This window comes from Allopontixanthobacter sediminis, assembly GCF_009828115.1.
GTDB lineage: Bacteria > Pseudomonadota > Alphaproteobacteria > Sphingomonadales > Sphingomonadaceae > Allopontixanthobacter > Allopontixanthobacter sediminis.
Genome location: NZ_WTYL01000002.1, coordinates 1,026,422 through 1,077,472, shown reverse-complemented (window position 1 = coordinate 1,077,472; position 51,051 = coordinate 1,026,422). Strand labels below are relative to the sequence as shown.

50 protein-coding genes, 1 tRNA gene and 1 pseudogene (1 of these 52 running past the window's edge) are annotated in these 51,051 nt (G+C 63.1%); 30 read left to right on the top strand and 22 right to left on the bottom strand.

Translation table 11 applies throughout. The features are described from left to right. Together GRI65_RS10840 and GRI65_RS10835 are read right to left on the bottom strand one after the other, a co-directional pair. Positions 1-216 (bottom strand): hypothetical protein (locus GRI65_RS10840; RefSeq protein ID WP_160756487.1); only part of this gene is annotated, 216 nt, incomplete at its 3' end. A 360-nt stretch (positions 217-576) separates the two neighbouring features. Then, positions 577-1,404 carry a flagellin N-terminal helical domain-containing protein gene (locus tag GRI65_RS10835; RefSeq protein ID WP_160756486.1) on the bottom strand — a complete coding sequence of 276 codons (828 nt, stop codon included), beginning with the start codon at positions 1,402-1,404 and terminating at the stop codon, positions 577-579. Between the two features lie 264 nt (positions 1,405-1,668). Here GRI65_RS10835 and GRI65_RS10830 point away from each other — a divergent pair, with 264 nt between their 5' ends. From GRI65_RS10830 to GRI65_RS10745, 18 genes are all read left to right on the top strand, one after another. Further along, positions 1,669-2,961, top strand: a complete 1,293-nt coding sequence (locus GRI65_RS10830; protein ID WP_232844041.1) for a sigma-54 interaction domain-containing protein — start codon at positions 1,669-1,671, stop codon at positions 2,959-2,961. Further along, the gene (fliE, locus tag GRI65_RS10825) at positions 2,958-3,317 is read left to right on the top strand and encodes a flagellar hook-basal body complex protein FliE (protein WP_160756485.1); all 360 of its coding nucleotides are present in this window, start codon (positions 2,958-2,960) and stop codon (positions 3,315-3,317) included. The genes GRI65_RS10830 and fliE overlap by 4 nt, the downstream gene beginning before the upstream one ends. Positions 3,318-3,320: 3 nt before the next feature. Continuing rightward, positions 3,321-4,973: a flagellar basal-body MS-ring/collar protein FliF gene (fliF, locus tag GRI65_RS10820; protein WP_160756484.1), complete on the top strand. Its 1,653-nt coding sequence runs from the start codon at positions 3,321-3,323 to the stop codon at positions 4,971-4,973. Further along, positions 4,970-5,977, top strand: a complete 1,008-nt coding sequence (locus GRI65_RS10815; RefSeq protein ID WP_160756483.1) for a flagellar motor switch protein FliG — start codon at positions 4,970-4,972, stop codon at positions 5,975-5,977. The genes fliF and GRI65_RS10815 overlap by 4 nt, the downstream gene beginning before the upstream one ends. A gap of 70 nt (positions 5,978-6,047) precedes the next feature. Beyond that, positions 6,048-6,602 carry a FliH/SctL family protein gene (locus tag GRI65_RS15400; RefSeq protein ID WP_160756482.1) on the top strand — a complete coding sequence of 185 codons (555 nt, stop codon included), beginning with the start codon at positions 6,048-6,050 and terminating at the stop codon, positions 6,600-6,602. Beyond that, positions 6,599-7,939, top strand: a complete 1,341-nt coding sequence (locus tag GRI65_RS10805) for a FliI/YscN family ATPase (protein ID WP_160756481.1) — start codon at positions 6,599-6,601, stop codon at positions 7,937-7,939. Before GRI65_RS15400 ends, GRI65_RS10805 begins: the two co-directional genes overlap by 4 nt. Then, complete coding sequence (locus GRI65_RS10800) at positions 7,936-8,370, top strand: hypothetical protein (protein WP_160756480.1); 435 nt, start codon at positions 7,936-7,938, stop codon at positions 8,368-8,370. The genes GRI65_RS10805 and GRI65_RS10800 overlap by 4 nt, the downstream gene beginning before the upstream one ends. Before the next feature lie 67 nt (positions 8,371-8,437). Continuing rightward, the gene (locus tag GRI65_RS10795; protein WP_160756479.1) at positions 8,438-9,751 is read left to right on the top strand and encodes a hypothetical protein; all 1,314 of its coding nucleotides are present in this window, start codon (positions 8,438-8,440) and stop codon (positions 9,749-9,751) included. 30 nt (positions 9,752-9,781) lie between these two features. Next, the gene (locus GRI65_RS10790; protein WP_160756478.1) at positions 9,782-10,363 is read left to right on the top strand and encodes a flagellar basal body-associated FliL family protein; all 582 of its coding nucleotides are present in this window, start codon (positions 9,782-9,784) and stop codon (positions 10,361-10,363) included. Then, a complete protein-coding gene (locus GRI65_RS15455) occupies positions 10,360-11,295 on the top strand; it encodes a FliM/FliN family flagellar motor C-terminal domain-containing protein (RefSeq protein WP_160756477.1) in 936 nt (311 codons plus the stop codon). Before GRI65_RS10790 ends, GRI65_RS15455 begins: the two co-directional genes overlap by 4 nt. Continuing rightward, positions 11,292-11,570, top strand: a complete 279-nt coding sequence (gene fliN / locus GRI65_RS10780) for a flagellar motor switch protein FliN (protein ID WP_160756476.1) — start codon at positions 11,292-11,294, stop codon at positions 11,568-11,570. Before GRI65_RS15455 ends, fliN begins: the two co-directional genes overlap by 4 nt. Beyond that, the gene (locus tag GRI65_RS10775) at positions 11,567-11,875 is read left to right on the top strand and encodes a flagellar biosynthetic protein FliO (protein WP_332872636.1); all 309 of its coding nucleotides are present in this window, start codon (positions 11,567-11,569) and stop codon (positions 11,873-11,875) included. The genes fliN and GRI65_RS10775 overlap by 4 nt, the downstream gene beginning before the upstream one ends. Further along, positions 11,868-12,671 carry a flagellar type III secretion system pore protein FliP gene (gene fliP, locus GRI65_RS10770; RefSeq protein ID WP_160756475.1) on the top strand — a complete coding sequence of 268 codons (804 nt, stop codon included), beginning with the start codon at positions 11,868-11,870 and terminating at the stop codon, positions 12,669-12,671. Before GRI65_RS10775 ends, fliP begins: the two co-directional genes overlap by 8 nt. A gap of 12 nt (positions 12,672-12,683) precedes the next feature. Beyond that, on the top strand, positions 12,684-12,959 hold the full coding sequence (locus GRI65_RS10765) for a flagellar biosynthetic protein FliQ (protein WP_160756474.1): 276 nt from the start codon (positions 12,684-12,686) through the stop codon (positions 12,957-12,959). Next, on the top strand, positions 12,956-13,738 hold the full coding sequence (gene fliR, locus GRI65_RS10760) for a flagellar biosynthetic protein FliR (protein ID WP_160756473.1): 783 nt from the start codon (positions 12,956-12,958) through the stop codon (positions 13,736-13,738). Before GRI65_RS10765 ends, fliR begins: the two co-directional genes overlap by 4 nt. Beyond that, on the top strand, positions 13,735-14,862 hold the full coding sequence (locus tag GRI65_RS10755) for an EscU/YscU/HrcU family type III secretion system export apparatus switch protein (RefSeq protein WP_160756472.1): 1,128 nt from the start codon (positions 13,735-13,737) through the stop codon (positions 14,860-14,862). The genes fliR and GRI65_RS10755 overlap by 4 nt, the downstream gene beginning before the upstream one ends. Before the next feature lie 30 nt (positions 14,863-14,892). Further along, the gene (fliD, locus tag GRI65_RS10750) at positions 14,893-16,326 is read left to right on the top strand and encodes a flagellar filament capping protein FliD (protein WP_160756471.1); all 1,434 of its coding nucleotides are present in this window, start codon (positions 14,893-14,895) and stop codon (positions 16,324-16,326) included. Beyond that, a complete protein-coding gene (locus tag GRI65_RS10745; RefSeq protein ID WP_160756470.1) occupies positions 16,308-16,706 on the top strand; it encodes a flagellar export chaperone FliS in 399 nt (132 codons plus the stop codon). The genes fliD and GRI65_RS10745 overlap by 19 nt, the downstream gene beginning before the upstream one ends. Positions 16,707-16,709: 3 nt before the next feature. Here GRI65_RS10745 and GRI65_RS10740 read toward each other — a convergent pair whose 3' ends face one another. Beyond that, the gene (locus GRI65_RS10740; protein WP_160756469.1) at positions 16,710-18,590 is read right to left on the bottom strand and encodes an ABC-F family ATP-binding cassette domain-containing protein; all 1,881 of its coding nucleotides are present in this window, start codon (positions 18,588-18,590) and stop codon (positions 16,710-16,712) included. Positions 18,591-18,660: 70 nt separating this feature from the next. Then, positions 18,661-19,947 carry a hypothetical protein gene (locus tag GRI65_RS10735; RefSeq protein ID WP_160756468.1) on the bottom strand — a complete coding sequence of 429 codons (1,287 nt, stop codon included), beginning with the start codon at positions 19,945-19,947 and terminating at the stop codon, positions 18,661-18,663. Positions 19,948-20,072: 125 nt separating this feature from the next. Here GRI65_RS10735 and GRI65_RS10730 point away from each other — a divergent pair, with 125 nt between their 5' ends. The 6 genes from GRI65_RS10730 to GRI65_RS10705 all read left to right on the top strand — a co-directional run bounded on the left by GRI65_RS10730 (position 20,073) and on the right by GRI65_RS10705 (position 28,732). After that, positions 20,073-22,055 (top strand): hypothetical protein, encoded by a 1,983-nt coding sequence (locus GRI65_RS10730; protein ID WP_160756467.1) that lies wholly within the window; start codon positions 20,073-20,075, stop codon positions 22,053-22,055. A 39-nt stretch (positions 22,056-22,094) separates the two neighbouring features. Further along, a complete protein-coding gene (locus tag GRI65_RS10725) occupies positions 22,095-24,290 on the top strand; it encodes a dehydrogenase E1 component subunit alpha/beta (RefSeq protein ID WP_160756466.1) in 2,196 nt (731 codons plus the stop codon). Further along, complete coding sequence (locus GRI65_RS10720; protein ID WP_160756465.1) at positions 24,287-25,330, top strand: ACP S-malonyltransferase; 1,044 nt, start codon at positions 24,287-24,289, stop codon at positions 25,328-25,330. The genes GRI65_RS10725 and GRI65_RS10720 overlap by 4 nt, the downstream gene beginning before the upstream one ends. Before the next feature lie 42 nt (positions 25,331-25,372). Further along, positions 25,373-26,860, top strand: coding sequence for a flavin-containing monooxygenase (locus GRI65_RS10715; RefSeq protein WP_160756464.1), 1,488 nt, complete (start codon positions 25,373-25,375; stop codon positions 26,858-26,860). A gap of 38 nt (positions 26,861-26,898) precedes the next feature. Further along, a complete protein-coding gene (locus GRI65_RS10710) occupies positions 26,899-27,666 on the top strand; it encodes a competence/damage-inducible protein A (protein WP_160756463.1) in 768 nt (255 codons plus the stop codon). 97 nt (positions 27,667-27,763) lie between these two features. After that, complete coding sequence (locus tag GRI65_RS10705; RefSeq protein ID WP_160756462.1) at positions 27,764-28,732, top strand: GNAT family N-acetyltransferase; 969 nt, start codon at positions 27,764-27,766, stop codon at positions 28,730-28,732. 57 nt (positions 28,733-28,789) lie between these two features. Here the strand turns inward: GRI65_RS10705 and rplA are convergent, their stop codons facing one another. The 4 genes from rplA to secE form a co-directional block, all read right to left on the bottom strand. Beyond that, positions 28,790-29,488: a 50S ribosomal protein L1 gene (gene rplA / locus GRI65_RS10700; RefSeq protein ID WP_160756461.1), complete on the bottom strand. Its 699-nt coding sequence runs from the start codon at positions 29,486-29,488 to the stop codon at positions 28,790-28,792. A 4-nt stretch (positions 29,489-29,492) separates the two neighbouring features. Then, positions 29,493-29,924 (bottom strand): 50S ribosomal protein L11, encoded by a 432-nt coding sequence (rplK, locus tag GRI65_RS10695; RefSeq protein ID WP_160756460.1) that lies wholly within the window; start codon positions 29,922-29,924, stop codon positions 29,493-29,495. Positions 29,925-30,110: 186 nt separating this feature from the next. Next, the gene (nusG, locus tag GRI65_RS10690; protein WP_160756459.1) at positions 30,111-30,647 is read right to left on the bottom strand and encodes a transcription termination/antitermination protein NusG; all 537 of its coding nucleotides are present in this window, start codon (positions 30,645-30,647) and stop codon (positions 30,111-30,113) included. Between the two features lie 50 nt (positions 30,648-30,697). Then, complete coding sequence (secE, locus tag GRI65_RS10685; protein WP_160756458.1) at positions 30,698-30,892, bottom strand: preprotein translocase subunit SecE; 195 nt, start codon at positions 30,890-30,892, stop codon at positions 30,698-30,700. 277 nt (positions 30,893-31,169) lie between these two features. Between secE and GRI65_RS10680 the strand changes: the two genes are divergently transcribed. Continuing rightward, positions 31,170-32,687 (top strand): alanine/glycine:cation symporter family protein, encoded by a 1,518-nt coding sequence (locus GRI65_RS10680; RefSeq protein WP_160756457.1) that lies wholly within the window; start codon positions 31,170-31,172, stop codon positions 32,685-32,687. A gap of 91 nt (positions 32,688-32,778) precedes the next feature. On the opposite strand, the gene GRI65_RS15145 is transcribed toward GRI65_RS10680, so the two are convergent. Together GRI65_RS15145 and GRI65_RS10675 are read right to left on the bottom strand one after the other, a co-directional pair. Next, a complete protein-coding gene (locus GRI65_RS15145; protein ID WP_202391254.1) occupies positions 32,779-32,928 on the bottom strand; it encodes a hypothetical protein in 150 nt (49 codons plus the stop codon). Positions 32,929-33,128: 200 nt separating this feature from the next. After that, positions 33,129-33,204 (bottom strand) — tRNA-Trp (locus GRI65_RS10675). 141 nt (positions 33,205-33,345) lie between these two features. Here GRI65_RS10675 and aat point away from each other — a divergent pair. Then, positions 33,346-34,137: a leucyl/phenylalanyl-tRNA--protein transferase gene (gene aat, locus GRI65_RS10670; RefSeq protein ID WP_202391253.1), complete on the top strand. Its 792-nt coding sequence runs from the start codon at positions 33,346-33,348 to the stop codon at positions 34,135-34,137. 35 nt (positions 34,138-34,172) lie between these two features. Here the strand turns inward: aat and GRI65_RS15300 are convergent. The 4 genes and pseudogenes from GRI65_RS15300 to GRI65_RS10650 form a co-directional block, all read right to left on the bottom strand. Next, a pseudogene (locus GRI65_RS15300) lies at positions 34,173-34,346 on the bottom strand (DUF2155 domain-containing protein); the annotation flags it as partial. 272 nt (positions 34,347-34,618) lie between these two features. Further along, positions 34,619-35,017: an NADH:ubiquinone oxidoreductase subunit NDUFA12 gene (locus tag GRI65_RS10660; RefSeq protein ID WP_160756456.1), complete on the bottom strand. Its 399-nt coding sequence runs from the start codon at positions 35,015-35,017 to the stop codon at positions 34,619-34,621. A 70-nt stretch (positions 35,018-35,087) separates the two neighbouring features. Beyond that, positions 35,088-35,576, bottom strand: coding sequence for a DUF192 domain-containing protein (locus GRI65_RS10655; protein WP_160756455.1), 489 nt, complete (start codon positions 35,574-35,576; stop codon positions 35,088-35,090). Then, on the bottom strand, positions 35,577-36,188 hold the full coding sequence (locus GRI65_RS10650; protein ID WP_160756454.1) for a regulatory protein RecX: 612 nt from the start codon (positions 36,186-36,188) through the stop codon (positions 35,577-35,579). It lies immediately after the preceding gene. A gap of 129 nt (positions 36,189-36,317) precedes the next feature. Between GRI65_RS10650 and GRI65_RS10645 the strand changes: the two genes are divergently transcribed. After that, complete coding sequence (locus tag GRI65_RS10645) at positions 36,318-38,072, top strand: fatty acyl-AMP ligase (RefSeq protein ID WP_160756453.1); 1,755 nt, start codon at positions 36,318-36,320, stop codon at positions 38,070-38,072. A 30-nt stretch (positions 38,073-38,102) separates the two neighbouring features. Here GRI65_RS10645 and GRI65_RS10640 read toward each other — a convergent pair whose 3' ends face one another. Continuing rightward, positions 38,103-39,632, bottom strand: coding sequence for a DUF389 domain-containing protein (locus tag GRI65_RS10640; protein ID WP_160756452.1), 1,530 nt, complete (start codon positions 39,630-39,632; stop codon positions 38,103-38,105). 181 nt (positions 39,633-39,813) lie between these two features. Between GRI65_RS10640 and GRI65_RS10635 the strand changes: the two genes are divergently transcribed. From GRI65_RS10635 to GRI65_RS10625, 3 genes are read left to right on the top strand one after another with little or no spacing between them, the layout of a single operon-like run. Next, positions 39,814-41,031, top strand: a complete 1,218-nt coding sequence (locus GRI65_RS10635) for a toxic anion resistance protein (RefSeq protein ID WP_160756451.1) — start codon at positions 39,814-39,816, stop codon at positions 41,029-41,031. 16 nt (positions 41,032-41,047) lie between these two features. Beyond that, positions 41,048-41,800: a hypothetical protein gene (locus tag GRI65_RS10630; protein WP_160756450.1), complete on the top strand. Its 753-nt coding sequence runs from the start codon at positions 41,048-41,050 to the stop codon at positions 41,798-41,800. After that, positions 41,800-42,096 (top strand): polyhydroxyalkanoic acid system family protein, encoded by a 297-nt coding sequence (locus GRI65_RS10625; RefSeq protein ID WP_160756449.1) that lies wholly within the window; start codon positions 41,800-41,802, stop codon positions 42,094-42,096. The genes GRI65_RS10630 and GRI65_RS10625 overlap by 1 nt, the downstream gene beginning before the upstream one ends. A 20-nt stretch (positions 42,097-42,116) precedes the next feature. Here the strand turns inward: GRI65_RS10625 and GRI65_RS10620 are convergent, their stop codons facing one another. The 7 genes from GRI65_RS10620 to GRI65_RS10590 all read right to left on the bottom strand — a co-directional run. Then, positions 42,117-42,557 carry a DUF2721 domain-containing protein gene (locus GRI65_RS10620; protein ID WP_160756448.1) on the bottom strand — a complete coding sequence of 147 codons (441 nt, stop codon included), beginning with the start codon at positions 42,555-42,557 and terminating at the stop codon, positions 42,117-42,119. Between the two features lie 110 nt (positions 42,558-42,667). Next, positions 42,668-43,486 (bottom strand): class I mannose-6-phosphate isomerase, encoded by an 819-nt coding sequence (locus tag GRI65_RS10615; RefSeq protein WP_408609041.1) that lies wholly within the window; start codon positions 43,484-43,486, stop codon positions 42,668-42,670. Beyond that, positions 43,483-44,523, bottom strand: a complete 1,041-nt coding sequence (locus GRI65_RS10610; protein WP_160756447.1) for a mannose-1-phosphate guanylyltransferase — start codon at positions 44,521-44,523, stop codon at positions 43,483-43,485. The genes GRI65_RS10615 and GRI65_RS10610 overlap by 4 nt, the downstream gene beginning before the upstream one ends. A gap of 85 nt (positions 44,524-44,608) precedes the next feature. After that, on the bottom strand, positions 44,609-45,328 hold the full coding sequence (locus GRI65_RS10605) for an energy transducer TonB family protein (protein WP_160756446.1): 720 nt from the start codon (positions 45,326-45,328) through the stop codon (positions 44,609-44,611). Positions 45,329-45,450: 122 nt separating this feature from the next. After that, complete coding sequence (locus GRI65_RS10600) at positions 45,451-48,876, bottom strand: TonB-dependent receptor (RefSeq protein WP_160756445.1); 3,426 nt, start codon at positions 48,874-48,876, stop codon at positions 45,451-45,453. A 254-nt stretch (positions 48,877-49,130) separates the two neighbouring features. After that, on the bottom strand, positions 49,131-50,075 hold the full coding sequence (locus GRI65_RS10595) for an isopenicillin N synthase family dioxygenase (protein WP_160756444.1): 945 nt from the start codon (positions 50,073-50,075) through the stop codon (positions 49,131-49,133). 12 nt (positions 50,076-50,087) lie between these two features. After that, positions 50,088-51,051 carry the 3' portion of a NupC/NupG family nucleoside CNT transporter gene (locus GRI65_RS10590; RefSeq protein ID WP_160756443.1) on the bottom strand. Its footprint extends 347 nt past the window's final position, so the window shows 964 of its 1,311 coding nt (coding positions 348-1,311); its start codon lies beyond the right edge, outside the window; the stop codon is at positions 50,088-50,090.

The window sequence follows — 51,051 nt, the reverse complement described above, 5'->3', positions numbered from 1 at the left end:
CAGACCAGCTACGCCCGGGCACACCCCCACTTCGTACCGCGCCAGGTTACCATTAGTCGCGTTGGCTATTGCGCGAAAGGATTGCGTCGCATCGGGCAGCGTCGCGCGCGTTCCCTCGACGGTTATTTCCGGTATGTTTTCCTGACCATGAAGCACAGCGGGAATGGATGACGCAGCAGCGACGAGGACGATTTTCGCCAGAATGCCCTTCGCCATTTGCGACCTTTCCCTCGAAGCATTACGAAAAGCGTCATATCAAGGAAAAGATTTCTTTTACAAGCAATAGCTTGGCTCACGGGGGCGCGTTTGAAAGTTTCCTACACCGCCTGCTAACCGGCTCCGGTTCTTTGACATCGCTGGCAACAAACGCATCCCACGTACGACTATTTTATTCTCTTTAGCCCGCGCAAACTGTTAGTTTGCTTACCTAACCACCTTATCTCAAAAAGTAATTTTTAGGTGACGCCGAATGTTGGACATGTCACCGGTATAACCCTAGTCCGGCGCAATCCGAAAAGGGCCCGGAGCTTGCGCGCCGGACCCTTCCCATTCGTCTACTGATTGAAGGGACCAACCTTACCGCAGCAGCGACAACACGTTCTGTTGGCTCTGGTTTGCCTGACTGAGCATCGCGGTGGACGCCTGGCTGAGAATCTGAGCCTTCGCCAGCGCAGTCGTTTCCGACGCGTAATCGGTGTCCATGATCCGCGAACGGGCGTCCGAGAGGTTGGTGACGTTGCTTGACAGCGTGGTCACCACCGATTCCAGACGGTTCTGCCCGGCGCCGAGCGTGGCGCGTGAACCGGAAATGCTGTCGATCTCGGTATCGAGCGTCGCCAGCAGCGTATTTGCCGCGGTTGCAGTCGATACGTCATAGGATCCGGCCGCACCGCCGCTGGCTGCCAACGTGGTCAGGTCGGCCATCGCGAGATCGACGGTATCCGCCGTATTGGCGCCGGTCTGGATAGTGACCGTGGCGGTGGTACCATCGAACAACGTGACGCCGTTGAATTTGCTGTTGGTGACCACTTGGTCGATCTGCGCGGTCAGTTCGTCAACTTCAGCCTGCATATAAGTACGGTCGGTGGCGTCTTGATAGGTGCCTGAGGCGGACTGGGTTGCGAGTTCGCGGACCCGCTGAAGCATGTTGGACACTTCGTCCAGGGCGCCTTCGGCTGTTTGCGCCAGCGCGATACCGTCGTTTGCGTTGCGGATGCCCTGGTTCATGCCGCGCACCTGCGAGGTCATGCTGGTGGCAATGGCGAGGCCGGCGGCATCATCCTTCGCACCGTTGATGCGCTTGCCGGTGGAAAGGCGCTCCATCGACGTAGCGAGCATCTTGTCGGCCTGCGAGGAGGCGTTGGTTGCCTTCAGGGCAGAAATATTGGTGTTGATAATTGCCATGGTGAATTTCCCTTATCTGTATTTAGTTACATGATATTCAGTCGATTTGGATCTCAAGTCGGTTGATCCCTGCAGCCAGACACCACGTCATGGCCGTCACCGGATAGAGCGACCATTCATCGCGATGTTTAAGGGGACCATTGTCTCAAAAGGCATTTTCCCTGCCGGGCCGGGTAGGTGTTAATACGAGGCGTTAAGTTACCGCATAGTTTGCCGTTAGAACCGCAATAGCACCCTTGTGAACAAGGTTAACGGGGGCCAACAATGACTAACTTCCAAGCGGACATCCGGATCGATCCGGCGGCCGAAAAAAATCACCCATTGCTGGTGGGGATCGCCGCCGATGTGGCGCACGCCATGCCTGGTAAAGGTGGGCTGGTGGTCGCCCATGCCGGCGATGCGCCGCCCGCTCGCCGCCATGGGGACCGGGTGCTGCTGCTCCAGAATGCGGGCTGCCCAGCACTACTGCGCGAAGGCACGGGGCGGATTACCATACGCTATGACGATGTCCGCGGCCAAGGCGCGGCGGCGGCCGTCGTAGCGGCGGTGACACCAGCGGGAATGCCGGTGTGCGCCGATGCTGGAAGTGCTGCGCTGCTGGCGCTGGCCGCCCGCGTCGCGACGAGCGAGATACCCGTTCTGATCGACGGCCCGACCGGCACCGGCAAGGAAGTGCTGGCCCGCTTCATCCATAACCGCAGCCCGCGCAGGACCGGCCCGTTCGTCGCTATCAACTGCGCCGCTATGCCCGAGGCGATGCTCGAAGCGTTGCTGTTCGGCCATTTAAAGGGCGCTTTCACCGGTGCGGCAGCGGCGAGCGAGGGCTTCTTCCGCGCTGCCGATGGCGGGACGCTGCTGCTCGATGAAATCGCCGAAATGCCGATCGGCCTTCAGGCGAAATTGCTAAGGGTGCTGCAGGAAGGCGAAGTGGTGCCAATCGGGGCGACCAGCCCGGTCAAAGTTGACGTGCGGATCATTGCCGCCGCCAACCGCGACCTGCCCACCGAGGTAGCCGAAGGCCGCCTGCGCGCCGACCTGTTTTACCGCCTTAATGTGTTCCCCCTCAGCCTCGCCGCCTTGCGCGAGCGGCGCGACGACATCGCGCCGCTCGCCTTCGCCATGGTGCTGCGGCACGGCCCGCCGTCCGGACCCCTGCCGTGGATCGCGGAGGCTGCGCTGGACAAACTGCAAGAACACGCCTGGCCGGGCAACATCCGCGAATTGGAAAATGTCCTGCGCCGCGCGTTACTCCTCGCGGACGGAACCGGCAAGATCGAGGCGGAGCATATCACATTCGACAAGGTGGCGCTTGCGGTACCGGTGATGGAGCATGACATTGCGCCGCTCGAAACGCCGCAGCCGGAACGCCAGAACGTCCGCAAGCTGGCGTCCATCGTCCGCCAGTCGGAAGCGCAGGCGATCATCCGCACGCTGGACGAATGCGGCGGCCACCGGATCGATACCGCGCGGCGATTGGGCATTTCCGAACGCACGCTGCGGTACCGCCTTGCCGATATCCGCGATGCCGGACTTGCTTTCGCCGGAGCCGCTCGATGAGCCCGGTCGGAGGCGCGGGCGGCGTGAACGCGGTGATCGCGCTGCGCCAGCAAGTCATCGACCGGTCAAGCGCGCTGCAATCCCTGCGCGAAGACCGTGCGGTAGGCTCGGCTCCCGACGCCGGGACCACCGCAGGCGGCGGCTTTGCAGCCACGCTGCAAACCGCATTGCAAGGCGTGAACGAAACCCAGATTCGTTCCTCCGAGATGACCGAGGGGTTCGAACGCGGCGAAGTCGTAGACGTCGCGCAGGTCATGCTGGCGCGGCAGGAAGCCGGCGTGGCGTTCGAGGCAACCCTTCAGGTCCGCAACAAACTTCTGTCCGCCTATCAAGACATCATGCGGATGGGGGTCTGATAGATGGCTGATAACATCATGCCAATGACGCCGAGCATCGCTGCTCAGCGCTCCATCCTTGCCCCTCTCGGAGCCGGCGGCAGCGCCGGTGCGCGGGCCTCCGCCTTCTTCGGACAGCCAGCGGTGCGCAAAAGCCTGCCGATGACCGCCGGGATCGTGGCCATCGCCGGGAGCGCCCTACTGTATCTCGCGCTCGCCGAAGGCCCGCAGCGCATGTTGTACGGCAGCCTTACCGACGCCGAGCGTTCCGAAGTGGCGGCGGCGCTGGACCAGGGCGGCATACCCTACACGATCGACAATTCGACAGGCGCGCTGTCGGTCGGCGAAGACGATCTCTACCGCGCCCGGATGCTCGTCGCCAGCGACGGCGGCCTCGCCGCGCCGGAGAGCACCTCCGCCATGCTCGACGCGATTCCGATTGGATCGAGCCGCACACTAGAAGGCGAGCGGCTGCGCAATGTCCGCGAGCGGGAGCTGACCATGACGATCATGGAGATCGACGGTGTCGAAGCCGTCAGGGTCCATCTCGCCCAAGCTGAAAAGTCGGTCTTCGTCCGCGAGAATGTTCCGCCCAGCGCGTCAGTCATGGTCCGGCTTGCGCGCGGCCGGAACCTGTCCGACGACCAGGTCAACGCGATCGTGAACCTGGTCGCGGGCTCGGTCCCGTCGCTCCAGGCCGACCAGGTTCAGGTCGTCGACCAGCACGGCCAGTTGCTGTCCGACCGCACGGCCAAGGACGGCAAGGCGCTGGATCTTCAGCGCAGCTACGAGGAAAAATTGCGTGCGCAGATTTCGCAGCTCCTTGCGCCGCTTATCGGTTCGGGCAATTTCTCCACCGAAGTCCAGGTTGAACTCGATCTGGAAGAAACCACCTCGGCGCGCGAATCTTACGACAAGGAAGGCGTGATCCGCAGCGAAATGCGCCGCGAATCCACCCAGACTGGTGGCGCGCAGGCCGGCGGCGTACCGGGTGTCCTGTCCAACACCCCGCCGCCCGCCACCCAGTTGGGGCCAGTCGGGGAGGAGCAGAACCTCGGCGCAGCGCCCGCCGGTACCGGCCCGACCAACGGCGAGACCAGCGACCAGAAAACGTATGAACTGGGGCGCGAAGTGGCGGTTTCCAGCAGCCAGCCCGGGGGCGTCAAGCGCCTGACCGTGGCCGTTGCGCTAAGTTCCGAAGCGCTCGCCCGGATCAAACCGGCCAGCGCCAAGCAGATCGAGGAACTGATAGCCTCCGCCGTGGGGGCCAATCCCGCACGCGGCGACCAGGTAACGGTCATCGCGGGCAAATTCGACCCCGCCGTGATCGCGGACGTGCCGTTTTACGAAACCGCGTGGTTCGCAACGGTGCTGCGCAACGTAGTCGCGTTGATCGGCATAATCCTAGCGCTGCTGTTCGTGGTGCGTCCGGTCATGCGCATCCTGAAAGACAAGGCCGCAGTCCCCGCCGCAGGCGAGGATGAAGGTGACGATACCCCCGCCGTACTTGCCGCAGTTGCAGAAACTCCCGGCGCCTCGACGGGGCACGGTGACCTGCGCGAACAGGTAGACCTGGCCAAGAAACTGGCGAAGGAACAGCCCGACCGTGCTGCCGACGCGCTGCGCCGGATGCTCTCCAGTCCGCCCCAGGGGCTTGCACAGGACCGCGCGGCATGATCGAGACATCCGTCCTGTCGGAGGCCGAACGCGCTTCCGTGATCCTGATGCTGCTGGATGATGACGAGGCCGCCAACATTCTCGGCCGACTCGATCCGGATCACCTCGAACTGGTTGGCCGGACCATGTGCGAGATGGAAGATGTCGGACCCGCTTGGGTTTCGTCCGCAATTGCCGGGTTCATCGAACACGCCGAGGTCGAACTGCTGCCTGTGCAGGGCCGCTTTACCCGTCTGCGCACCGTAATGACCCAAGCCGTCGGCGAGGTCAAAGCCCAGTCCCTGCTCGAACGGATTGCGCCCGATACACGCAGCCAGACGATCGACCTCGCCCGGTGGCTTGCCCCGCCCGTACTGGTCCAGCTGGTCAAGGACGAACATCCGCAGGCAGTTGCGGTGCTGCTGCTGCTGCTCGAACCGGAACAAGCCGCACAGATCCTTGCGGGCTTGCCGGAAGCAGTGCAGCCGACAATTGTCGAGCGCATCGCACGGCTGGGTCCGGTGTCCGCCCACGCGGTGGCCATGCTCAACGACATATTGGCTGACCGGATCGGCCGGCAATTCGGCGAGAAGGCGCTCAAGATGGGCGGCGCACGCGAGGCGGCTGACCTGATCAACCAGGCTGCCGGGGTCGAACAGGTCGTGATGCCGGAAATTACCCGCATCAACGCGCCGCTGGCGCAATTGATCGAAGCGGAAATGTTCAAGTTCGACATGATCCTGGCACTGGAACCGCTACCGATGGGCCGCCTGCTCCGCGACATCGAAAGCGAAGTGTTGATCGACGCGCTCAAGGGCTTGGAGGAAGATCAGCGCGGACCAATTTTCGCCGCGATGTCCGAACGCGCCGCCGATGGTGTGCGCGACGAGATCGAAAGCCGCGGCCGGATCAAGCGCAAGGACGTCGAAGCAGCCCAGCAACGGATGATCGACGAAGCCCGCAAACTCGCGGAACAAGGCGAGATTTCCTTCGGCTCAGGCGGGGACGAGGGCGATTATGTCTGACCGGTCGCCCGCTAGTTCCACAAATTTCGAGACCATCTGGTTTGGCACCCAAGGTAATCAAAACAACTTCGTGGCGGACCCCCGGTTCGATTCCACGGCCATCGGCGCAGGGTATTCTCCCCCTCTCGCAGCGTCGGTGGCACCCGATCACGCAGATGAACGGCACGAGGCGGCGTTCGATAATGGACGCCGTCAGGGCCGCGCCGAAGCACTTGCCGAAGCAAAGCAGGAAAACGCGGAACGGCGCAAGCTGGGCGTGGCCCTGCGCAGATTCGACGACGACATGGCCGACCGTCTGAGCCGGCAGCTATCCGAAACCGTCGCCATGCTGTGCGAAGCCACGTTGGCGCCCTTGGCGCTCGACCATGCCAGATTGGCGGAACGTTGCCGCGAAGCCGCGGTCTTGCTGGGCGAGGATTTGTCCCTTTGCACCCTGCACCTCCATCCCACCGACGTCTCCCGGATGCAGACGGTCGAACCCGGCGGCTGGACCATTGCTGCGGACGACACATTGGAGCCGGGTTCGATCCGGCTGGTGGGCCGCGAGGGCGACATCGCCAGCGGTCCCCAGGAATGGCGGCGTTCGCTGGCTGAGATGCTCGGCATCGGTCGGGCTGCGTCATGATAGGGCTGATGGAAAGCCAGCTGGCGGACCTGCGCACTGTGCACGGTCCGCTTGCGCCGCGTCGCTATGGCAGGATCTGTTCCTGCGATGGCGGGCTGATCCAGGTGTCCGGTCTGCCGGTTCCGATCGGAAGCCTGTGCCGGATCCTGACCTCCGGACCGACCCTTGGCCCGCAAGCGGAAGTTATCGGCTTTCGCGGCCAGTTCAGCCTGATGATGCTGCTCGGCGATACGGTGATGTTGCATCCCGGGGCGCTGGTGCGGGCCGAAGGCGAGCCCGGCACCGTGGCAGTCGGAGAAGCGTTTCTAGGCCGCGCCATCGACGCGACCGGAGCGCCGATCGATGGCGGCAAGCCGATCCGCAGCGCGGCCCGCTGGGCGCTAGGCGGCAGGCGCGAAGGTGCGCTCGAGCGGTCCTCCGTGATCGAACCGTTCGATTGTGGGGTTCGCGCGATGAATGCACTTACCACTATGGGGATTGGCCAGCGGCTCGGCATCATTGCCGGATCGGGCGTCGGCAAATCAGTCCTGCTGGATATGATCGCGGGCGGCTGTGAAAGCGAGATTGCGGTTGTGGCACTGATCGGGGAGCGCGCCCGCGAAGTGTCCGATTTCGTCAGCCGCCACATGACCGGGCCGATGCGCCGCCGGATGGTGATCATAGCGGTACCTGCGGATCACGCGGCGAACCTACGGCTCCGCGGTGCCCAATTGGCGGCGTCAATGGCCGAGTATTTCCGCGCCCAGGGTCGTCAGGTGACCTTGATCATGGACAGCCTGACGCGGGTTGCGCACGCCGCCCGTGAAATCGGCCTGCTGCTGGGGGAACCGGGCGCGGCGCGCGGCTATCCGCCGTCCGCGCTGGCGGCAGTGACCAAGCTGGTCGAGCGCGCGGGAAATTCCTCGGTCAGCGGCGGTTCGATTACCGGCATCTATACCGTGCTCGCCGATGGCGACGATCCGGACGATCCGGTGGTCGACAGTGCCCGCGCGATCCTTGACGGGCATATCGTGCTGTCGCGCGAACTTGCCCAGCAGGGGCAGTACCCCGCAATAGATGTAACCGCGTCGCTCAGCCGCGTGATGGACGGCGTCACCAGCCGCGAACACCAGAAGAACGCACGCGAATTCCGCAGCCTCGTGGCACAATACCAGGCCAACCGCGATCTGGTGCTTATGGGCGCCTACCGCGAGGGAGCGGACGCGGGCATCGACCGCGCCATCGCCATGCACGACCGCCTGCGGGAATTCTTGATCCAGCCGCCTGACAAGCCCGTGTCGTTGGCCGAATCAATCGAGCAACTGGCGCTTACGCTCACCGATCGTCCGCCCGTATGAAGGGCAATACCGGCAGGACGCGGCGGCTGGAACGACTGATGCGGGTTCGCAATGTCGCTCGGCTCGCCGCGCTGGAAAAAGTTTCGAGCGCGGAACTTGCCTTTGCCCGCCTTTCCGGAGTGGCGCGCCGCAGCAGCGCGCTGGCGGCCGATTACGCGGGTCGGCCCGATGTCCCCGACGCTGCGGGTCTCCAGAACCTGCGCGCTTACCACGGCGGGATCGCGCAATTGTCCGCCGATGCAGCGCGCAGCAGCGCGGCGGCGCGGCAGTCCGCCGATGCCGAGCAAGTCCGGCTGGCCCATGCCGAACGCAGCCGCGACCTGGTCGAACAGAGGCTCACTGCGGACCGCCAAGCCGCAGCGAGGGCACGAACCTCGGCCCAGATCGCAGCGCAGACCCATTTGGCACGGTCCTTGAATAACAAGCGGTAAGCCCGGTTTTCCCGAGCCGATGACGGGATGGACGCCCGGCATTTTTACTGCAGCGAAAGGACACACCTTGCATTCCATCCGCGCCATTCCCGCCGATCCCGCGCTTTCGGGGAAGGGCCGCGGTCTCGAGCTGCTCCAGGCACTTTCTGGCAAGGGTACGGCACGTTTGGCGGGTACTTTTGCCAGCCTGCTCGAGACAGGCGGTGCCAACTTGGCCGGCAGTCCTGCCGCTCCGTCCTTAGGGCTCTCCGAAATGCCCCGGACCGGCAACGTTTTGCCGGACGGCAAACTGCCCGGCAAGATTTCGCCGGGCAATACGGAGTTCGCGCAGGGGGCCGCTACTCCCGAAACGCAGCCGATTGAAGCAGCCGTAGTGCTGGACGCGGCGGCATTCGGCACGATGCCGGTGCCGGTGCCGATAGTGACGGCAGCCGAGCCTGCCGCAGGGCCGACTTCGGCCGATGACCTGCAGGCTGCCGAGGGCACCAAGCGCCCGCTGCCGAAGCTCGCCGCGTTTTCCATCGACGCAGCCGAAGTCTCGTCCGTGGCCAAGTCCGAACCCGCACCCGCACCCGCACCCGCACCCGGTAAAATCAAGCAGACGCCGCCTGCGCCAGCCGAAGTCAACTCGAATACAGTTCAAGTGACCCAGCCCGCCCCAGCCGCGAAGGGTCGCACCCCGGAGGCCACGTCTCAGGTGATACCGCCGCCTGTCGTGCAGTTTTCGACCCGGGAAGCGCTTGGGTTGGCGGGTGAAGGCCGCCGACCTGTAACTGGCGCGCTTCAAGGAGCCGCAGTGCCTATCGGCGCAGGCCCCAGCCCCGAAGCAATCCTCGCGAGCATCGTCCCATTAGCATCGTCCGGTTCCTTCGCTGCGGATACCGCAGTTCAAGCCCCGATCGCTTCGCGCGATTTCGAGGCGCTGATCGACCGGCTCTCACAGGCTCGCGAAGCGGCCCACCCTGGGACCGCCCGCCTGTCGCTGGCCCATGCCGAGTTCGGTCAGGTCAATTTGCGGTTCGATGCGGCACCGGGTTCCTCTACCGGCCCTGGGCTGGCGGGCAATCCGGTCAGCGTCAGCGTGACGATGACCAGCCACGATCCTGATTTCGCGCATGCGGCTCGCACGGCGCTGGCCGAACGAGCGGCATCCACGCCCGAGCCTGTCCGCAATGACAGCAATCCCGCACGCGGCGACAGCGCCGCAGCCGGAAACGGCCAGCCCCACAGCCACGCTCAGGCCCAGCACCAGGCGAGCGGCAACGCGCGTTCGCTGGCGCAACATTCAAGCCCCGAACAAGCCGGTGACCTCCCCACGGAGGAGGCAGGCGGCAGTCAGCCGAACGTACGGCGCACCGAAACACGCGGCCTCTACGCCTGATACTCCGCCAACCGAACTGAAAGAACATCGATGACCAAGCCCAAGAAAACTGACGATGATGCTCCGGCCAAAAAAGGGAAGATGAAACTGGTGATCATCGCACTCGCCATGCTCGGCGTGGGCGCGGGCGGCGCCTATGGCGCGGTCGCGATGGGCTATCTTGGCGCGTCCCACGAAGCCAAGGGTCCCGATCTGCCCAAACTGGTCCGCAAGGGCGAAGAAGACCCATATGCCCCCAAGTCCGAAGCCAAGGAAGGCGAGGTCGACGACGTTGATGGCGAAGGCGGCAGCGAATACCGTACCACCTATTACTCGTTCGAGGACGCATTCACTTCCAACCTGCTCGATTCCGCGGCGCTGATCCAAGTCAGCCTCGCCGCATCGACACGGTATGACGGGCGGGTCCTGATGTGGCTGAGGAAGCATGACTTGGCGATCCGCTCCGCAATCCTGATCGAACTTGCCGATACTCCTGAAGGCGACGTTTATTCGGTCGAAGGAAAGGCGCGCCTGCAGAAACGGCTGACCGCTGCCATCAATCGGGTACTGACCGAAACCGAGGGCTTCGGCGGCGTCGATGACGTGCACTTCCGGGGCTTCTTGGTTCAGTGACCCCGCAGCATGACTTCACGGCCCGGCGGGCCCTGGCGCAGCATTGCGCGGAGCTGCTGCCTGCGACCCCGCCAGCGCGCGATCTCGCGAGCGACTGTGCGGAACTCGCCTCCCGGATCGCATCCGAGCTGGGGCGGCACCTTGGCGCAATCTGCGGCGGCGCGGACCTGACGCTGGCAGCGGGTGAGGTCGGAAGGACGAACACCACCGCCTTCATTAATCGACTGGGGCGTAAGGCTGCGCATTGGGTTACCCATATTTCCGGCGGGGCTGCGCTGCTCATGTCGCTCGATCACGCTGCAGCGCTCGCACTCACCGACCGCGCCTATGGCGGCACCGGTGAAGTGCCGGAAGCGCTGCCTGAAACGCTGCCCCTGTCCGCTGACCTTACGGTGCGCCAACTCGAAGCCGCCTGCCGCGACGGTCTGGAGCGGGTGTTTGCCAGTTCAGGCGCTGATGTCCCTGCCCTCAGCCGCCGGGGTACCGATCTCGGGCAGCTCGATCCCTTTCGTGGCAAGGCGGAATGCATCCATTTCGACCTGACCGTGACCGCTGAAGAACAGGCCTCGTGGACGATCGTGGTCGCCGCATCGCTGACCGATATGCAGGCCATGATCGATTGCACCCAGCTGGCAGCTGGCGGCGGGCAGTCCGGCGTTTCCGCAGACGCCATTTTCCATGATCCTCTCGGTGAACCGTTTGGTGATATCGCGCTCCCCGCAGTTGCCGTGATTGCCGAACTGACCCTGCCGCTCGCCCGGCTCGCGGCACTGACGCCGGGTGACCTGATCCCGCTTTCGATCGCCCGCCAGGTTCCGCTCCACATCGGCGGGGTTCCGCTCGCCTGGGGTTCGGTCGGCGCTCAGGATGACCGTGTGGCACTCAAGATAACCCGCATTTCCGAAAATCTGCCCAAAGGAATAAATACATGACCAAGTCCGGATTGGACCTGCTGCGCAACGTCGACGTGACCCTCTCGGTCGAGCTTGGCCGCTGCCAGCTCAAGCTGAAGGATGTGCTCACCCTAGGCGAGGAATCGGTCGTCCCGCTCGACCGCCTCACCGACGAGTTGCTCGACGTATTCGTCAACGGGAATCCCATCGCGAAAGGCGAAATCGTGGCGCAGGATGGCCGCTTCGCTCTTAAGATCGTGCAGCTTGCCGGGGGTGATGACACCGCCTCGGCTGCCAGTCGCGAGGCCGCATGATGGGCTGGTATATCCTCAAACTGGTGCTGATGCTGCCGCTGCTTGCCGGAATGATCTGGGGCAGCTTGTGGCTGACCAAAAAGCTTCAGGCGCGGATGACTTCTCCCGACAGGCAGAAATCGGCCCGACTGCTGGAAATCACCATGCTGTCACCTGGCATCAGGCTGGCAGTGATCGAATTTCACGGTCGGGAAATCCTGGTGGGGAGCACCCGCCACGGCCTTACCCGGTTGGCCGAGGCGCCAGCAGCCAATTCTGCCCCCGGCCTCGTCAGCGCGCCTTCAAGCGAGATCCAATATGGTTAATTTCGGCAAAATCCCGGTCACCGTATTTGCCCTGATAGCGGGCGCTGCGCTGGCCGATCCCGCGCTGGCCCAAGCAGGCGCGGTGCTGGCGAGCGGACCTGCGACGGAAGCAGCCCTGTCCGGCGCGCTCGACCGCGCTTTGGGAGCTACTGCGGGCGGCGAGCAGGCACCGCTAAGCCTGTCGCTGCAATTGCTGGTGGTGATGGGTCTCTTGACCGTGCTGCCCGCACTGATCCTGATGATGACTAGCTTCACCCGGATCATCGTGGTGCTATCGATCCTGCGGCAGGCGCTCGGCCTGCAGCAATCGCCGCCCAACCAGGTGCTGGTCGGTCTGTCGCTGTTTTTGTCGCTGTTCATCATGGCCCCCACACTGGAACGGGTGAACACCGCCGCAATCGAGCCCTATGCTGCAGGCACCATGCCGGCCGAGATCGCAATCGGGAAGGCGGGCGACCAGTTCCACGCCTTCATGATCCGCCAGACTCGCACCGCCGACCTCGCAATGTTCGCGGACATTGCCGGTGCGGGCGAGTTCGCCAATCCGCAGAGTGTGCCGTTTTCCATCCTGCTGCCCGCCTTTGTCACCAGCGAACTAAAGACCGCATTCCAGATCGGCTTCATGCTGTTCCTGCCGTTCCTAGTGATCGACCTGGTAGTGGCCAGCGTGTTGATGTCGCTGGGGATGATGATGCTCAGCCCAACGATCGTGTCTCTCCCGTTCAAGTTGTTGCTATTCGTCCTAATCGACGGGTGGAGCCTGTTGATGGGCAGTCTGGCGATGAGCTTTGTATGAGGGGTATGAACAATGGTCGATAATTCCGCATCCGTCCTGGCGCTAGCCGACCGCATGCTGTGGGTCACCGGTCTGGTCGCCGCGCCGGTGCTTCTGGCGGCCTTGGCGGTCGGCCTGTTCGTGGGCGTGATCCAGGCCGCGACATCGGTCAACGAACAAACCCTGACCTTCGTCCCCAAACTGGCTATGATCGCGGTCGTGCTGGTGCTGTTCGGTGCCTCGATGATGGGGCTGGTCAGCGATTTCGCCCGCGAGATATTCGCCCAGATAGCGACCATCTCACGATGAACGCCGTCCAGTTCGGCTTCGGCGGGATCGAGAACCAGCTGTGGGCGCTGATCTTCATCATGACCCGGGTCGGCGCTGCGCTGCTGGCCGCACCATTCTTCGGCGCGTCGAGCATACCGGTGCAGGTGCGAATTTCGATGGCCGGTGCGATTGCGGTGTTCGTGATGGTCTGGACACCGGTCGAGACACCTGCCGAGATGTTGTCCATAGCGGCGTTCATGGCTCTGATCGGTGAGGTCATTATCGGTCTTGCGCTCGGTTTCGTACTCCAGATCAGCTTCATCGCGCCGGTGATGGCGGCGGAGCAGATTTCCGGCGGCATGGGGATGGCGATCGCGACGGCCATCGACCCCAACAGCGGCGCCCAGTCCGGCGCACTCGGCCAATATTTCACCGTGGTGCTGACCCTGATCTTCCTCGGCATCGGTGGCCACCTGCTGTGGCTGCGCCTGCTGATCGACAGCTACAGCGCGTTCCCGCCAGGTGAAAGCTGGCTCGGGGCGGAACGCGCGTGGCTGATCGTCAGCTTTGCGGGCCAAGCCTTCACCACGGCCGTTGCCATTGCCTTGCCGGTGATGCTGGTACTGTTCCTGGTGCAATTGGTCACCGGCGTCCTCAGCAGGTCCGCTCCCGCACTCAACCTGTTTGCGCTCGGCCTTCCAGCTGGTGTGCTCGCCGGGATCGCGGCCCTGATCGCGGTTTCGCCGTTCACCTCCGAACAGTTCATTCGGCTGTCGGGCATGGCGCTCGAGAATGTCGACGCGGTGTTGGCCCGATGAGCGAGGAAGCCGGCGAAAAGTCATTCGCACCAACCGCAAAGCGCAGACAGGACGCGGCCAAGAAGGGCGATGTGCTGCGCTCCAAGGAACTGGGCACGGCGGTCGGGGTGCTCACGGGCGCATTGTGGTTGAAGTATTTCGGACCGTGGCTGATGGATAGCCTGAAGGAAATTGCCCGCACCGGTTTCAGTTTCCGTCGCAGCGACATTGCGGATTTCGATCCTGGCCGGGTGATGTCGGACGCGGTTCTGGGGGTCGCGGTGCCGATTGTCACGCTCGGGCTGGTGGTGATGGCGGCAACGGTCGCTTCGCAGCTGCTGTTCGGCGATGGCAGGTTCATGGTCGGCAATCTCGCTCCCAAGGCTTCTCGAATGGATCCGGTCAAGGGACTTGGGCGAATTTTCGGCATCAACGGCCTGATCGAACTTGGCAAGAGCATCCTGAAACTGGGCCTGCTGGGCGGCCTCGCGTGGTGGTGGGGAAGCGGCAAGCTGGACGATATACTCGGTCTCGGGCGGGGCGACCTGACCGGGCAGCTGTCGGCGGCATGGCACGCGCTGACGACGATGCTGATGATCCTCGCCGCGGGGCTTGGCCTGATCGCCGCAGTGGATTTCCCGATCCAGTGGTTCCGCCAGATGGGGCGTCTCAAAATGACGCTGCAACAAGTCCGGGACGAGGGCAAGGAAAGTGAAGGCTCCCCCGAAAAACGCAACGCAATCCGCCAGAGACAGCGGCAGATCGCCAGCGGAGGCGTTACAAAAGCGATGGGCGAAGCGCAGTTCCTGCTGACCAACCCGACCCATTTTTCCGTGGCAATGAAATACGATCCCGCCATCGCCAGCGCGCCAATCGTGATTGCGAAAGGCCGCGGCGAGAAGGCGCTGGCGATGCGCGAACTTGCGGCGCAACTGAAGGTGCCGACGCTGGAATTTCCGGCGCTCGCCCGCTCGGTCTATTTTACCACCCGGGAAAACCAGATGATCCGGGCGGAACTCTACTCGGCGATTGCCAGCGTCCTGGCCTTCGTCCTGTCGCTCAAACGCGGCGAACAGCCCGATCGCCCGCGGATCGACCTGCCCGCCACAATGCAGTTCGACAGCGAAGGCCGCGCTCGGGCTTAATCACCCCCGCGCCGCGTCGTTCTTCAAATCATGGAAACATCGACCTCCTCAATCGTCGGCGCGCTGGGTGCGGGCAGCGGCGTGGACATGGTGAAGCTGGCCGGCGATCTCGCGGTCGCCCGCTTCGCGACCAAAGTCGCGCAGCTGGAAGCGCGCAGCGAGCAGCTGGAAACCCGGATTTCGGCGGCGTCAACCCTGCGCAACCAGATGACCCAGTTGGCCAGCGCGCTAGGCTCCCGCATCCGTGATGGTGACCTTACGCCGCGGGCGCTTGTCGCCAACAGTTCGGTCGCAAGTGCCAGCGTAGCCAGCGGTACCACCCCATCAGGCGCCTATTCGCTCGAGGTCACGCAGCTCGCCGGATCGCAGACATTGGTCGCGCCGCCCTATTCGTCTTCCAGCGATGTTGTCGGCGAAGGAACCCTGACCCTGCGTTTCGGGACGGTTTCCGGCACCGGCTTTGCTGCCGACGCGGCGCGCGATCCGGTGACCATCGACGTGGCCGCCGGTGCCACGCTGTCCGAAGTCGCCGCCGCGATCAACGCCAGCGGCAGCGGCGTGACCGCGTATGTCGCAAGCGGCAGCGACGGCGCGCGGCTTGTCTACAAAGGCGCGGACGGGGCGGCGAACGGGTTCACGGTGGATGCCACCGGAACCAGCGCGAGCGGCGGTGCGCCATCTGCGGGTAACATTGACTATCTGGCTTGGACCCCTGCCGCGGATACCGGGCAATTGCGCCAGACTGCCGCCGACGCGCGCATCCTGTTTGATACCGTCGAAATCACTTCCGCCAGCAACCAGGTGCGGGGGCTGCCGGGCGGTCTCAGCCTGTCGCTGACGGGCACCAACACCGGCGCACCCACGCGGATCGGTTTCAGCAGCACCACCGGCGAAATATCCGGCGTAATGGCCGATTTCGTCACGGCCCTCAATGAAATCAGCAGCCAGCTGGCCGCCAGTGCCGATCCGATCAGCGGCGAGTTGGGCAGCGATCCCGGTGCGCGCCGCCTGAAGCGGGAAATGGCCAAGCTGGCGGGTAGCGTGGTGATGCCGGGCGCCGCACCGGGCGAGCCGCGCACCTTGGGCGACCTTGGCCTTGCGATCACCCGCGACGGGACCTTCCGGCTCGACACCGACCGGCTGTCCGCGACGTTGGAAAGCAATCCCGACGCTGCCGCCGCCATGTTCACCACCGGCCTGTTCGGAGTGTTCGGAACGTTCGACAAACTGGCCCGGGCGATGGGCACTTCCGGCGATCCAGGGACTCTCGGCGGATCGGTTACGCGATACACCAAGCAGGCCGGCAAGATCACCGAACAATTGTCCGACATCGCCGAAAAACAGGAAGCACTGCGCGCGCAATTGACTACCCAGTTCTCCCGGTCCGACATCCGGGTATCCAATTCCCAGTCCACGCTGTCTTTCCTGCAGGCGCAGATCGACCAATGGAATTCGGGCAACTGATGGCCCGCGTATCCCCGGCACGCAGCCCCGCGGAAGCTTACCGCCGGGTTCAGATGGACGCGCGCATTTTCGGATCCGATGCCCCGGCACTGGTCCGGTTGTGTCTGGAGGAAGCCTGTTCCGCGCTTGGCCGATCAATCTATGCCGCGCGGCATGGCCACAACGATCTGCGCCAGCGGGCGCTGGCGCGGGCGCTTGATGCCGTTGCGGCATTACGCGCCGGGCTCAACCGGGACAGCGAACTCGCCGAAGCCTTCACCACGATCTACGATCACGCGGAAAACAGCATTCGCCAAGCTATGCTGAAGTTCGATTCCGCCAAGATCGCGGCAATGCTCGGCGATCTCGAAGATATACGGATCGCCTTCCGGCCCGGTTGACCCTTAGGCCGCGCTTGCCGCTTCGCTGGGGAACTGCTCGCTGAGGGCAAGCCACTCGGCTTCTTTCGTTTCCAGTTCGCTGCCGAGCTGCGCGCGCCGCTTGGACAATTCGCCCATCGACAGTTTGGCAAACTCGGGCGCGGCACTGGCGGGTTCGAACATCGCACGGTCCAGCGCGGAACACTGCGCCTCCAGCTGGGCGACTTCCTTCTCCACGGCGGTCAGACGGACCTTGAGCGCGCGCTGCGCTTCCCGCTCCTTCGCGGCGGCCTTGCGGTCCTTCTTGACGATCTTCGCCCCGCCCGCGTCCGATTTGGGCTGGTTGCGGCCGAGCACAAAGTCGATGTAATCTTCCATGCTGCCGGAATATTCCGCCGCGGTCCCGCCATCGACCAGCACCAGCCGGTCGGCGGTCAGTTCCACCATGTGCCGGTCATGGCTGATCAGGATAACCGCGCCTTCATAGGCATTGAGCGCCTGTACCAGCGCTTCGCGCGCATCGACGTCAAGGTGGTTGGTCGGCTCGTCGAGGATCAGCAAATGCGGCGCGTCGCGGGTGATCAGCGCCAGCGCCAGCCGGGCACGCTCGCCGCCCGACAGCTTGGCTACCTGCTGCGTGGCGCGGTCTCCGGAAAAGCCGAACCGGCCCAGTTGCGCGCGGATGGCGCCGGGCGGTTTGCCTTCCATCACGCGGCCCATGTGCTCCAGCGGGGTGGCGTCGCTGGCCAGTTCTTCCACCTGGTACTGGGTGAAATAGCCGACCTGCATCTTGCCGCTGGCGTTCATCTCGCCTTCCATCGGCGGCAGTTGCGCCGCCAGCAGCCGGGCGAGCGTGGTCTTGCCGTTGCCGTTGCGTCCTAGGAGCGCGATCCGGTCATCCGGGTCGATCCGCAGATTGAGCCGCTTGAGGATCGGCGTGTCCTGCGCATAGCCCACTGCCGCCAGATCGAGCGTGATCAGCGGCGGCTTCAGTTCGGCCGGGCTGGGAAAATCGAAACTTAGCGAAGGATCTTCCATCAGCGCCGCGATCGGCTGCATCTTGGCCAGCATCTTGGCGCGCGACTGAGCCTGTTTGGCGGTGGAGGCACGCGCGCTATTGCGGGCGACGTAATCCTGCAGGCGAGCGCGCTGGGCATCCTGCGAGGCCTTGGCCGCCGCAAGCTGGGCCGCGCGTTCGGCTCGCTGGCGTTCGAAACTGTCGTATCCGCCGGGATACAACGTCAGCTTCCCGCCCTGCAAATGCAGGATGTTGTCGACCACGTTGTTAAGCAAGTCGCGCTCGTGACTGATCACCACCACGGTTGCGGGATAGCTCTTGAGGAAGTTTTCCAGCCACAGCGTCGCTTCGAGGTCAAGGTGGTTCGAAGGTTCGTCCAGCAGCAGCACGTCGGGCGCGGAATAGAGCAGCGCGGCCAGCGCCACGCGCATTTTCCAGCCGCCGGAGAAACTGTCGAGCGGCTGGTTCTGCATGTCCTCGTCGAAGCCCAGCCCGGTCAGGATGCGCGCGGCGCGTGAGGGGGCTGAATACGCGTCGATCGCCAGCAGCCGGTCATGGATGTCGCCCAGCCGGTCGGGATCGGTGCAGGTTTCTGACGCTTCCATCAGTTCCGCCCGCTCGACATCCGCTGCCAGCACGGTTTCGGCAGGCGTGGCGGTGCCGGTCGGGGCGTCCTGCGCGATATAGCCCAGCCGCGTGGACTTGGGCATGTCGATCGTGCCTTCGTCCGGATCGAGGCTGCCGATCATCACTTTCATCAGGGTGGACTTGCCCGCCCCGTTGCGGCCGATCAGCCCCACGCGCCCGCCCGGAGGTACCGAGGCCGTCGCGCGATCAAGTATGGTCCGGCCGCCAAGCCGCACGGTAATTCCGTTGATTCCAAGCATGGCGCAGCGCCTACCAGCGCTTTCGCAAAATCCCAAGCCATGACGTGCACACGTGTGCGATTATGCGGGCCTATTCCGGAATTGGCTGAACCACCGCGCCGGAAACGAATTCCACATCCGTTTGCGGGTCAGCGGCTGCGGCCGATTGTTCATTTGTCTGGAGATAGCGTTCCGGCATCGGTTCGACGAACACCGCGATCCGCCCCGGCTGATCCAGTTCCTCGCAATCGGGGCCGTAATAGCGCTTCATTATCGCGCGGCCCTGCAATTCTGGCGCGTATTGCAGATTGCCGGACAGGCCGTAGATCATATCGATCACAGCTGCTTCGGAGGACATTGGTTCGGATCCCACGGGATCGGAGGTGGGCTGCAATTCTGTTTCCGCAACGGATCCTGCGACCACGATCAGGCCATTCGACATTGCCAACCGAGACAGCACCTCCGGGCCGGGCAGCGGCAGACCCTCTTGCGGCTCGAACGTTTCGTCGTAAATTATCCGGGATGTTACCGGACAGGTCGGCGTGAAGGCGACCTGCAGTTCATCGGAAAATTCATCGGGCGTGCCCCCGTTAGCAGGCACGAAGGTGACGAATATCTGGGAAAGCTGGGCCGTCTGCGGATCAATAACCGTGTCCAGCACGCTGCGCAGCGCATCGGACCGGGCGCGGCTCAGCTGCACCTCGGCGTCGGCTTCCGTATTGGCGCCGATCGTGCTCCCCACAGGTGATCCAGCGGGTTCCACGGCGATGATACTAACCCTCCCGGGGCCGCAATCCGCCACTTGCTTCGCCAGCGAAGCGGCAGAGTTGTGACCAGGCGAATACGCACTTTCAGAGCTGTACGCGGCGCCTCCCCGGGCCGCGGCAGCTTCTTGATAGACGTCAGCAGAGTTTGGCGCGAAGGTGACCGTTCCCAATTGTCCAAAGCATCGGATGACCTGCGGCGGCGGACCTTCGGCCCCGGCCCAATAGGTATATCCAGGTTCGAGCGGCGGAGGGGGCGGCGGAGGCGGTGTTCTTGTCCGAACCCGATGCGCCAGGATCCGACGGGGGCGTCGTTCAAATGCGGGATTGGGCCGAAAGACAATCGGACGGTAGTTCGGGGTAGAATCCGCAATCCGAACTGTCTCGACGGGATCGATTTCGTCTGCTTCGGGTAGATCTGCAGTTTCCAGCGGCTCGGGGGTAGCCTCAACTGCGGCCTCGGTCTGCTCCTGCTCGGCCCGGTCCTCGGGCTGTGTGCAGCCGGAAAACAGGAATGCCGGGGTGAGCGCACTCGCAGCGATCAACGACGCCCGTCTCAACCGGATCGACCGGGAATTGGCCGCCCGGACTGGCAGATTCCGCTCACTGTTCATAAACGCTCGCCTTCAGCGGATAAGTTACGCTAGATGCGGTTGGACAACAAGATGCGGCGAAAACCGGGTGACGGGGAGGGTTTGTCCTGACTGAACTGCTAGGGGCCTCCACGTCCGGACCGACCGTGCAAGCCGAACCTGTTCCGTGTCCCTGTCTATCGATTGCGGTAACGGGTCACCGCGCCAGCCACCCTTCATTTCCGCCCGACGCCAGCGATCTGACGAACCTGTTCAGGACCGTGTTTGGCCAGATCGACGGAGTGCTCGCAGATTGCAGCGGCGAACTTGGCGGCTCGCTGGCAGCGACGCGCCTGCATACGCTTACCTCCGACGGGACTGACCAGATTGCCGCGAACCTGGCGCTGGACCGGAACTGGGAACTGGTTGTCCCGCTGCCGTTCGGCAAGGCAGTAAACGCGGCGATCAACGCCCGTCCGATGGATGCGGCGGACCTGCGCAGCACCCTTGCAGGCGAGAGGCCCGCCAATACCGAAGCGGCGCAGCGGATCGACCGGATCGATGCAATCCTGTCCCAGGCACGGCTGTTCGAACTGGCAGACGACGACGAACGGATCGCCGCCCTTCTGATTGCCGCGTCCGAGCCGGACAGCAGCCCCGACACGCGCAAGGCGGCCGATCTGGCGGCGGGATCGCGCGCGGCAACCGCGGGCCGGATCCTGATCGAGCAATGCGATTTCCTGATCGCGGTGTGGGACGGCCAGTCGATCGCCGATGTCGGCGGCACCGGCCACACCGTTGCCGCCGCGCTGGAACAGGGTACGCCGGTGCTGTGGGTCGACCCCGCCCCTATGCACTGGCAGATCCTGCAGACGCCGGAAGCCCTTGCCGGACGAAGCGCTGCCGTAGCCGAAACCCAGGACGCTGATGCACTCGCCGCGATTGTGCGCGCCAGTGTGTTGCCGCAAACCTCGACCATGACCGGCAGCCATATCGGGACCGACGCGCTCAACAGCGCGCGCTGGCGGGACCGGAGCAGCCTGTTCGCCCACGCGTTCCGCAGGATCGAGGCGCTGTTCGGCGAGCAAGGCCTGGCCCGGCGGCTGGGCTCCGTTCGCCAGACCTACGAACGGCCCTCCGCCATCGCAACCGGAAGCGCCGCACCGCTGCTGTCGGCAATCGACGCGCTGCCGTGCGGAGATCCGGCCCTCTGGGCGCGGATAGAAGCCCGGGTGTTGCGGCGGTTCGCATGGTCGGACGGGATCTCGGCGCGGATCTCGGACAGCTACCGTTCGGGCATGACGATCAATTTTCTGCTCGGCTCCTTCGCCATCATCGCCGGCGTCCTGTATTTGCCGCTGGTAGACACCAGCCAGAAGTGGCTGTTCGCGGGGATCGAATTCGCCCTGCTGCTGACCGTCATCGCAATCACCGTATACGGCACTCGCCACCGCCTTCACGGCCGCTGGTTCGAGACCCGAAGGGCTGCGGAATATCTCCGGCACAGCCCCGTGCTGCTGGCGATGGGCGTTGCTCGTCCGGCGGGTAACTGGCCGCGCGGTACACGGAGCTTCTGGCCCGAATGGTATGCCCGCCACAGCATGCGCGCGGTCGGCCTGCCGGAAGCGAAAATCGGCAAGCCATACCTCCACGCGGCGCTGGGTATCTTGCGCGATCACCAGGTTTTGCCGCAGCGCGACTATCATCGGCGCAAGGCCCGCCAACTGAACCGGGTGCACGAAGGGCTGGACAGGCTGTCAGCCGTGCTGTTCGTTGCTGCCGTACTGGCCGTTGCAATCTACCTCGGGCTGGTGGCCGCCGAACATTTCACAGGCCTTGCTGGCGGATGGCCGGACCATGCGGCAAAGCTTTTTACCGTGCTAGGCGTCGCCTTGCCGACCCTCGGCGGTGCCTTCGCGGGCATTCGTTACTTCGGCGATTTCGAACGTTTCGCGACGATTTCGGAAGTTGCCGCGGAAAAGCTGGGGGTGGTTGCGGACCGCATCGCATTGTTGCAAGGCGCGCCGGCAGAGCGGCTGGAATACCGGCACGTCGCGGAACTGATGCACGCGGCGGACGATGTGGTTTTTTCCGAAATCCAGAGCTGGCAAGCCGTGTTCAGCGGCAAGAAGATAACCGTTCCCGCCTGATCCGGCGGTTAGGCGAAAAAGGACTTATACAGGCAGGCTATGGACCGCGCGGCTATCGTTCACGACAATTTCCTGCGCCGGGTCGCGGCGGGCGACCTGCCCGCGGGCAACGCGCCCGGTGCAGCGCTGCCGCCGGAGCTGGCCGTTTCCATCTACCGATCCGGTTGCCTGACCCGAGCTCTCGACCGTACCAGCCGCGCGATGCAGGCGGCGGGACAGGGGTTCTACACCATCGGTTCTTCCGGTCATGAAGGGATGGCGTCTGTCGCGGCCGCCCTGCGCCCGACTGACATGGCGTTCCTCCACTACCGCGACGCCGCTTTCCAGATCCAGCGCGCAAGCCAGGTTGCGAGCCAAACCATCACCTGGGACATGCTGCTGTCCTTCGCCTGCTCCAGCGAAGACCCGATTTCGGGCGGGCGGCACAAGGTGCTCGGGTCGAAAGCGCTAAATATCCCGCCGCAGACTTCGACCATCGCCAGCCATTTGCCCAAAGCGGTGGGGGCAGCGTATTCGGTCGGCCTCGCAAGGCGCATTCGCCCGGAACATCAGCTGTTGCCCGACGATGCGATCGTCATGTGTTCCTTCGGCGATGCCTCCGCCAACCATTCCACGGCGCAAGGTGCGATCAACACCGCTTGCTGGACGGCATTCCAGAAGGTCCCGCTGCCGCTGCTGTTCGTATGCGAGGACAACGGCATCGGTATCTCCACCAAGACGCCCGATGGCTGGATCGCTGCCAGCTTCGCCCATCGGCCCGGCCTCCGCTATTTCCACTGCGACGGGCTAAATATCTTCGAGACGTTCCGTGTTGCTGCCGAGGCCGCAGATTTCGTCCGTACCCGCCGCAAACCTGCTTTCCTTCATATCCGCACCGTCCGACTGTATGGCCACGCCGGCGCGGACGTACCGACAACTTACCTCGCCAAGTCCGAGGTCGAGGCGGATGAAGCGAACGATCCCCTGCTCCATTCGGTCCGCCTGTTGGCCGATGCGGGTGCGCTGACGCCAGACGAGGCACTTGCGATCTATGAGAGCACCAACCGGCGAGTCGAGCGGGTGGCGCAGGAGGCGGTCACGCGCCCGCGGCTCGAAACGGCGGAAGAGGTCATGGACAGCATCATCCCGCCGCGCCGCGAGCACACCCCGACCAACGGCGTACCGGATGACGTGCGCAGCGCAGTCTTCGGGGCCGACCTGAAATCCGCTGACCAGCCGCAGATCATGTCTCGCCTGATCAATTTCGCGCTGACCGATCTGATGCTGGACCACCCGGAGATCGTGATGATGGGGGAGGATATCGGCCGCAAAGGCGGGGTCTACGGCGTGACCCAAAAGCTCACCCAGCGCTTCGGGCGTGCGCGGATGATCGATACGCTGCTGGACGAGCAGTCCATCCTCGGACTGGCGCTTGGCATGGCGCAGAACGGATTGCTGCCAATTCCGGAAATCCAATTCCTGGCTTATCTCCATAACGCCGAGGACCAGCTGCGCGGCGAAGGGGCGACCCTGCCGTTTTTCTCGAACGGCCAATACACCAACCCGATGATTCTGCGGATCGCCGGGCTTGGTTATCAAAAAGGCTTCGGGGGGCATTTCCACAACGACAATTCGGTGGCGGTGCTGCGCGATATTCCCGGCCTGATCCTGGCATGCCCGTCCAATGGGCCAAACGCCGTCCGGCTGCTGCGCGAATGCGTGCGGCTGGCGCGAGAAGAACAGCGGCTGGTGGTCTTTCTCGAACCGATCGCGCTGTACGGAATGCGTGACCTTCATGAAACGGGCGATGGCGGCTCGCTCGGCACCTACCCGGCGACAGGCGAACGGATCGGGTTTGGCGAAGTGACCACAACCGGGGCTGGTGAAGACCTCGCGATCATCAGCTTCGCCAACGGGGCCTATCTTTCGCATCAGGCTCGGCGGACGCTCGAGGCTGAGGGGATATCGGCGCGCGTCATCGACCTGAACTGGCTATCACCGCTGCCCGAACGGGCCATGCTGGCCGCCGCCGAGGGCTGCCGCCACGTGCTGATCGTCGATGAAACCCGCGCCAGCGGCGGCATCGCTGATGCGCTCATGACCATATTTACGGAGCAGGACCGCGAAAACCGCCCCCTCGCCCGGATCAGCGCGCGTGACAGCTTCATCCCGACCGGCCCCGCCTATGCGGCGACTATGCCCTCAGCGGAGCAGATCATCACCGCCGCGCGGACGTTGGTGGGAGATGCGAAATGAAGACCGCAGTCGTCATCTGCCCCGGACGCGGAACCTACAACAAACCGGAGCTCGGATACCTTGCGCGGCATTTCCCCGACGCGGCGCTGCTGGCACAATTCGACGCGCAGCGCGCAGCCGCCGGACAGGAAACACTGAGCGAACTCGACGGTGCGGAGCGATTTTCCGGGCTCAAGCATACCCGCGGCGATAACGCTTCCGGCCTGATCTACGCCGCGACGTTGGGTGATTTCCTCAGCATCGACCCGGACCAAGCCGAGGTCGTGGCGGTGACCGGCAATTCGATGGGCTGGTACTCGGCGCTGGCCTGCGCGGGTGCGGTGTCGCCGGAAGACGGTTTCAAGGTAGCCAACACCATGGGTACGTTGATGCAGGAATCGCTGATCGGCGGACAACTGGTGTATCCGTTCCTCGGGGACGACTGGCGGCCCGATCCGGGCCGGCGCGATGCCCTGTTGGCGATGGCCGCGGATATCGACGCGCGCGAGGGGCATACGCTGCGGCTGTCGATCGCGCTTGGCGGGATGCTGGTGCTGGCAGGCGATGCGTCCGGTCTGGCAGCGTTCGAGGCGGAAGCGGAGCTGCTGCAAGGCCGCTTCCCGATGCGGCTGGGCAATCATGCCGCGTTCCACACCCGATTGCAGGAACCGGTGGCTGCCCGGGGCCGCGAGCGACTGCCGCCCGGGATGTTCGGCCAGCCCTCCCTCCCGATGATCGACGGGCGCGGCGCGGTCTGGTGGCCGCATGCCAGCGACACCGACGCGCTATGGGACTATACGTTGGGTGCGCAAGTCACCCGAACCTACGACTTTACCCGTGCCGTGGAAGTGGCCGCACGCGAATTCGCGCCCGACTTGTTCATTGTCACCGGACCGGGCACGACCCTGGGCGGAGCGGTTGCGCAATCGCTGATCCTGGCGGATTGGCGCGGCATGGGCAGCAAGGACGATTTCCGAGACCGGCAGGAAAAAACCGGTTTGCTCGTCGCCATGGGAATGCCGGACCAGCGGACCAAGGTTGCAAAGAGGGACTGGCCTTGAGGCAACGCATGTGCTTACATCGGTGTCAGTAGGAGAGAACCATTGCTCGCGACGCCCCCTGATTTCGATGTACTGATCGTCGGCGCCGGTATTTCCGGCATCGGCATGGCCGCGCACATGGAAATGACCTGTCCCAATCGGTCGTATGCGGTGCTCGACCGGCGCGAGAAGCTGGGCGGGACATGGGACCTGTTCCGTTATCCCGGGATCCGTTCCGACAGCGACATGCATACCCTGGGTTTCGGGTTCGAGCCGTGGCGGGACGAGGAAAGCATCGCCAAAGGCGAGCGGATTCTCGATTATCTGAACCGCATTGCGGATGAACGCGGCATCCGCCGCCATATCCGCCTGGATCACAAGGTCCTCAGTGCTGACTTCCGCCATGAGGAGGCACGCTGGCACGTTACCGTGGAAACCGGCGGTCAGCAGCATGTGATGACCGCCAACTGGTTGTTCCTAGGCTCAGGCTATTACGATTACGATCAGCCCTATGACGCCGGGTTCCAGGGAACCGAAGATTTCGCCGGCGAAATTGTCCACCCGCAATTCTGGCCCGCGAATTTCGATTATTCCGACAAGAACGTGGTCGTGATCGGATCCGGCGCAACGGCGGTAACCATCGTCCCGGTCATGGCGGAAAAAGCGGCGAAGGTAACGATGCTGCAGCGGACCCCGACATGGATTCGGTCGGTCCCGGCGAAAGACGGCATTGCCAATTTCCTGCGCAAGGTCCTGCCCGATGAATGGGCCTATCGGCTGACCCGGTGGAAAAACGTCTTCCTGACCGATCTCATGTTCAAGCGTTCGCGGACCCACCCCGAGCAAGTGGCGGATTCGCTGAAGGACCGGGCGCGAAAAGCGCTGGGGGACAAATACGATCCAGTAGCCCTGGAACCGCCCTATAATCCGTGGGAACAAAGAATGTGCTTCATTCCGGACGGTGATCTTTTCGAAGCGATGAAGGCCGGTAAGGCCGAAATTGTTACCGACCAGATCGACCGCTTCGTGCCGGAAGGAATCAGGCTTGCATCGGGGAGCGTTCTTCCGGCCGACATCATCGTCACCGCAACCGGACTGAATATTGCGGTGATGGGCAAGATCGCCATCAGCGTCGATGGCGAACCGGTCCGGTTCAACGAACGCTACTATTACAAGCACTGCATGTTTTCGAACCTGCCGAATTTCGCGGCGGTATTCGGTTATCTCAACGCAAGCTGGACGCTGCGGGTCGATATCGTCGCCGAATATGTTTGCAAGGTGATGAACCGGATGGACGAACTGGGGGCGGAAATCGTCACCCCCATACTGGCCGAGAACCATGGGCTGGAGGAAGACGACATTTTCGATTTCTCGTCCGGCTATCTCCAGCGCTCCAAACATTTGATGCCCAGGAACTCGCCGGTCATGCCCTGGCGCATGAATCAGGATTACCGCAAGGACCGGGATGATTTGAAAAATCTGCCGATCGAGGACGGTATCCTGCGCTTCGAAGCCGCCCATTCAAGTGCAAACCTGCAGGCGGCGGAGTAACGCTTCACCTTGGCGGCCAGATCGCTTACGAGCGTGGTATGAACACAAACCCGAACGGGCGTATCTATACCGCCGGCCTCGTCATCATCGGTGACGAAATCCTGTCCGGCCGGACCCATGACAAGAACATTGCACAAGTCGCCAGCTGGCTTCAGGTGCAGGGCATACGTCTGACCGAAGTGCGGGTGGTGGCCGATGTCCAGGACCGGATCGTGGACGCCGTGAACAGCCTGCGCGCTTCCTATGACTACCTGTTCACCACCGGCGGCATCGGCCCGACGCATGACGACATTACCGTCGACGCCGTGGCGCAGGCGCTGAGTGTTCCGGTCGTCATCCATCCCGAAGCGCGCGAAATCCTCGAACGCTATTACGCCGACAAGGGTGGAACCAACGAAGGACGGCTACGCATGGCGCGCGTTCCCGAAGGCGCGGAACTGATCCCCAACCGCATGTCCGGAGCGCCCGGCATCAAGATCGGCAATGTCTTCCTGATGGCGGGAGTACCGCATATCACTGCAGGAATGCTCGACGCGCTGACCGGCACGCTGGAGGGCGGCGCGCGCCTGCTGTCCGAGACGATCGGCTGCTGGGTCCCGGAAAGCGAAGTGGCGGATTTGCTGCGCGAGGCGGAACGGGCGCATGACAGCTGCCAGATCGGCAGTTACCCCTTCTTCCGCAGCGGCCATGTCGGCGCGAACTTCGTGGTCCGATCGACGGAAGCGGATGCACTTGCGCACTGCGTCGCGGCGCTGTGCGAAGGCCTGTCCGAACGGGGCTATGACTTCACCCCGGGCGGGATCTGAGGGACGTTGGACATAGCCAGTGCCGGGATGGAGTCTTGAAAACCTGCTCTTAACCTGACTGCGTTATACCCGCTCCCGAACAAGCGGGGGTTAATTCATGTCGGCGGCCGAGCGGGGACTCCCTGCACCGGAAACGCTGTTTCCAGTCAAATTCATTATTGGATCGCGGCAAATCCTGTCGGTCCCGAAGCACCTGCGGAAGGTCAGCTTCACTCTGGGCGATCTTTCTGAAGGCGGGGTGCATCCCCTTCCCCCATTGCCGGACGAGCTCGATGGCTACCGGATCCTTTCGGCCCCCATCCGCTCCGCTTCACAGATCGAGCAGGCGCCGCGCGGTTTTATCAGGGGAGGCGAGCAAAGGTATTGCCGCCATTTCATCGATATGGCGGGCAGCTTCGACAGTTACATGAACCACTTTTCGGCCAAGACCCGCTCGACGCTGCGGCGCAAGCAGCGCAAGCTGGAGCGGGCAGCCGTTGACGCGGGCAGCGCGGTATCCGTTCGCGAATTCCGCGGTCCTGACGAAATCGCCGAGTTTCTGGAGATCGCCTTGCCGCTCTCGCGCCGAACCTACCAGACGCGGATGCTGGATGCAGGGCTGCCGGAGGACGCGGCCTCCCGCTGCGAAATGATGGAACTGGCCGCGCAGGACAATTTGCGCTGCTTCCTGCTGCATTTCGCCGGGGAGCCGATCAGCTACCTATGCCTACCCGTTTCAGGCGATACGGTAATCTACGCCTTTCTCGGCTATGATCCGGAGTACGCCCGGTTTTCGCCCGGAACCGTGCTCCAGATGCACGCGCTTGAGAGCCTGTTTACGGAGCAGCGCTATCGCTATTTCGATTTCACCGAGGGTGATGGCCCGCACAAGGCGCTGTTCGGCAACCGTTCGGTGGCGGCCTGTTCCTATTTCCTGCTGCGGGCATCGTTCGGCAACTGGCTGCTGCTGGCCGCGCTCGACCTGTTCGATGCCAGCGTTGCGCGGGCCAGGATGCTGCTCGCCAAGACGGGGGCGCTGGCTGCCGTGCGCCGGGCGATTCGACGAACCGGGGCCGAACAGACATGAAAAAGGCCGGGAAGGTTTCCCTTCCCGGCCCCTTGGTGATTTGCAGTCAGGCGGAAATTACGCGCCTTCGATGCCCGCGTTGTCGATCTTCAGGCCGGGGCCCATCGAGGAAGTCAGCGAGACCTTCTGGATGTACTTGCCCTTGGCGCCCGATGGCTTGGCCCGCGCGATCGCGCTGGTGAACGCCAGGAAATTGGCTTTCAACGCTTCATCGGTGAACGACATCTTGCCGATGCCGCTGTGGATGATGCCCTGCTTTTCCACGCGGAATTCGACCTGGCCGCCCTTGGCGTCCTTCACGGCCTGTTCCACGTTCGGGGTAACGGTACCCAGCTTGGGGTTCGGCATCAGGCCCTTGGGACCCAGAACCTTACCCAGACGACCGACGACGCCCATCATGTCCGGCGTGGCAATCACGCGGTCATAATCGAGGTTGCCATTCTGCATGTCTTCCATCAGGTCTTCCGCGCCAACCTTGTCGGCACCGGCAGCAAGCGCCTTGTCGGCGTTTTCACCGCGGGCGAAAACCGCAACCTTAACGTCCTTGCCGGTACCCGAAGGCAGCGACACCATGCCGCGAACCATCTGGTCGGCATGACGCGGATCGACACCGAGGTTCATCGCGACTTCGATCGTCTCGTCGAACTTCTTCTTGGAATGTTCACGCAGCGTCTTCAGCGCTTCGTCGAAATCATACATCGCTTCCGGGTCGAGCTTTTCGAGCCGCAGCTTCTGTGTCTTGGTCAGTTTAGCCATGTTCTCAGCCCTCCACCACTTCGAGACCCATCGAACGCGCGGAGCCTTCGATGATCAAGGTTGCCTGGTCGAGATCGTTTGCGTTGAGATCGGCCATCTTTGCTTCGGCGATTTCACGAACCTGCGAACGCTTGATCGTTCCGGCGGAAATCTTGCCCGGTTCTTTCGAGCCGGACTTCAGCTTGGCAGCTTTCTTCAGGAAGAAGCTGGCGGGCGGGGTCTTGGTCACGAAGGTGAACGAACGGTCCGCATAGACGGTGATGACCGTCGGGATCGGAGCGCCCTTTTCCATGTCCTGCGACGCGGCGTTGAACGCCTTGCAGAATTCCATGATGTTGACGCCGCGCTGGCCCAGGGCCGGGCCGATCGGCGGGGACGGGTTTGCAGCGCCGGCTGGCACCTGCAACTTGATATAGCCTTCAATCTTCTTGGCCATGGTTAGGCCTCCTTTCACACTGTCGCCCTTCGACAAGCTCTGGATGAGCGGTTCGAAGAACTCATGTTAAGCGGTCAAACGAAAGGGGCTCTACACCCTTCCTCCCGCATCCCCGGAATGGGGTTTTCCGTCGCTGTCGCTTGGGAAGGCGGGCCCGTAATCGATAGGGCCGCCAAATTCAAGAAATTACTTCGCCAGTTCGACCTGTTCGAAGTCCAGTTCGACCGGGGTCGCGCGGCCGAAGATCGATACGCTGACCTTGACCTTGTTCTTGTCGAAGTCGAGTTCTTCCACCACGCCGGTGAAGCTGGCGAAGGGACCGTCGAGCACTTTGACCGAATCGCCGATTTCGTATTCGACGCTGACCTGCTTCTTCGGAGCCGACTTGGCTTCTTCCACACCGCCGAAATACCGGGCCGCTTCCTTGTCGGTGATCGGCTGAGGCTTGTTGTTGGAACCAAGGAATCCGGTCACCTTCGGGGTGTTTTTCACCAAGTGGTAGACATCGTCGGTCATCGTCAGCTTAGCGAGGACATAGCCCGGCATGAACTTGCGTTCGACCTGGACCTTCTTGCCGCGCTTCACTTCGGTGATGGTCTCGGTCGGAACTTCGACTTCCTCCACCGCTTCGGACAGGCCCAGCCGTTCGGCTTCTGAAATGATCGCTTCGCGAACCTTGTTCTCGAAACCCGAATAGGCGTGGATGATGTACCAGCGAGCCATAGTGTATCCCGTTTAGAAAATCTGTGCCGGCAGCAGGGCCGGACCGGACGTTACGCCAGAGTGAGGAGCCAGCGGACCACCGCACCAAAAACCGAATCGACGCCGAGGAAGAACAGCGACAGGATCACCATCATGATCCCGACGAAAATCGCCGTGGTCACGGTTTCCTGGCGGGTGGGCCACACCACCTTGCTGGCTTCGGCTTTCACCTGGTTGAAGAATTGCCCCGGGCTGTTCTTGGCCATTTGCGCGCGCTCTTGCTGCTTAACTCGAAAATACCTGTCTTACGGGATGGGGTCATTGCCGCCCCGGTTCAAGTCCGGGAGGGGCTGTAACACCAACTAATGTCGGAAGACACCGCTCACTTAGGCGGGGGCCGCGGGAAAGGCAAGAGCCTGACGAACGAGCGGCTATCTCCGCCAAAAGAGGGCTGTCGATAGCTGGCCGTTTAAGGCTGGCAATGTCCGCCCGCCGCCATTAGCGTTGCGCGCTTGATGGGTTAGCATGAGGGGAAGCCGCTTAATGGCCGCAAATTTGACCGGGGCGGAAGCCTGGATCGCACCAGTTACCAACGTATCCGACTTTATCTGGGCCGGCTTATGGAACGGCCAGGAAGTGCTGCCGTTTCCGCCAATGATCCTGGCATTGCTGGGCCTGGGCCTGTGGATGATGGTCGGCCTGCGGTTCTACCCGATTACCAAGCTCGGCAGCGCATTCGCCGGGTTGTTCAAAGGCAGGAAAGCTGCCGGTGCGGGCGAGATTTCCCCCTTCGCGGCTCTCTCGACCGCACTTTCGGGCCAGGTCGGCACCGGTAATCTGGCGGGCGTCGCCACGGCTATTGCCCTCGGTGGGCCTGGCGCGATTTTCTGGATGTGGGTTACCGCATTGTTCGGCATGGCGCTGGCGTTCGCCGAAGGTTCGCTCGCGATCCGTTATCGCGAAACTGCCTCCGACGGGACGTATCGCGGCGGCCCCATGAGCTACATCATGATCGGCCTTGGTCCCAAGTGGACCTGGCTTGCCATCGTGTTCTGCGTCGGCACCCTCGCCTCCGCGCTGATTACCGGCAACGCGATCCAGTCCAACGCGGTGGCGGACGGGCTGAACGAATTGTTCGGCATCGAGGAATGGCTCGGCGGCCTGATCGTCGCGTTCGCGGTGTTCATCGTGATCATCGGCGGGATCAAGTCGATCGGCAATCTCGCGGAAAAGATCGTCCCGACCATGGCAGCAGCGTACATCGTCATGGCCGTGATCGCCGTGATCCTGAACTTTGGCGATTTGCCGGAGACGTTTGGCCGTATTTTCTACGGTGCGTTCAATCCGCAGGCAGCAACCGGCGGCTTCGTCGGGGCGGCGATCATCATCGCGTTGCGTGCCGGTGTGGCCCGCGGGCTGTTCTCCAACGAGGCGGGACAGGGTTCGACCCCGATCGCGCATGCGGTGGCGCAAACCAACGATCCCGAACAGCAGGGCCGGATGGCAATGCTTGGGACCTTTATCGATACGGTGGTAATCTGCACCATGACCGCGCTGGTTATCCTGACCGTGGAAGGGAACTTCACCGGCGGCGGACAAGCGGTACTGCACGCGTGGCAATCGGACCTGACCGGATTCGCCATGACCTCCGGTGCGTTCGCCGCAGCCTTCCCGTTGGAAGTCGGCTCGATCCCGATTGGCACGCTGGTCGCCAGCGTTGCCTTGTTGCTGTTCGTGTTCACCACCCTTCTGACTTGGTCCTATTACGGGGAACGGGCGATCACGTTCATCTATGACCGGATACCGGGATCGACGCTGCGCGGGGAGAAGATCCTCCACTACATCTGGCGCGGCATCTGGTGCGTGGCGATCTTTATCGGGGCGGCGCAACCCTCCGAGCTGGTGTGGCGCATGGGCGATATCTCCAACGCCGCGATGGCGCTGCCCAACCTGCTCGCGCTGGCCCTTCTATCCGGCGTGGTGTTCAAGCTGGCCAAGGGCGATCGGAGCGCCGGCAAGGACCATCTGGCTGTTACGCCGGAAGAGCCAGACCAGTACTGACGCCGCGCGATAATGCACAAAAAAGGGGCCGGTCATTTGCGTGACCGGCCCTCTTTTTTGCTCAGAAACTGACGCGGCTAGTGCCCCGACCTTAGTTTTTGCCCAACAGGCGGGCGAGAAGGCCCGGTTGGCTCATTGGCTGGATCGGGCCGTGCGCACGGTAGCGCAGACTGGCATCGCGGTGCGGGCGGGGAACTGTCCAACCGTCAGGGCGGCTGCTACGAAAACTGATACTGCTCATAATCAACTCCTCTGTTAGGTTGCGCGACCTGTCTCTTATAATGAACGACTCGTCGTATGGTTCCAGCGCCGAACGCCGCTCGCTCCGGATTGGTACAACGGAGGGGGAAAGTCCTAACGCGGAACCATGTCGCGAATATACACCGGCGGCATGCGCGATGCTTGGACGAATCCGGCATTATTCGCTTGGGGGGGAAGGCCTGGCAGGAGTGCACGGACTCGAACCGTGGGCCCTCGGTTTTGGAGACCGATGCTCTACCAACTGAGCTACACTCCTGCAGGCAACTTGGCCTAGAGGCAGGCGCGCATTTAGTGCGGCGCGCGGGAGATGGCAAGCCGCCTTGGCGGTGTTCGGCATAATTGGCCTTTCGCTTCGGCGCGGTGGTGCCATCCCGCAAACTTACCCTATATACCGTGCATGCACGCCCCTGCCCCGCCCCTGATCCCGGCCGATCTGCTGCTGACAGCGTATCGCAGTGGAATTTTCCCGATGGCGGACAGCCGGGATGACCGCGAACTGTTCTGGGTCGAGCCGCGCGAGCGGGCAATTATCCCCCTGGACGAATTCCACTGTGCGAAATCACTTGCCAAGGTAATCCGGCAGGATCGGTTCCGAGTGACCTGCAACACCGCATTCGAGGCTGTGGTGGAAGAATGCGCAGCCCCGCGCGAGACCGAAGGCGGCGGCAGCTGGATCAGCCACCGCATCGCCGCCAGCTACGGCGCACTGCACGATGCGGGCCACGCCCACTCGGTCGAATGCTGGCGGGAGGGACGGCTGGTCGGCGGGCTCTACGGCGTCAGCTTCGATTCGGTGTTTTGCGGGGAGAGTATGTTCAGCCGCGAAGGCAACGCCTCCAAGGTGGCGCTGGCCTGGTTGGTGGCGATGATGCGTCGGGGCGGTTACCGGTTGTTGGACTGCCAATTCATGACCGATCACCTCGCGTCCATGGGGGCAGTGGAAATCCCCCAGTCGCGCTATCTGGACCTCGTCGCGCAATCTGGAATTTCGGCGCGCCTGACTATTCCCGAGGCTTATTCCTCGCTGGTCGGCGCCTCTGCCTCGGCAGGCTCCGCTGTCGCGGCGGGCGGGGCGGTCGGCGAAGGTGACGCCGCTGGCCGAGGCGCCGCGGGTGCATCCTCCGACGCCGCTTCCGGCTTTTCCTCTCCCGGGAAACTCATCGCGCAGTCCTTGATCCAGACATCGTAGATCGGGTGCTCGACCACGTTGAGTGACGGTGAACGTTTGAACAGCCAGCCGGAGAACACTTTCCGCCAGGATTGTTCGCCTCCGGTATCGCGCACCAGCACTTGCACGAACGCTCCGGTTTCGTTGGGAAGCTCCCAGATCGGGGTCCGTTCGCACGCGGCCAGCCGGACGACAACGTTACCGACCCGGCGCGATTCGCCGGGCTTCATCACCAAATCCTGCGAGACATTGTTGCGTTTATTGAGCAGTCCGATAGTCGCGATGCGCTCTGCCATCGGGGTACCGGACGCAGCGCTCAGGGCCTGACCCGCCGTGGGCGCCGGCGGCTTTTGCTGCAATTCAGCGGGGACTTCGGTTTCCACCGCTTCCCGCTCGGGGGCTTCCGAAGAACACGAGGCCGCGAACAGGGCAGCGCCTGTCACGGCGGCTACAAGTGCTGGCCGCGCGCGCAGCATCGCGGCAGGAACCATGCCGCGCATTATCAGCTATCCGGGGTCCAGGATTCGTAATCGCCGGACGCACCGGCGCGGCGGCCGCCCCGTTCCAGCGCACCCTGCGGGCGGTAAGCGCCCAGCGTACCGGTTGCGTTGGGAGTATACTCCACCTCCCAGATTTTCGCGGGCGGCAGCAGGCTTTCGGGCACGTCCACGAAATGGCCGTGCAGCCAGCCGTGCCATTCCGGCGGGACGCGGCTGGCATCGTTGGCGCCCGCATACAGGACCCAGCGGCGCTCGTTCGTGCCAGCAGGGGTCTTGCGTGCGCGGAAATAGCGGTTGCCCTGCGCGTCGGTGCCGACCTGTTCGCCAGTACGCCAGCTGTTCAGCAGGGTGCCGATCGTGGCACCGTCCCACCAGGTGAATATTTTGCCCAAGACGCTCATAGCGGCGCGGTTAGCCTATTCGCCGCCCGGGGCCAAGAGCCTACCGGCCTTGCCCCCAAGCAATCTGCGCTCACCATTCGACCTTGTTTCCAGGCACGATACCCAATTCGGCTGCACGCCCGGCATTCAACTCCAGAACCGCCGAGGCAAGCCCGTCCGAGGTAACCGATTCGAGCGAATAGGGCACGGTGTTCGCGGCGATATTGCTGATCCGGCCATCGGTCCCGATGAAGATGATATCGAGCGGTAGCGGCGTATTCTTCATCCAGAAACTCGCCTGGGAATAGCCGTCACGCGGGAAGATCATCCCCTCGTTCGGCCCCATTTCCGTGCGGAACATCAGCCCCTTGGCCTGATCCAGTGGAGTCGCCGCGACTTCAACCCGGAACCGGTGGACCTTCTTGCCGTCCGACACTGTCAGCGGAACCACCGCCAGGCCCGATACCGGATGGACAGCCGTTTCGGCCGCAGCGGCGGCCGGAGCGCCCTCGGCTGACTGCTGAGGCGAACACGCGGCAAACAGGAAAACCCCGGCGGCAATGGCAAAACTGCGAATCATCTACAATTCCTCGTCCTGGGCCTCGGCGACCCATTCTTCCGCCGCCGCGACACTGGCTGCATCCATTACTGCCCTTACCGTGTCAAAGCCATGCCCTGCACGCAGCATGGCCGCCACTTGTTTCTGTTTCCGGCTGCGATTCTTTTCCGCGTCCGGTTCGTCCGCCGCAAACGGCCCGAACCGGCGCTTCTTGGCCAGTGCGAATGCCGCCCGCCGGATGGCACCTTGCCCGGGGGCGACTTCGCTGCGCGTCTGCTCGTCGATCCCGGCAGCGTAGAGGTCCTGTGACACCCGCCGCGGCCCGAAACCGCGCCCGAGCAACCCCCGGCGGCGCGATCGGGCATATGCGTCCTCGTCAATATAGCCCAGATCCGCGAACCGGGCGGAGATTTCGCCAAGATCCGGCATGTTTTCGGGATGCCCGTCTTCATCCCTGTTCCACCCGCGTTCACGTATCTTGCGCGAAAGGTAACTCTCCAGCTTCGCCGAAGTGGTCGCAAATCGTGCGACATAGGCCAGTGCAAGTTCCTGTAACTTGGCGCTGTCCAGCGGCGGCGGAGGGGGACGCGGCGTGCGATTCTTGCGTCTGCGGGAGGTGTCACGGTCGGTCATTGGCCATATTCGTGCCACAGTCTGATTGAAATGGGAAAGATTGCAGCGCCAAACTTGGGAAATTGGCAGCTGTGCACAATAATTGGCAGCGTTTCCAAAACGCGCAGATGACGGGTAAAGCATAAAAATATGACCGAAATCGAACAATTGTCCGGTGCATTGCAGGCAACGCCAAACGATTGCCCCCTGCCCCGCCGCCGCTCCGACTTTGCGACCTTTACGGACGCGTTGGATTACGCCGCGAAAAGCGCCAAGGGCATGAATTTCCATGACATGCGCGGGACGCTGGAACGCGTGTACACCTATGTCGAACTGCGCGCCGACGCGCTCGGCATGGCCCGACGGTTCCGCGCTGCCGGGATCGAAAAGGGTGACCGGGTCGCGCTGATTGCCGAAACCGGTGCCGAATTCGCCGCGCTTTTCTGCGGCGCTGTGTATGCCGGCGCGTGGCCAGTGCCGTTGCCGCTGCCGACCGGGTTCGGCGGCAAGGAAGGCTATATCGACCAACTGGTTATCCAGCTTGCCAGCTCCGACCCCAAAATGCTGCTGTACCCGGCCGAGATCGCCGATATGGGCGCTGCGGCCGCAACCCGGCAAGGCTGCGAAGGTGCGGACTGGGAGAGCTTCGCTTCCAGGGAGACCCCCGATTGCACCCTGACACCGCCCGATCCGGACGACATCTGCTATCTGCAATATTCGAGCGGATCGACCCGTTTCCCCACCGGCGTGGCGGTTACGCACCGCGCGCTGCTGGACAATCTGGCAGGCCATGCGAATTCGATGAACGTTGGCGAGGGTGACCGCGTGGTCAGCTGGCTGCCGTGGTATCACGACATGGGCCTCGTTGGCTGTTTCCTGTCGCTGATTTCCAACCAGATGTCGGTCGATTACCTCAAGACCGAACATTTCGCGCGCCGTCCGCTGGCGTGGCTGGACCTGATCAGCCGTAACCAGGGGACGACGCTCAGCTATTCCCCGACCTTCGGTTACGATATCTGCGCACGGCGAATTTCCAGCCAGAGCCAGGTGTCCGACCGTTTCGACTTGTCGCGCTGGCGCACCGCCGGCAACGGCGCGGACATGATCCGCCCCGACGTCATGCAGAATTTCGTCAACGCCTTTTCTGAAGCCGGTTTCAAGGCCAGCGCGTTCACCCCCAGCTACGGCCTTGCTGAAGCCACGCTGGCGGTGACCGTGATGCCGCCGGGCGAAGGCATCCGAGTCGAGCTGGTGGAAGAAGAGCGCTTGTCCGGCACCCCGCGCGATTTGTCGCGGCCCGCCCGATATCGCGCGATAGTAAACTGCGGCAAGCCGATCCAGGGTATGGACGTGGAAATCCGCGGACCGAACGACCGGCCCAAGGACGACCGCCAGATCGGCAAGGTCTGGTGCTGCGGGACCAGCGTGATGCATTCCTATTTCCGCAATCCTGAAGCAACCTCGGAATGCCTGGTGGATGGCTGGCTCGATACCGGCGACATGGGCTACATGGCCGAAGGCTACCTGTTCATTGTCGGCCGGGCCAAGGACATGATCATCATCAACGGCAAGAACCACTGGCCGCAGGACATCGAATGGGCGGTGGAACAATTGCCCGGCTTCAACCACGGTGACATCGCTGCCTTCAGCATCGAGACGGAAGCGGGCGAAGAAGCCCCCGCGGTGCTGGTCCATTGCCGCGTTTCGGATCCCGAAGAACGGATCAAGCTGCACGAGACCATCCGCGACAAGGTGCGTTCGATCACCGGGATGAACTGCGTGGTCGAACTGGTCCCGCCGCGGACCTTGCCGCGCACGTCCTCGGGCAAATTGTCCCGGGCGAAGGCCAAGCGGATGTACATGGCCGGCGAGATCGTCCCGCTGGAATTGCTCATCGCCGCCTGATCAGGCGATTTTGCGCCAAGCCCGCTGTGCTCAGCTTTCGCTTGCAACGTTATCCCATTGCGCGATGACGCGCCCCGAACGGATCTCGGTCCGCATATCCCCAGCGCCCTGCTCCGCAAGCAGGTCCCGGAGGCGTTGGATGTCCTCGGCCGGGCCGGTCAGCAGTAAGGGAACGCCAAGGCGCCTCGCAGTCCACGCGGTCAGCGCAATTGCCTTTACCCCGTCGGCTGTCGGTTCGCCCTCTTCAAATTCGATCCGGGGCAACGCACGCACTGGCGGGATCAGTTCGATCCGCCATTCGGGTTCGGTAACCGCGATGCGCCGTTCCAGATCGGCGTAGGCCGCCAGGGAGGCACCCTCGAGCGGCTTGGCTCTGACCACCGCGCGCCGCCGCTGCCGGTCGACCAGCACTTCATCTTCGGACATGCCCGCCAGCAAGGCCAGTCGCGCGGCCAACTCGTCCGCCCGGGCCGTGGCGACCTGTTCCTGCGCCTGCACCGCGGCAAGCTGCGCCTGTTCCGCAGCGGATTTGCTGGTGCCGACCTGATACTGGGTGATGGTGAAATTGACGGGACGCCCCGCGATCCGTTCCATCCCGCGGGACGCGACCCGCTCCGCATCGGTCCTCAATTGCGGAGTGAGCACGGTCGCGGATGCCTCAATTGGCTCCGCGTCGTAATTGATGTCGAATTGCGATAGACGCGCTTGACCGTCGAATGCGTCCAGAACCTCGCCCTGGATCTGGCGTGAGACATTGGCCTCCCACCCGATCTGACGCAGCGAATAGCCCAGCGGCACGGCCAACCCGACGAACGCAACCACGATTACCGCATTCTGGAACTGTGTCTGCCGACTGCTCAGGGTCGAGCGGAACCCGTACAGGCGGGCCATCAGCGCAGCGGTCAGCGCAATGGTCATCAAATTGGTGAAATACAGCAGCAGCGCGCCGGAAAACACTGTCCAGTTCCACGTCGCCAGGCCGAAACCGACGACCGCCAGCGGGGGCATCAACGCCGTCGCGATCGCCACGCCGACAATCGTGCCTTCCTTGCCGCGGATCATCGCATAAGCGCCTGCGAGCGCGGAAAACAGCGCCACCAGCAAGTCGAACAGGTTTGGCCGGGTTCGCGCCGCAATTTCGCTGGTTACCGTCTGGAGCGGGGACAGGAACACGATCAGCGCACACAGCAGCACTGCGATGATTGACCCGTAGGCCAGCGAACGCGCCGATTGCCGAAGCCAGCCGAATTCCCCGATCGCCATTGCAAACCCGAGACCGATGATCGGCCCCATCAGGGGGGACAGCAACATCGCCCCGATGACGACCGCCGGCGACGACAGCAGCAGCCCGAGAACGGCGATCCCGGCCGACATGGCAATCATGAACATGTAACGGGCAGACATGGCGCAATCCTCGCGCCGCTTCGCGATCACGGTGGCCTGATCGACCGTCCCGACAACCGCATCCCGCCACCATTTGCGCCAGCTCAATACGACGGTGCCGAACGACTGGCTTCTGACGGCCGCTCCTGTGGTCCCCGGAGTAGTCTCCGCCTCCATCCCGCTTCACCCTTCTGAAATTGCTACCTAGGCGTCTAGACGGCTTCAATACGGAACGAAAGTATGGACGAAGCCACCGGTATGCGGCACAAATCTTGAAGTTCGTGTCTTACGCCCTTAATACAGTAATTGAAATCAACCACCCGCGGCCCCGCGGGCGAACAGGAGCAAGCCGCTTCCCATGACTGAAACGCCGAAACCGCAAGCCCAGACCGCGACCGCCGTCGACCTCGAACTGACCGCGCCCGATCCGGTGCCGCAGGTCTCGGCAGACAGGGCCGCCGGCCTCGTACCGGTGACGGACGAAGTGAAATCGAAGCTTGCGACCAAGGTCGACAGCTTCGTCGCCGACTTGATTGCGCAAGACGCCAACTCGCCCGAATTCGGCCAGAAGGTGGACCAGCTGACCAATATGGGGCGCAAGGAAATCATGGCGGCGGCGGGCATGTCCAACCGCTTCCTCGACCGGCCGGTCCGGGCGATGGACAAGGACGAAGGCGTCGGCGCCGACCTCGCCGAATTGCGCCGGGTGGTGGAAGATCTCGATCCGGGCAAGCGCGGCAAACTGAGCGGCCCTCGCAAGATCCTCGGGATTATTCCCTTCGGCAACAAACTGACCAATTATTTCCGCAGCTACCAGAGCGCGCAGACCCACATTCAGTCGATCCTGGGCAATCTTGCTTCGGGCAAGGACGAGCTCATCCTCGACAACGCCGCGATCGACGTCGAACGCCAGAAATTGTGGGAAGCGATGGGCAATCTGGAACAGATGATCCACATTTCGAAGCAGCTCGACCAGAAGCTGGAGGATACCGCGCTCGACCTCGATGCGACCGATCCGGCCAAGGCCAAGGCGCTGCGCGAAACCGCGCTGTTCTATGTCCGCCAGCGCACGCAGGACCTGCTGACCCAGATGGCGGTCAGCGTGCAGGGCTATCTGGCGCTGGACCTGGTCAAGAAAAACAACATCGAACTGGTCAAGGGCGTGGACCGCGCCAGCACCACCACCGTCGGCGCGCTGCGCACCGCGGTAACCGTTGCCGAGGCGATGACCAACCAGCGACTGGTCCTGAACCAGATCACCGCACTCAACGAAACGACCGCAGGGATCATCGATTCCACCAGCACGATGCTGCGCGACCAGACCGGCAAGATCCACCAGCAGGCGGCCAGTTCCACCATCCCGCTGGAAACTCTGCAGCGCGCGTTCCAGAATATCTACGACACCATGGACGAGGTCGACCGGTTCAAGCTGGAAGCGCTGTCGAGCATGAAGCAGACCGTCACCGTCCTGTCCGACGAAGTGCAGAAGTCGAAGGGCTACATCGCCCGCGCCGAGGGGCAGGCCCAGGCCTCCAAGTCGGTCACCGAGTCCCCGCTTTTAAGTCTTGAAGGCTGATGCCGGGAATTTTTGCATGAACGACCTGACCAAAGATAGTGACCGGATCATGGCGGCAGCGGGGAACAGCCTGCAGGTCCAGCGGGCCGGGGGCCGCCGCGTTTCGATCGGCAAGGGCTCGGCGGAGATCAAGACACAGCACCTGCTGGCCAAGGTAAAGCGGATCGTGCTCGCTATCGGCGCCATCGTGATCGCCGCGATGGTAGCGGGCCTGATCATCGACGGGATCGGGTTTGTCGGCGTAATGCTGACCTTCCTCGCGATCGTCGCGGCGACCGTCGGTTTTGCCGCATTCCCCAAGATCAAGGTGCCGAAGCGCGCCGAACTAACGAAGGGCAGCGCTGCGCAGATGGTCGGGCGGACGGAATTGTGGCTGGAAGCGCAGCGCCCCGCCCTGCCCCCGCCAGCCGTGACGCTGGTCGACCAGATCGGAGTCCAGCTGGACGCGCTCGGACTGCAATTGCAGACGGTGGACCAGGAACATCCCGCAGCACGCGAAGTTCGCAAGCTGGTCGGCGAGCATTTGCCCGAGATGGTCGATTCTTATCGCAAAGTCCCTGCAAGCCTGCGGACCGAGAAGCGCGGCGGGGCGACCCCGGACGAACAGCTGACCCAGGGCCTTGCCAATATCAGCCGGGAAATCGACAGCGTGACGCGCCAATTGGCCGATGGCGCGCTCGACGATCTGGCGATCAAGAACCGCTTTCTCGATTACAAATACGGCGAGACGCCCGATGCGCTGCCGAACCATAGCGGCGAGAACACCTGATGCGCGTTGCCATACCCTTCGACCTTTCGCGCGACGTCGTGCGTGACCGGCTGAAATCGCGGAGCCATGAGATCGCCGACCACATACCGGGCGGCATGGCCCAAGTGGCGACCGACTGGCCGAACGAGGACCGCATGAACCTCACAATCAGCACGATGGGCCAGAGCCTGCGCGGCGTAGTGGATATCGAGGAGAACCAATTGGTGTTCGAAATCGCCTTGCCTGCGGCACTCGGTTTCCTCGAACCGATGATCGCCGGTTCCATCCGGCAGCAAGGCCAGAAACTGCTCACCTGACCGGATCGCCCCGGACGGGACTAGATCTTGCGTTCTAGTTCCAGGTAATCCCGGGGAATTCGCAGCGCTGCGGATGCCTCCCGCGTTTCCAGCAGGAACAGCAACAACGCTCCCATCAGTAAGCCGATCGCAAGGATAAAGGACGCGGCAGTCAACTGCGGCAGGTCCCATTGGAGGAAATCGCCGAGGAACAGGATGACCACTGTCAGTCCGATGGTCAGGCCGCTGAGCACCAGCAGCAGGATCGCCCGCCCGATCAGGAGGATGCGCCGGTCGAGCAACCTGATCTCGCGCACCACCAGATCATGCTCCACGCCGCTGGTTGTGCTGTGGCGTTCCTGCATTGTCCGCGCCCGGTCCACCACCCGCCCGAGCCGCGTCGAAAGCAGGTTCATGATATTGCCTATCGCGACCAGCACGAAAACGGGAGCGAGGGCCAGCTGGATGGTCTGTGCGATCATGGATAGGGCCTCATTGGTGTCATTTCCCGCACCCTAGCCATAACCGGCTCGCCGCGAAACGGCGCCATCGGGCATGCCCGCCCCGGGACCGGCGGAATTCGTATGCGGGCCTAGCCACAAGGCTGCGCGACGAGGCTGGTAAGGGCGTCTCTGAAGTCCACCAAGTCAAGATCGGCAGCCCAGCCGCATTCCCCAGGGTTGATTCGGACGCCTTCCAGCGAGACAGCCCCTTCGAGCGGTACCACCAGCACCGGACCACTGTAGCGGGCGAGCGTAGCGGAAGAAGGAGGTCCCGCAATCCGGTCCAGCCGAAAGCGCGGCCCATCGACCAGCTGCGCGTCTGCGCCCGGTTCGAGGCTACGCCGCAGTTCCGCCGGATGCGGGCCGCGGCTGGCGACGGCAATCGCATCGTCCAGATGAAGTTCGCGGGGGCGGCCATAATCGAACAGACGGTAGGTGATGTCGCAATTCTGCTGGATTTCAACCAGGCTCAGGCCCGAACCGATCGCATGGACTGTGCCCGCCGGCAGGTAGAAGAAATCGCCCGGCCGGGCCGGATGCCACTGCAGCAGGTGCTCAATCGAACCGTCGAGCGCTGCAGCCCGCATCTCGTCACGTGAAATTTCGTCCTCGAACCCTATGGCCAGCCGCGCACCGGGCGCGGCATCGATCACCAGCCAGCATTCCTCCTTGCCGCTGGCCCCCGCCGGGGCCTGGGCATCCGAGGGATGGACCTGAACCGACAGCTTCTCGCTCGTGAACAGGTATTTGACCAGCAATCGATCAAGCTGCGGTGGCGGTTCAAACCAGATCTCACCAATACGTTGCCCCGCCGGCGCAGCAAAGGGCACGGGCAAGGTGTCCATCCCCCAAACCTTTTCCACGCTCAGCACCGGCAACTTCCCGCTGCGGGCTCGGCCCTCGGTCACTGGAACTTGGCTCCGTCCAGCTTGCCCACTTGCTGGGCCCCCGCGGCGGATACGACGAGCACCTCGTCACCGTCCACGACTACAACGACGTCGTGCAACCCGATCACGGAAACGCGCGGCCCGTCGCTTTCGACCATGACGTTGGAGCAATCGATCAGCTCGGCCCTGCCGGTGACATGGTTGCCCGCGTCGTCGCGGGCGCGCGCTTCCTGCAAGGCGTTCCAGTTGCCGATGTCGGACCAAGCCATGTCGGCCGCGACCACCGCGGCCTGGGCGGTGTTTTCCATCACTGCGTAATCAACGGAATCGGGTTCGATGGCCGCGAACGCCTTGGCGTCCGGATGAAAATGCGCGCCGTCCACAATGCCCTCATCGACCGATTTGCGGACCAAACGGGCCATCTCGGGCCGATGGCATCCCAGTTCCGCGAGGTAGTCTCCTGCACGGAACGCGAATATCCCGCCGTTCCAGCTGTAGCCCCCAGCAGCCAGGAATTGCTCAGCCCGGGCCCGGTCCGGCTTTTCCACGAAGCGTTCGATGCGGTAACCGCCCTGTCCGATCGCCGCGCCCTGCAGGATGTAACCGAAACCGGTCTCGGGACTTTTTGCCTCGATACCGAACGCGACCATCCAGCCGTCCGCCGCCAGCGTTGCCGCCGCGTGAGCAGCGCGCACAAAGGCGGCCTCGTCGCCGATATGGTGATCGCTAGGGCAGACGAGCATGATCGCATCAGCCGGCAACCGCGCCGCCGCCAGCGCGATTGCGGGAGCGGTGTTCCGGGCCGCTGGCTCGACGATTATCTGCACCCCCGCCACGCCCCGCGACTGGGCGGCCACGTGGTCCAGGTGATCGCGGCCGGTGACCACGGTCGGAGCCGCGAATACCGCCGGATCAGCGCAGCGGGCCAGCGCCGCCTCGAACAGGGTCGCATTCCCGACCAGCGGCAGGAATGGCTTCGGCTTCACTGCGCGGCTGCGCGGCCACAGCCGGGTTCCGCTGCCGCCGCACAGGATAATCGGATGAATCACGGGTGGCACGGCCTTCCAAGCTGCTGTTGTCACGGCGCCAGGCTGCGCCGGTATCGGTCATGTGACCGGCCCGATCTGTAACTTGCAATCTGTCTTAAAACCAGCGCTGCTTCCAATAGAAAGGAGCGGCGACCGGATTACCGCGGCGGTCTGTCGCAGGTTTGAAGCGCAGCCGCTCGACCACCAGCGCGCAGGTGATGCGGTCTGCCTCTGCATCGCGGCTGGGCTGGTATATGCTACAGTTCCGAGCCCGGCCGTCGGTGCCGACCGTAACCTTCACGATCACCTCGTTGCCGCGGCGTGCCTGCCGCCCTCCTTCGGGCACCGGAAAATCGCGCGCGTTGTCGATCTGGCCGGATATATGCTCCGGCCTGGTCGGAGCGACGCCTCCCTGTCCGCTGCCGCCGTCCCCGCTGCCGGTGCCAAGTCCCGACCCCGCCGCGCCGGTGCCGTCACCCTCCTCCTTGGCGCCGGATGTCACTGCATCGCCAGTTGACGAGGCGCGCGGTGCGGGCGGATCGGGCTTCACGACTACCTTCGGGGTAGGTGCGGTAACGGGCTGCGGTACGGCTTCCTTGCCCGGATCGCCCGCAACTCCTTCGTCCGGTTCGGGTTCAGGCGTTTCGGGTTCCTCCGGTGTGGTGACCGTCACGGTGAAGGCCGAGACAACCGAGCGTTCGACCCCGGCGGTAAAGTCCGGAGCGAAGGCCCGGACCAGACCGTAGAATGCAAGCAGATGCAGCAGGCCGATCAGCACCAGCGTGCCGGGCTTGAGCCGGCGCTTCGTTGCCGAAAATCGGGGGCTGTCGTTCAAGACCGGTCTCCTGTGAATGCGCGACACCGCACGAAGATACAGATGGTCCTAGCGTCTGCAAACGCAAACGGCGACACCCAGGGGGTGCCGCCGCCGCTTCTTTCAATACTAACCGCGGGCGATTAGAATTCGTAGCTCACGCCCAGCTGGATCTTCCACAGCGAGGAGCTCGACTGCACCTGGGGCGCACCGTAATCCCGGAAGTTGGAATAGACGTACTGGCCCGCCGAGTTGAAGTTCGCCTGGATCGGCGCTTCGGAATACCGGTAGCGCTTGAACACATTCGAACCGCTGTCGATCAGGTTCAGGAAGTTGTCGAAATCGGCAAACAGCTTGATCTTGTCGTCGGTCAGACCAAAGAAGCTCGCCGGTCCGGGCAGTTCCTGGCTGAACCGCAGGTCGAGATCGTAGAACCACGGATTGGTGCAGCTGTTGCGGGTAATCGTCTGCCCGCGGAACTTGCTGATGCATTCGTTGGCGTTGATGAAGGCATCAAGCCCGGCGGCTGCATCGGCTGCGGTTTGGCCACCACCAGCTGCATAGACGACGTTTGGATCGGTTGGTCCGGTCGGAACGTACAGCAGCGAGTTGAAGTCGCCGCTGGCGCTGTCGTTGAACACGCTCGAACTCACGTTATCCTGGACGATCGAGTATGGACGACCCGAACGGGCGACGAACACGAAACCAAAGCTTGTTGCGTTCGTACCGAAGAACTCTTCCTGGAAATTCAGGCCCAGGGTGAAGTTGTGCTTCGTCTGGAACTCCGCCGTTCCCACGTCGACATTCTGGCGATCGAAGGCCGCGACGATGTCGAAGCTCGAAGTTGCCGTCGAGCTGCTCGAATAACGGTTGTTTTCAGCATCCGTGTAAGCATAGCCGAGGTTGAAGTTAACACTGCCGCCATCGGTCAGGATGCCGCGGTTCCAGAACTTCGAGACGATTACGGAAGCAATCTTGCTTTCGAAGCTCTTGCCATTGGTCAGCTGGATTTCATCATCCCGGCCAGTGCTGAAGCATGCCGCCGTAACACCGGTATAGGTCGGCGGAATGCCGCCCTGATCCTGCAGCACTGCGTTGCATCCCGTCGCAGTCGGATCGATCGCACGGTAAATCGGGCGACCGTCGACCGTGAAACCATTAAGGCCCAGCGCAGGGTTCACGACTTGCGAAAGGTCGACAAAATCAACCGGATCGACGAACTTGCTGTAGATGAAGTCCAGATTCAGGCGCCAATCGCTGAAGAATCCGCTCTCGGTACCGAACATGGTCGAGAGACCAAGGTTGGCACGGAGGACAGTCGGCATCTTGAAATCGGGATCGGTCGACTGGGTGTCGGCAAGACCGCCGGCCGATTGCGCACCGCCTGCAGCGACTACGCAGTCGGGAACACCGGTGAAGGTCCCGCCCGGAGTGACATCGAGCTGGGTCCCAGCGGGGCCACAGGACGAGGTACCGGTACGGCCGAAGCCCACCGCGAAGCCGTTGTTGGAAAACGCGTTGGAGAAATACACCGCCGGATCGCCGCCAGTGAACCGGCCCAGGCCGCCCTTGATCTGGGTGTTGCTGAAGAAGCCCGAATTATCCACTTCGTAGGTGAAGCCGAAACGCGGCAGGACAACCGGATCGATCTTGCCGAAACCAACCGCGTTGGAGAAACCGTAACGGTCCACGAAGTTCTGGTTGATGTCGGGCGTGCTACCGGACAGCCAGTCGACGCGGACGCCCGCGACGATACCGAGCTGGTCGGTTGCCTGCCATTCATCCTGAACATAGGCGCTAAACGTGTTGCGCTTCCAGTTTGCTGCGGCATCGTTAATGTCGCCGCTGGCGGTGAAGTTGCCATAGGCACCCGCTGCCGTACCCGCGTTGATCGCGGACCCGTTGGGGAACGTGTCGGTGCCGCTGGTCAGCAGGCCGTTGGCGAAATCGGTCAGGTTCGCAAAGGTGAGCGTCCCGGTCGAATTCTGCGCGAACAGATTGAAGACCTTGAGCTGGTTGTATTCACCGCCGACCGTAAAGGTGTGGTTGCCTGCATTGAGGCGGCCCAAAGCCTTGAACTGGGTGACCGTGGTCTTGAGGTCGTTGGAAGTACGCGAGAAACCCGGACCGGCTACGATCGAACCCTCGTTGCCGCCGTCGCTGACGCCGACCACGATACGCGGGATCGGGTTGTCGCTCTGCGCTTCACCACCGCCGAATGGTCCCTGGACGTCCTGCACGATGGCGCGCGACGCACGGAGTTCGGTGGAGAAATTATCCGACCAGTCGGAATACAGGCGCAGCGAATAATATTCGCTTTCGGTGCCTTCATCCTCGAACGAATTCAGGCCGGTGAATACCCGTCCCTGGTCAGAGAAATCGTCGGGCTCGACGTTGGTTTCCTTGAGGTTCTGGTAGGTCGCCTCAAGACGCTGGCTGTCGCTGATGATCGCATCGAGACGGCCGAAATATCGCACACTGCTTTCCGGCAGGGTGGTTGCGAGGCCACCGCTTTCGATACCGTAGACATTGCTGAGGATATCGGAAAACTGGTTGAACTGGTCTTCAGTAACGAAATCCAGTTCTTCCGGGTAACCGGCGCCCTGGGGGCCCTCTTCCTGGCTGTCTGCCAGATCGGTTTCTTCATAGGCACCGAAGAAGAACAGGCGGTCCTTGATGATCGGGCCGCTCAGCGTCGCGCCCCAGCGCTTTTCCTTGTAAGGCTGTCCTGCGAAATCGACGCCGCCGGCCTTGTCACCCTGCAGGCTGTCGCTGGCATAGGTGAAGAAGGCGGAACCGTGGAATTCGTTGCCGCCCGACTTGGTGACGACGTTGATCGCGCAGCCGGTGAACTGTCCGTATTGTACATCGAACGGGGCAAATTCGACCGACGTTTCGCGCACGGCGTCATAAGGAAGCGGCAGCGAGTTGCGGCTGGCAAAAGGGGTGCCGTTCAGGCCGAACAGGTCGGACTGGGCAATACCGTCAACCGTGAAGGCGTTGGTGCGGTCGTTGCCGCCTAGGCAGGAAACGCGGTCGACTTCGTCAGAACGGTCGAGGCTGACGCGCGGGTCGAGGCGGATGATGTCACGCACGTCGCGGCTGATCGAAGGGAACGCTTCGATGGTTTCGGTGCCGAACGACTGGCCGGGGCCGATTGCCCGCTGCGACAGCTGGACGCGCGTACCGGAAACAACGATGACGTTTTCTTCGCCTGCACCGGCATCGCTGAGCGAGAAGGTCAGCTGCGAATTGCCCTGCAGGTTGATGAAGATGCTTTCGACCGTCTGGCCTTCATAGCCGGGCGCAGTCGCGGTCACTTCGTAAGGGCCGCCGGTAATCAGGCTGTCGACGCGGAACTGGCCGTCGGCGCCAGCGGTCAGCTCACGCGATTGACCGGTCCGGGTATCGGTCACGGTCACGGTCGCGCCAGGGATGGCGGAACCATCGGCCGCGGACACCGTTCCTTCGATACCGGACGTGATCTGCTGTGCCATTACCGGCGCAGGGAGAACTGCGGCTGCGGACAGGCTGACGAAACTGGCCGCCAAGAGATATTTGATTTTCATGTAGAGTTCCTTGCGTGACGATCGCGGTAGATGTTTGGGGCGTTAGACGAATAGTCACGTCCCGATAAGACCGATGCACGACGCTAAAGAGTAAGTTTTGTTACCGGAGCGTGACAATATTCACGAAACAATACTTGCGCGACTTTTAGCCGGTAAAAACCCCCCTTTTGCAGGGGTTTACGCGCTGTTGCTGCAATGCAACAATCAGGAAGAATAATATTCGCGAGGATTCCGGCCTGTGTAAAAGCAGGCCTTTAGGCGAGGTTGATCTCGCGCAGGCGCTGCAACAGGAACTCGTGACTCGATATTGGCGGCGGAACTTCGCTGCTCGATTCGCTGTCGACGCAGCCGGGTAACGTTTCGATCACATAGTCCGGCCGGAAGTGCAGGAAGAACGGCATCGAATACCGCGCCCGGTGCGCTGCTTCGCCCTTCGGGTTGACCACGCGGTGCGTAGTGGAGCGCAGTTTTCCGTTGGTCAGACGGTCCAGCATGTCGCCGATATTGACCACCAGCGCGCCTTCTGGCGGATCGATCGCGAGCCAGTCGCCCTGCCGGGTCAGAAGTTCGAGCCCTGCTTCTTCCGCACCCAGCAACAGGGTGATGGTGTTGATATCGCCGTGGGCGGCGGCGCGGATTGCGCCTTCTGCCTCCGCGCTGTCCAGCGGCGGATAATGCAGCAGCCGCATCACCGAATTGCCGTCCTCCACCGTCGCCACGAAGAAATCTTCCGCCAGCCCGAGATGCAGCGCAATCGCGCGCAGGATGGTGTCCCCCGCCTTGTCGAAAGCGGCGTAGAGTTCCTCGAACGTTTCCTGGAAGCCGGACACCTCTGACGGCCAGATGTTGGGCGCCATGTATTCCGCCAATGGATCGCCCGCAGTCAGATCGCGCCCGACGTGCCAGAATTCCTTCAGGTCGTGGACCTTCGCGTCCTTCGCTTTCTCCGTGCCGAAGGGCGTATATCCGCGCGCACCGCCGCCGCCTTCGATCTTGTACGCGCGCTTCACATCGTCCGGCAGGGCGAAGAAACGCTTCGACATTTCTTCCGCCCGCGCGATCAGGTCCGCCGGTATACCATGATCGCGCACCACTCCGAAACCGAACTCGGCGAAACTGCGGCCCAGTTCGTCGGCGATATCCGCCAGCGGGCGGGCGAGCGAAACGGAAGCGATGGACTGGGAGGTAATGTCGGTCATCAAGTGTCTCGGTTAAAGAATGAACAGGCCGGCCAGCGCCGCGCTCATCAGATTGGCGAGGGACCCCGCTGCAAGCGCCCGCAAACCCAGCTTGGCAATGACCGGGCGCTGGTTCGGCGCGAGTCCGCCGGTCACGGCCATCTGAATAGCAATGGAACTGAAATTGGCAAAGCCGCACAGGGCAAAGGTCACGATGGCGCGGCTGCGGTCACTGAGGACTTCAGGGCCGAGTTGGCCGAGTTCGATGAAGGCGACGAATTCGTTGAGGACGATCTTGGTGCCGAACAGGCCGCCCGCAGTGCCCGCTTCGGTCCACGGCACGCCGATCAGGAACATGAACGGGGCGAACACCCAGCCCAGCACCTGCTGGAATGACAGCTCGGGATATCCGAACAGCCCGCCCGCGGATCCGAGGAGACCGTTGGCAAGCGCCACAAGCGCGACGAACGCCAGCACCATCGCGCCGACCGCAACCGCCAGTTTGACGCCGGTTTGTGCGCCTTGGGCCGCGGCCTCGATGATGTTGGCCGGCTTGGTGCCTTCTTCAAAAGTCTCGGCCACTTCGACTTCGTGCGCCCGGCCGCTTTCGGTCAGGGCTGCGGGCCCTTCCGAACTGATCCGTGCTTTCGGCAGCGCGATCTTGCCCTCCGTCATTGGCGGCTCTTCGTCCTCGTCAGGCATGATGATCTTGGCCATTAGGATGCCGCCGGGCGCGGACATGAACGCCGCCGCGAGCAGGAAGGGAAGGTATTCCGAGCCGAGTAGCCCAGCATAGGCCGCCAGGATCGTGCCGGCGACGCCCGCCATGCCCACCGTCATCAGCGTGAACAGCCGCGCAGGTGTCAGCGCCGCGAGATAGGGGCGCACCACCAGCGGGCTTTCCGACTGGCCGACGAAGATATTCGCCGCCGCACCGAGCGCCTCGACCTTGCTGATGCCGGTGATCCAGCCGATCGCCCCGCCGACCCAGCGGACC

What these genes read in the sequence shown, in the direction of transcription:
- GRI65_RS10835 (WP_160756486.1), bottom strand. Translation starts at nt 1,404, where the DNA reads ATGGCAATTATCAACACCAATATTTCTGCCCTGAAGGCAACCAACGCC.
- GRI65_RS10830 (WP_232844041.1), top strand. Translation starts at nt 1,669, where the DNA reads ATGACTAACTTCCAAGCGGACATCCGGATCGATCCGGCGGCCGAAAAA.
- fliE (WP_160756485.1), top strand. Translation starts at nt 2,958, where the DNA reads ATGAGCCCGGTCGGAGGCGCGGGCGGCGTGAACGCGGTGATCGCGCTG.
- fliF (WP_160756484.1), top strand. Translation starts at nt 3,321, where the DNA reads ATGGCTGATAACATCATGCCAATGACGCCGAGCATCGCTGCTCAGCGC.
- GRI65_RS10815 (WP_160756483.1), top strand. Translation starts at nt 4,970, where the DNA reads ATGATCGAGACATCCGTCCTGTCGGAGGCCGAACGCGCTTCCGTGATC.
- GRI65_RS10805 (WP_160756481.1), top strand. Translation starts at nt 6,599, where the DNA reads ATGATAGGGCTGATGGAAAGCCAGCTGGCGGACCTGCGCACTGTGCAC.
- GRI65_RS10800 (WP_160756480.1), top strand. Translation starts at nt 7,936, where the DNA reads ATGAAGGGCAATACCGGCAGGACGCGGCGGCTGGAACGACTGATGCGG.
- GRI65_RS10790 (WP_160756478.1), top strand. Translation starts at nt 9,782, where the DNA reads ATGACCAAGCCCAAGAAAACTGACGATGATGCTCCGGCCAAAAAAGGG.
- fliN (WP_160756476.1), top strand. Translation starts at nt 11,292, where the DNA reads ATGACCAAGTCCGGATTGGACCTGCTGCGCAACGTCGACGTGACCCTC.
- GRI65_RS10775 (WP_332872636.1), top strand. Translation starts at nt 11,567, where the DNA reads ATGATGGGCTGGTATATCCTCAAACTGGTGCTGATGCTGCCGCTGCTT.
- fliP (WP_160756475.1), top strand. Translation starts at nt 11,868, where the DNA reads ATGGTTAATTTCGGCAAAATCCCGGTCACCGTATTTGCCCTGATAGCG.
- GRI65_RS10765 (WP_160756474.1), top strand. Translation starts at nt 12,684, where the DNA reads ATGGTCGATAATTCCGCATCCGTCCTGGCGCTAGCCGACCGCATGCTG.
- fliR (WP_160756473.1), top strand. Translation starts at nt 12,956, where the DNA reads ATGAACGCCGTCCAGTTCGGCTTCGGCGGGATCGAGAACCAGCTGTGG.
- GRI65_RS10755 (WP_160756472.1), top strand. Translation starts at nt 13,735, where the DNA reads ATGAGCGAGGAAGCCGGCGAAAAGTCATTCGCACCAACCGCAAAGCGC.
- fliD (WP_160756471.1), top strand. Translation starts at nt 14,893, where the DNA reads ATGGAAACATCGACCTCCTCAATCGTCGGCGCGCTGGGTGCGGGCAGC.
- GRI65_RS10745 (WP_160756470.1), top strand. Translation starts at nt 16,308, where the DNA reads ATGGAATTCGGGCAACTGATGGCCCGCGTATCCCCGGCACGCAGCCCC.
- GRI65_RS10740 (WP_160756469.1), bottom strand. Translation starts at nt 18,590, where the DNA reads ATGCTTGGAATCAACGGAATTACCGTGCGGCTTGGCGGCCGGACCATA.
- GRI65_RS10735 (WP_160756468.1), bottom strand. Translation starts at nt 19,947, where the DNA reads ATGAACAGTGAGCGGAATCTGCCAGTCCGGGCGGCCAATTCCCGGTCG.
- GRI65_RS10725 (WP_160756466.1), top strand. Translation starts at nt 22,095, where the DNA reads ATGGACCGCGCGGCTATCGTTCACGACAATTTCCTGCGCCGGGTCGCG.
- GRI65_RS10720 (WP_160756465.1), top strand. Translation starts at nt 24,287, where the DNA reads ATGAAGACCGCAGTCGTCATCTGCCCCGGACGCGGAACCTACAACAAA.
- GRI65_RS10710 (WP_160756463.1), top strand. Translation starts at nt 26,899, where the DNA reads ATGAACACAAACCCGAACGGGCGTATCTATACCGCCGGCCTCGTCATC.
- GRI65_RS10705 (WP_160756462.1), top strand. Translation starts at nt 27,764, where the DNA reads ATGTCGGCGGCCGAGCGGGGACTCCCTGCACCGGAAACGCTGTTTCCA.
- rplA (WP_160756461.1), bottom strand. Translation starts at nt 29,488, where the DNA reads ATGGCTAAACTGACCAAGACACAGAAGCTGCGGCTCGAAAAGCTCGAC.
- rplK (WP_160756460.1), bottom strand. Translation starts at nt 29,924, where the DNA reads ATGGCCAAGAAGATTGAAGGCTATATCAAGTTGCAGGTGCCAGCCGGC.
- nusG (WP_160756459.1), bottom strand. Translation starts at nt 30,647, where the DNA reads ATGGCTCGCTGGTACATCATCCACGCCTATTCGGGTTTCGAGAACAAG.
- secE (WP_160756458.1), bottom strand. Translation starts at nt 30,892, where the DNA reads ATGGCCAAGAACAGCCCGGGGCAATTCTTCAACCAGGTGAAAGCCGAA.
- GRI65_RS10680 (WP_160756457.1), top strand. Translation starts at nt 31,170, where the DNA reads ATGGCCGCAAATTTGACCGGGGCGGAAGCCTGGATCGCACCAGTTACC.
- GRI65_RS15145 (WP_202391254.1), bottom strand. Translation starts at nt 32,928, where the DNA reads ATGAGCAGTATCAGTTTTCGTAGCAGCCGCCCTGACGGTTGGACAGTT.
- aat (WP_202391253.1), top strand. Translation starts at nt 33,346, where the DNA reads ATGCACGCCCCTGCCCCGCCCCTGATCCCGGCCGATCTGCTGCTGACA.
- GRI65_RS10660 (WP_160756456.1), bottom strand. Translation starts at nt 35,017, where the DNA reads ATGAGCGTCTTGGGCAAAATATTCACCTGGTGGGACGGTGCCACGATC.
- GRI65_RS10655 (WP_160756455.1), bottom strand. Translation starts at nt 35,576, where the DNA reads ATGATTCGCAGTTTTGCCATTGCCGCCGGGGTTTTCCTGTTTGCCGCG.
- GRI65_RS10650 (WP_160756454.1), bottom strand. Translation starts at nt 36,188, where the DNA reads ATGACCGACCGTGACACCTCCCGCAGACGCAAGAATCGCACGCCGCGT.
- GRI65_RS10645 (WP_160756453.1), top strand. Translation starts at nt 36,318, where the DNA reads ATGACCGAAATCGAACAATTGTCCGGTGCATTGCAGGCAACGCCAAAC.
- GRI65_RS10640 (WP_160756452.1), bottom strand. Translation starts at nt 39,632, where the DNA reads ATGGAGGCGGAGACTACTCCGGGGACCACAGGAGCGGCCGTCAGAAGC.
- GRI65_RS10635 (WP_160756451.1), top strand. Translation starts at nt 39,814, where the DNA reads ATGACTGAAACGCCGAAACCGCAAGCCCAGACCGCGACCGCCGTCGAC.
- GRI65_RS10630 (WP_160756450.1), top strand. Translation starts at nt 41,048, where the DNA reads ATGAACGACCTGACCAAAGATAGTGACCGGATCATGGCGGCAGCGGGG.
- GRI65_RS10625 (WP_160756449.1), top strand. Translation starts at nt 41,800, where the DNA reads ATGCGCGTTGCCATACCCTTCGACCTTTCGCGCGACGTCGTGCGTGAC.
- GRI65_RS10620 (WP_160756448.1), bottom strand. Translation starts at nt 42,557, where the DNA reads ATGATCGCACAGACCATCCAGCTGGCCCTCGCTCCCGTTTTCGTGCTG.
- GRI65_RS10600 (WP_160756445.1), bottom strand. Translation starts at nt 48,876, where the DNA reads ATGAAAATCAAATATCTCTTGGCGGCCAGTTTCGTCAGCCTGTCCGCA.
- GRI65_RS10595 (WP_160756444.1), bottom strand. Translation starts at nt 50,075, where the DNA reads ATGACCGACATTACCTCCCAGTCCATCGCTTCCGTTTCGCTCGCCCGC.